This window comes from Nostoc sp. JL34 (genome assembly GCF_017114945.1).
Classification (GTDB): Bacteria; Cyanobacteriota; Cyanobacteriia; order Cyanobacteriales; family Nostocaceae; genus Nostoc.
Window position 1 is genome coordinate 57,672 of sequence record NZ_JABXKQ010000135.1, and the last position, 52,057, is coordinate 109,728.

General features: G+C 42.6%; 43 protein-coding genes and 1 tRNA gene (1 of these 44 running past the window's edge). 34 read left to right on the plus strand and 10 right to left on the minus strand.

Translation table 11 applies throughout. The features are described 5' to 3' along the window. On the plus strand, positions 1-599 hold the 3' portion of the coding sequence (locus tag HWQ44_RS24395) for an amidase (RefSeq protein WP_334728439.1). It extends 784 nt beyond the left edge of the window; the window shows 599 of its 1,383 coding nt (coding positions 785-1,383); its start codon lies off the left edge, out of view; it ends in the stop codon at positions 597-599. Between the two features lie 182 nt (positions 600-781). Then, entirely contained in the window at positions 782-7,123 is a 6,342-nt protein-coding gene (locus HWQ44_RS24400; protein ID WP_292724160.1) for an AAA family ATPase, read from the plus strand. Positions 7,124-7,289: 166 nt separating this feature from the next. On the opposite strand, the gene ctpA is transcribed toward HWQ44_RS24400, so the two are convergent. Beyond that, positions 7,290-8,534, minus strand: coding sequence for a carboxyl-terminal processing protease CtpA (gene ctpA / locus HWQ44_RS24405; protein ID WP_292724162.1), 1,245 nt, complete (start codon positions 8,532-8,534; stop codon positions 7,290-7,292). Between the two features lie 407 nt (positions 8,535-8,941). On the opposite strand from ctpA, the gene petB reads away from it, so the two are divergent. From petB to HWQ44_RS24435, 6 genes are all read left to right on the plus strand, one after another. After that, positions 8,942-9,589 carry a cytochrome b6 gene (petB, locus tag HWQ44_RS24410; RefSeq protein WP_094332660.1) on the plus strand — a complete coding sequence of 216 codons (648 nt, stop codon included), beginning with the start codon at positions 8,942-8,944 and terminating at the stop codon, positions 9,587-9,589. A gap of 255 nt (positions 9,590-9,844) precedes the next feature. Continuing rightward, a complete protein-coding gene (petD, locus tag HWQ44_RS24415; RefSeq protein ID WP_104907753.1) occupies positions 9,845-10,327 on the plus strand; it encodes a cytochrome b6-f complex subunit IV in 483 nt (160 codons plus the stop codon). A gap of 632 nt (positions 10,328-10,959) precedes the next feature. After that, the gene (locus tag HWQ44_RS24420; protein ID WP_292724166.1) at positions 10,960-11,403 is read left to right on the plus strand and encodes an anti-sigma regulatory factor; all 444 of its coding nucleotides are present in this window, start codon (positions 10,960-10,962) and stop codon (positions 11,401-11,403) included. Positions 11,404-11,894: 491 nt separating this feature from the next. Beyond that, positions 11,895-12,908: a GDP-mannose 4,6-dehydratase gene (locus tag HWQ44_RS24425; RefSeq protein WP_292724168.1), complete on the plus strand. Its 1,014-nt coding sequence runs from the start codon at positions 11,895-11,897 to the stop codon at positions 12,906-12,908. A 10-nt stretch (positions 12,909-12,918) separates the two neighbouring features. Beyond that, positions 12,919-14,106 (plus strand): glycosyltransferase, encoded by a 1,188-nt coding sequence (locus HWQ44_RS24430; protein WP_292724172.1) that lies wholly within the window; start codon positions 12,919-12,921, stop codon positions 14,104-14,106. Between the two features lie 44 nt (positions 14,107-14,150). Then, complete coding sequence (locus HWQ44_RS24435; RefSeq protein ID WP_292724174.1) at positions 14,151-14,522, plus strand: hypothetical protein; 372 nt, start codon at positions 14,151-14,153, stop codon at positions 14,520-14,522. A gap of 326 nt (positions 14,523-14,848) precedes the next feature. Here HWQ44_RS24435 and HWQ44_RS24440 read toward each other — a convergent pair whose 3' ends face one another. Then, entirely contained in the window at positions 14,849-15,280 is a 432-nt protein-coding gene (locus tag HWQ44_RS24440; protein WP_292724176.1) for a hypothetical protein, read from the minus strand. 338 nt (positions 15,281-15,618) lie between these two features. Here HWQ44_RS24440 and HWQ44_RS24445 point away from each other — a divergent pair, with 338 nt between their 5' ends. From HWQ44_RS24445 to proB, 10 genes are all read left to right on the plus strand, one after another. Then, on the plus strand, positions 15,619-15,957 hold the full coding sequence (locus HWQ44_RS24445; RefSeq protein ID WP_292724179.1) for a hypothetical protein: 339 nt from the start codon (positions 15,619-15,621) through the stop codon (positions 15,955-15,957). Positions 15,958-16,139: 182 nt separating this feature from the next. After that, positions 16,140-18,281, plus strand: coding sequence for a pentapeptide repeat-containing protein (locus tag HWQ44_RS24450; protein WP_292724181.1), 2,142 nt, complete (start codon positions 16,140-16,142; stop codon positions 18,279-18,281). Positions 18,282-18,477: 196 nt separating this feature from the next. Further along, a complete protein-coding gene (locus tag HWQ44_RS24455; protein ID WP_292724184.1) occupies positions 18,478-18,969 on the plus strand; it encodes a hypothetical protein in 492 nt (163 codons plus the stop codon). A 126-nt stretch (positions 18,970-19,095) separates the two neighbouring features. After that, positions 19,096-19,302, plus strand: a complete 207-nt coding sequence (locus tag HWQ44_RS24460) for a hypothetical protein (RefSeq protein WP_069068445.1) — start codon at positions 19,096-19,098, stop codon at positions 19,300-19,302. Between the two features lie 207 nt (positions 19,303-19,509). Next, complete coding sequence (locus HWQ44_RS24465) at positions 19,510-20,766, plus strand: GNAT family N-acetyltransferase (protein WP_292724187.1); 1,257 nt, start codon at positions 19,510-19,512, stop codon at positions 20,764-20,766. After that, positions 20,747-21,244 carry a Holliday junction resolvase RuvX gene (gene ruvX, locus HWQ44_RS24470; RefSeq protein WP_292724190.1) on the plus strand — a complete coding sequence of 166 codons (498 nt, stop codon included), beginning with the start codon at positions 20,747-20,749 and terminating at the stop codon, positions 21,242-21,244. The genes HWQ44_RS24465 and ruvX overlap by 20 nt, the downstream gene beginning before the upstream one ends. Before the next feature lie 142 nt (positions 21,245-21,386). Beyond that, positions 21,387-21,959 (plus strand): DUF3727 domain-containing protein, encoded by a 573-nt coding sequence (locus HWQ44_RS24475; protein WP_292724193.1) that lies wholly within the window; start codon positions 21,387-21,389, stop codon positions 21,957-21,959. 237 nt (positions 21,960-22,196) lie between these two features. Then, entirely contained in the window at positions 22,197-22,823 is a 627-nt protein-coding gene (locus HWQ44_RS24480) for a hypothetical protein (protein WP_292724253.1), read from the plus strand. A 53-nt stretch (positions 22,824-22,876) separates the two neighbouring features. Further along, complete coding sequence (locus tag HWQ44_RS24485; RefSeq protein ID WP_292724196.1) at positions 22,877-23,416, plus strand: YqeG family HAD IIIA-type phosphatase; 540 nt, start codon at positions 22,877-22,879, stop codon at positions 23,414-23,416. 364 nt (positions 23,417-23,780) lie between these two features. Then, positions 23,781-24,890, plus strand: a complete 1,110-nt coding sequence (gene proB / locus HWQ44_RS24490; RefSeq protein WP_292724199.1) for a glutamate 5-kinase — start codon at positions 23,781-23,783, stop codon at positions 24,888-24,890. Between the two features lie 17 nt (positions 24,891-24,907). Here proB and HWQ44_RS24495 read toward each other — a convergent pair whose 3' ends face one another. From HWQ44_RS24495 to HWQ44_RS24510, 4 genes are all read right to left on the minus strand, one after another. Then, a complete protein-coding gene (locus HWQ44_RS24495) occupies positions 24,908-25,549 on the minus strand; it encodes an HAD family hydrolase (protein WP_292724202.1) in 642 nt (213 codons plus the stop codon). Positions 25,550-25,610: 61 nt separating this feature from the next. Further along, positions 25,611-27,098 carry a hypothetical protein gene (locus tag HWQ44_RS24500; RefSeq protein ID WP_292724204.1) on the minus strand — a complete coding sequence of 496 codons (1,488 nt, stop codon included), beginning with the start codon at positions 27,096-27,098 and terminating at the stop codon, positions 25,611-25,613. Between the two features lie 451 nt (positions 27,099-27,549). Beyond that, positions 27,550-28,524, minus strand: coding sequence for an ROK family protein (locus tag HWQ44_RS24505; protein WP_292724205.1), 975 nt, complete (start codon positions 28,522-28,524; stop codon positions 27,550-27,552). Then, complete coding sequence (locus tag HWQ44_RS24510) at positions 28,525-29,277, minus strand: Mut7-C RNAse domain-containing protein (RefSeq protein WP_292724254.1); 753 nt, start codon at positions 29,275-29,277, stop codon at positions 28,525-28,527. It lies immediately after the preceding gene. 1,104 nt (positions 29,278-30,381) lie between these two features. Between HWQ44_RS24510 and HWQ44_RS24515 the strand changes: the two genes are divergently transcribed. Further along, on the plus strand, positions 30,382-31,359 hold the full coding sequence (locus HWQ44_RS24515) for a sucrase ferredoxin (protein WP_292724206.1): 978 nt from the start codon (positions 30,382-30,384) through the stop codon (positions 31,357-31,359). A gap of 170 nt (positions 31,360-31,529) precedes the next feature. Here HWQ44_RS24515 and HWQ44_RS24520 read toward each other — a convergent pair whose 3' ends face one another. Then, on the minus strand, positions 31,530-33,125 hold the full coding sequence (locus tag HWQ44_RS24520) for a helix-turn-helix domain-containing protein (RefSeq protein WP_292724256.1): 1,596 nt from the start codon (positions 33,123-33,125) through the stop codon (positions 31,530-31,532). Between the two features lie 1,081 nt (positions 33,126-34,206). Between HWQ44_RS24520 and fdxB the strand changes: the two genes are divergently transcribed. From fdxB to HWQ44_RS24560, 8 genes are all read left to right on the plus strand, one after another. Continuing rightward, positions 34,207-34,500, plus strand: a complete 294-nt coding sequence (fdxB, locus tag HWQ44_RS24525; RefSeq protein WP_292724207.1) for a ferredoxin III, nif-specific — start codon at positions 34,207-34,209, stop codon at positions 34,498-34,500. Positions 34,501-35,059: 559 nt separating this feature from the next. Beyond that, positions 35,060-36,049, plus strand: coding sequence for a cytochrome c oxidase subunit II (locus tag HWQ44_RS24530; RefSeq protein WP_292724209.1), 990 nt, complete (start codon positions 35,060-35,062; stop codon positions 36,047-36,049). 119 nt (positions 36,050-36,168) lie between these two features. Then, positions 36,169-37,857 carry a cytochrome c oxidase subunit I gene (ctaD, locus tag HWQ44_RS24535; RefSeq protein ID WP_292724258.1) on the plus strand — a complete coding sequence of 563 codons (1,689 nt, stop codon included), beginning with the start codon at positions 36,169-36,171 and terminating at the stop codon, positions 37,855-37,857. 426 nt (positions 37,858-38,283) lie between these two features. Further along, positions 38,284-38,883, plus strand: coding sequence for a heme-copper oxidase subunit III (locus HWQ44_RS24540; RefSeq protein WP_292724211.1), 600 nt, complete (start codon positions 38,284-38,286; stop codon positions 38,881-38,883). A gap of 111 nt (positions 38,884-38,994) precedes the next feature. Beyond that, the gene (locus HWQ44_RS24545) at positions 38,995-39,480 is read left to right on the plus strand and encodes a hypothetical protein (protein ID WP_292724213.1); all 486 of its coding nucleotides are present in this window, start codon (positions 38,995-38,997) and stop codon (positions 39,478-39,480) included. A gap of 382 nt (positions 39,481-39,862) precedes the next feature. Then, complete coding sequence (locus HWQ44_RS24550; protein ID WP_292724215.1) at positions 39,863-40,474, plus strand: cupin; 612 nt, start codon at positions 39,863-39,865, stop codon at positions 40,472-40,474. A gap of 96 nt (positions 40,475-40,570) precedes the next feature. After that, the gene (locus HWQ44_RS24555) at positions 40,571-41,086 is read left to right on the plus strand and encodes an ArsC/Spx/MgsR family protein (RefSeq protein ID WP_292724217.1); all 516 of its coding nucleotides are present in this window, start codon (positions 40,571-40,573) and stop codon (positions 41,084-41,086) included. A 724-nt stretch (positions 41,087-41,810) separates the two neighbouring features. Next, entirely contained in the window at positions 41,811-43,277 is a 1,467-nt protein-coding gene (locus tag HWQ44_RS24560) for an alpha-amylase family glycosyl hydrolase (protein WP_292724219.1), read from the plus strand. Positions 43,278-43,410: 133 nt separating this feature from the next. On the opposite strand, the gene HWQ44_RS24565 is transcribed toward HWQ44_RS24560, so the two are convergent. Next, the gene (locus tag HWQ44_RS24565; protein ID WP_292724221.1) at positions 43,411-43,830 is read right to left on the minus strand and encodes a fasciclin domain-containing protein; all 420 of its coding nucleotides are present in this window, start codon (positions 43,828-43,830) and stop codon (positions 43,411-43,413) included. Positions 43,831-43,980: 150 nt separating this feature from the next. Here HWQ44_RS24565 and HWQ44_RS24570 point away from each other — a divergent pair, with 150 nt between their 5' ends. The 4 genes from HWQ44_RS24570 (at position 43,981) to HWQ44_RS24585 (ending at position 45,482) form a co-directional block, all read left to right on the plus strand. Then, positions 43,981-44,217 (plus strand): DNA-directed RNA polymerase subunit omega, encoded by a 237-nt coding sequence (locus HWQ44_RS24570; protein WP_094351515.1) that lies wholly within the window; start codon positions 43,981-43,983, stop codon positions 44,215-44,217. A gap of 102 nt (positions 44,218-44,319) precedes the next feature. Continuing rightward, a complete protein-coding gene (locus HWQ44_RS24575) occupies positions 44,320-44,943 on the plus strand; it encodes a hypothetical protein (RefSeq protein WP_292724232.1) in 624 nt (207 codons plus the stop codon). A 49-nt stretch (positions 44,944-44,992) separates the two neighbouring features. Next, the gene (locus tag HWQ44_RS24580; RefSeq protein WP_292724233.1) at positions 44,993-45,358 is read left to right on the plus strand and encodes a DUF1818 family protein; all 366 of its coding nucleotides are present in this window, start codon (positions 44,993-44,995) and stop codon (positions 45,356-45,358) included. 50 nt (positions 45,359-45,408) lie between these two features. Beyond that, a tRNA-Pro gene (locus HWQ44_RS24585) sits at positions 45,409-45,482 on the plus strand. A 348-nt stretch (positions 45,483-45,830) separates the two neighbouring features. Here the strand turns inward: HWQ44_RS24585 and HWQ44_RS24590 are convergent. Next, positions 45,831-46,148, minus strand: a complete 318-nt coding sequence (locus HWQ44_RS24590) for a hypothetical protein (RefSeq protein WP_292724234.1) — start codon at positions 46,146-46,148, stop codon at positions 45,831-45,833. A gap of 182 nt (positions 46,149-46,330) precedes the next feature. Between HWQ44_RS24590 and uvrA the strand changes: the two genes are divergently transcribed. Genes uvrA through HWQ44_RS24605 form a run of 3 tightly spaced genes read left to right on the plus strand, consistent with a single transcriptional unit; the run spans position 46,331 to position 51,508 of the window. Further along, positions 46,331-49,231, plus strand: a complete 2,901-nt coding sequence (gene uvrA, locus HWQ44_RS24595) for an excinuclease ABC subunit UvrA (RefSeq protein WP_292724236.1) — start codon at positions 46,331-46,333, stop codon at positions 49,229-49,231. Positions 49,232-49,268: 37 nt separating this feature from the next. Then, positions 49,269-50,462: an ATP-binding protein gene (locus HWQ44_RS24600; protein ID WP_292724238.1), complete on the plus strand. Its 1,194-nt coding sequence runs from the start codon at positions 49,269-49,271 to the stop codon at positions 50,460-50,462. Then, entirely contained in the window at positions 50,459-51,508 is a 1,050-nt protein-coding gene (locus tag HWQ44_RS24605) for an AAA family ATPase (RefSeq protein ID WP_292724240.1), read from the plus strand. Before HWQ44_RS24600 ends, HWQ44_RS24605 begins: the two co-directional genes overlap by 4 nt. Before the next feature lie 156 nt (positions 51,509-51,664). Here the strand turns inward: HWQ44_RS24605 and HWQ44_RS24610 are convergent, their stop codons facing one another. Beyond that, complete coding sequence (locus tag HWQ44_RS24610; protein WP_292724241.1) at positions 51,665-51,826, minus strand: hypothetical protein; 162 nt, start codon at positions 51,824-51,826, stop codon at positions 51,665-51,667. Between the last annotated feature and the right edge of the window lie 231 nt (positions 51,827-52,057).

The window sequence follows — 52,057 nt, forward strand, 5'->3', positions numbered from 1 at the left end:
TACAATCCTACCGCTACGCTTGGACAGAAGGTTTCGGTGATATTCCAGCAACAGCCGAAACTAAGGCTGCTCTGGAGAAACTAGCATCATCCCTAGTGGATTTAGGATGCTGTATAGAGCAACACAACCAGCCACCGAATTTTGAGAGCAACGCAGTCCGTAATACTTACATCAACATTTATGATTTTGAGTTGGGTTTATCACAGCCTGACCTGACGCAGACTGAACAGCAACAAAGGTATGTCACTGCCCTCACCGAGCGCGAGACTCTGATTGCGAATATGGAAGACTTCTTATCTGATTGGGATGTTTGGCTGTGTCCAGTTGTGCCAGTACCCGCCTTCACTCATCGTCAGCCAGGAGAACCCATTGAGGTGGATGGGCAGGAGTTCTCTTATTTAGAAGCAATAGGTGCTTATACCACAATTTTCAACCTAACTGGCAACCCGGCGGTAGTACTGCCCTTTACCCAGTCACAACAAGGACTACCCATTGGTGTGCAGATAGTGGGGCGGCGTGGAAGTGATATGAAACTGCTAGAAATTGCTGAGAAATTAACTCAAGTAACTGGTTTTTTTCAACGCCCACCTGGGTATTAGGTGGATGCCTAAACTAGGAACTCACGAGTATTAAAGGTAGATGAATCCAGTTTAAATACTTCTTTAAAAATGCTTTTATGTATCTTACCTCCAATCCCAACACTAAATTTTCTAACGTTTGTTAACCAAGATATTGTCCTGGGAATTATAACCTTAGTAAATAGGAATTCTCGTAAAAATTTATGAGCGCAAAAGTTGATGGAACTTTAAAGATCGCAGGCTACCAAATCATCGAGCAACTTTATTCAGGTTCTCGTACCCAAGTTTATCGGGCAGTTCGAGAATGCGATCGCCTACCAGTTATCATCAAGCTCTTAAAACGAGAATATCCTACCTTCAGTGAACTAGTACAGTTTCGCAATCAATATGCGATCGCTAAAAACTTAGATATTCCCGGCATTATTAAACCCTACAGCTTAGAACCCGATCGCAACGGCTATGCCCTAGTTATGGAAGACTTTGGTGGCATTTCCTTGCGGCAATTTACTCAAGGAAAAACACTGACATTAGAGCAATTTTTACCTATTGCTCTGCAATTATTAGACACTTTACACCAGTTACATCAACAGCGCGTCATTCACAAAGATATTAAACCAGCCAACATCCTGATTCACCCTGACAGTAAACAAATTAAGCTGATTGACTTCAGTATTGCCTCACTCCTACCACGAGAAACCCAAGAAATCCAGAGCATCAACGGACTGGAGGGAACGCTAGCGTATCTGTCGCCAGAGCAAACCGGACGGATGAACAGGGGCATTGACTACCGCAGCGACTTCTATTCATTAGGTGTGACTTTCTTTGAACTACTGAGCGAAAAACTACCCTTTGAGTCCGATGACCCGATAGAGTTGGTGCATTGCCACATTGCGAAACTTCCACCCTTTGTTTGCGATTTCAACCCCGATCTGCCCTTGATGCTGGGCGAGATGATCCGCAAACTGATGGCGAAGAACGCCGAAGATCGCTATCAGAGTGCTATGGGACTAAAACATGACCTTGTTACCTGCTTAGAACAGTGGCGAGAAACAGGCAAGCACACCTGGTTTGATTTGGGACAGCGCGATATCAGCGATCGCTTTCTCATCAGAGAAAAACTCTATGGGCGGGAATCAGAAGTACAGAGGTTACTGGAGACATTTGGTCATGTTGCCAATGGTTGCTCCCAACTGATGCTGGTGGCAGGTTTCTCTGGCATTGGCAAAACCGCAGTCGTCAATGAAGTGCATAAGCCGATCGTCCGGTGGAACGGCTACTTCATCAAGGGCAAGTACGACCAGTTCAACCGCAACATTCCTCTGTCTGCTTTTGTGCAAGCCTTTCGTGATTTGATGGGACAGTTGCTTAGTGAAAGCGATACTCAACTGGAGCAATGGCAGAGCAAGATTTTAGCGGCAGTTGGAGAGAATGGGCAAGTCCTGATCGAGGTGATTCCTGAATTGGAGCAGCTGATCGGCAAACAGCCTGCCTTCGCGGAATTATCTGCCAGTGCAGCACAGAACCTTTTCCATTTGCTGTTCCAAAAGTTCATTCAAGTCTTCACCACCAGAGAGCATCCATTGGTGATATTTCTCGATGACTTGCAGTGGGCAGATTCGGCATCGCTAAATTTGCTGAAGCTGTTGATGGCTCAGAGCGATTGGGGTTATCTATTCATTATTGGCGCATACCGCGATAACGAGGTATTTGCGGCTCATCCACTGATGTTGACGCTAGATGAAATTGAAAAGGCATCCCCCTGCGTCAATACTTTGACCCTAGCTCCCTTGAGTCAAGCAGATGTGAACCATTTGATCGCAGACTCGCTCAGTTGTCCAACAAAACAGGCACTACCGTTGACAGAGTTGGTTTATCAAAAAACCAAAGGCAATCCCTTTTTCACAACTCAGTTTTTGAAAGCGCTATATGAGGATGGGCTGATTACCTTTGATTGGGAGGTAGGTTTTTGGCAGTGTGATGTAGCGCCAGTAAAAGCTTTGGCTCTCACCGATGATGTGGTGGAATTTATGGCCCAACAACTTCAGAAATTGCCCGATATCACTCAAGATATTTTGAAACTGGCAGCCTGTATTGGCAATCAGTTTGATTTGGCGACGCTGGCGATCGTTTCTGAAAAGTCACACATAGAAACCGCTTCGGACTTGTGGAAAGCATTGCAAGAAGGATTTATCATTCCCACCAATGAAATCTACAAGTTTTATCAGGATTCCTCATTGGTGATTGGTCATTTGCAAATGACAAATGACAAAGCGCAAAGTCTGAGCGGAGGAAACCTCCGCTCAGAACTTTGTAAGAGAGGACAAATGACAGTTTACAAATTCTTGCACGATCGCGTCCAGCAAGCGGCTTATTTCCTGATTCCAGACACACAAAAACAGATCGCTCACCTAAAAATTGGGCAACTATTACTGACTCATACGCCTGTTGCCAAACAAGACGAAAAATTGTTTGAAATTGTTAACCAACTTAATATTGGCAAATCCCTAATTGTCGATCTATTTGAGCAAATAGAACTCGCCCAACTCAACCTGAAAGCTGGACAAAAAGCCAGAGTCGCAACTGCCTATACAGCCGCATTTGAGTATTGCACTACAGGTATTGCCTTGTTAGCTGAGGATATGTGGCAAACCCAGTATGAGTTAACCTTAGCCCTCTACGAAGCTGCCACTGAAGCTGCTTACCTGAGTGGCAACTTTCAGCAGATGACACAATTAGCGGCAGTCATCATAGAACACTCTAGAAACTTGTTGGATACGGTCAAGGTCTATGAAGTTCAAATTCAAGCTGCTCAAGCCCAACATCAATTTATAGAGGCAGTGCAGATTGCCCTGAAGATTGTAGAGGGTCTAGGAACGAGTTTTCCAGAGCAACCCAGTCAATTAGATATTGCCCGAGCATTCGAGGCGACTAAATCGATCCTGGCTGGCAGGCAACCGTTGGACTTAATCACTCTGCCCCAGATCGCAAACCCTAACAAATTAGCGATTATACGCATTCTTGCCGCTGTCTCTTCTGCTGCCTTTGTTGTTAGTCCAGCGCTCTTACCGTTTATTGTCCTTGAGCAGGTAAATTTATCTGTTCAATATGGCAACACCTCATTTTCGGCAATTGGCTATGCCTACTATGGACTAATACTTTGTGGGATGGTAGGAGAGATTGACTTTGGCTATGAGTGTGCAAAACTAGCACTTTTATTGCTTGAACATTTCAATGCCAAAGAACTGAAATCCAGAGTCTATGTCGGAATTCATTGTAGTGTGTGGCATTGGAAAGAGCCGCTCAAGAACACCTTACCGTTTCTTCGGGAAGGCTACGAAGTTGGACTAGAAACGGGAGATTTAGAATCAGCTGCTATTTGCGGATTCATTTACATCTCATACTGTTGGTTTATGGGCAAAGAACTCAGCGATCTCAGCCGAGAGAGCGCTGCCTTCCGAGATCAACTCGCGCACCTCAACCAAGAAGGTCTTACTAGTCATCTGACCGTTTTTCAGCAAGCAATTTTGAATATGATCGGTGATGCTGCTGAACCTTGGCAGCTGAGTGGAGATGCCTTTAATCGAGAGGAAATTGTGCCAGCCCTCCAGCGATCGGGCGATCAGACTGCGCTGTACTATTTCTATGCCAGCCAACTTGGTCTATGTTATATGTTTGGCAAGTTTGAATTGGCAGTAGAAGCTGCGATCGCAGCTGAAAACTATATCGGTGGCGCTACAGGCTTATTCATAGTTCCGCTCTGCTACACCTATGATTCTCTAGCCCATCTGGCAATTTATTCTCAGGTTTGTGAGGCACAACAGCAACACATTCTGCAACGGGTGGCTAAAAATCAGGAAAAAATGAAAAAGTGGGCTGATCATGCTCCAGAAAATCACCTGCACAAATTTTATTTAGTTGAAGCCGAGCGATACCGAGTTTTAGGGCAGAAATCAAAGGTATTAGAATTCTTTGATCGCGCCATTGCTCTTGCTAAACAACACGGCTACATCCAAGAAGAAGCGCTGGCCAACGAACTGGCAGCTAAATTTTACCTCAACTGGGGCAAAGAACCGATTGCTCAGTCATACATCACCCAAGCCTACTATGGCTATGCTCATTGGGGCGCTAAAGCCAAAGTCGCTGACTTGGAACGATGCTATCCCCAACTCCTCGCCCCCATCTTAGAGCAAACCCGTTCTCCCCTCTCAACTAACGAAACTATCTTCACATTGGGGAGTGTCACCTCCACCAGTTCTGCTACTTCCAGCAGTAGCAGTGTCTCTGTTGCTTTAGATTTAGCTACCATTCTCAAAGCTTCCCAAACCCTCTCCGGGGAAATCGAACTCGAAAAACTGCTCTCGGTATTGCTGCATATCGTCATTGAAAATGCGGGAGCCGATAAGTGTGTGTTCATGCTTTTGGAGTCAGGCCGTTTGCTTATTCAGGCGTTAGCACAGCTTTCCCAAAGTATTGTACAAAACCAGGCTGCTAGAGTCGATTTTTACCCAATGTTGCTCAACCCACAGCCTATTGAAGACTCGGTTGATGTGCCAGTTGGCTTAATTAATAGTGTCAAACGTAGCTTACAACCAGCAGTGATTGTTGATGCCACAGTGCAGCCTCAATTAATCAATGACTCGTATATTCAGCAGCAGCAGCCCAAGAGTGTCTTGTGCAGCCCGATTTTGCATCAGGGTAAGTTGCTTGGCATATTGTATCTGGAAAATAACCTAGCAACGGGAGCCTTTACCAGCGATCACGTCCAACTGCTGAACTTACTTTGCGCTCAAGCCGCAATTTCTCTAGAAAACGCCCGACTTTATGGAAATTCCCAGAAGTATGCTCAACAGTTAACACAATCTCTAACGAAATTGCAGGCTAGTGAAATCCGTTTCCAAAATTTGGCGAATAATATTCCTGGGATGGTGTACCAATTCCGTCTGGCGGCTGACGGTTCAACTTCAACACCCTACGTTAGTTCTGGCTGTTTCGACTTGTATGGATTAGCGCCAGAATTGGTGATGGCAGGGACGCATAGCCTTTACGATCTAAATCATCCTGACGATCGCCAATTTATTGCTCAAGCGATCGCCTACTCAGCCCAAACTCTGACGCCATTTGAGCTAGAATGTCGCATTATCTTGCCTTCAGAAACTGTGAAATGGGTTCGATCTACTGCTCGGCCAGAGCGACAAGCCGATGACTCAATCCTATGGGATGGAGTGGTGATTGATATTAGCGAACGCAAACAAGCCGCAGCATCTTTAGCTAAAGAACGAGAGTTCTTGAATGCGATCATTCACAATATTACAGATGGGATTGTTGTTTGTGACCCTAGTGGCAAGTTAACTTTATTCAATAACGCAACTCGTGAGTTTCATGGCTTAGCAGTAGAATCATTACCACCAGAACAATGGGCAGAACACTTCGATCTTTATCAACCTGATGGTCAAACACCCCTATCAACAACGGAAATCCCTCTGTTTCGCGCCTTGCAAGGGGAAATAGTCGAAAATGCCGAAATGGTAATTGCACCGAAGTATGGTTTTAAGAGAATTTTGTTAGCCAGCGGACAAGCAATCTTCGATCCTTCGGGTAACAAAGTCGGTGCAGTAGTTGTGATGCGAGATATTAGCGATCGCAAACTTGCTGAAGTTGCCTTGCAGCAAAAATCACAAGATTTGCAACAAGCATTGAACGATTTACAAAACGCCCAATTACAAATTGTTCAAAGTGAAAAAATGTCAGCACTGGGTAACTTGGTTGCTGGTGTCGCTCACGAAATGAATAATCCCCTTGGTTTTATTGCTGCCAGCCTCAAACAAGCTAAACCCACCCTAGCTGATATTGTTGAACACTTAAAGCTTTATCAAGAAAGTTTACCCAACAAAAACGATCAAATCAAAGACCATGCTGAAGAAATCGACTTGAATTATAGCTTAGAAGACTTGCCCAAGATGATTGATTCCATGTCTATGGCGTGCGATCGCCTAAAAAATATTAGCACCAGTTTACGAACTTTCTCCCGTGCCGACAAAGATTATAAAGTACCGTTTAATATTCATCAAGGCATCGACAGCACAGTTTTAATTTTGAAACATCGTCTCAAGGCTAACGAGCAACGTCCAGCAATTGAAGTGAAAACTGACTACAGTACTTTACCTCAAGTTGAGTGTTTTCCTGGACAACTAAATCAAGTATTTATGAATATCTTAGCAAATGCTATTGATGCATTGGATGAATCAAATACAAATCGGAGTTTTGAGGAAATTAAAATTAATCCTAACCGCATAATAATTAAAACATCAGTAGAAAATGAAGGTATAAAAATTACCATTGCTGACAATGGAAATGGGATAGCTAAAGAGGTAAAACAAAAGATATTTGACCATTTATTTACGACGAAAGCTGTCGGTAAAGGCACAGGTTTAGGACTTGCGATCGCCCGTCAAATTATTGTGGAAAAACATGGCGGAGCGATCGAGGTTAATTCTCAACTTGGCGAAGGAACTGAATTTGTGATTCAGCTACCGTTGTCGGCATAAAAAAGAAAATCGCAGTTATCGTGGGATAAAAATAAATTGTTGCTGCCCTAACTATGCCTCGTTCCTTGCTTTGGCCTTTGTGAGTGCTAAGTAATACATGAGATTCCCTACTCAGCACGGGCTAAACCCTAGCTATCCGCTAACAGCACTTTTAACTCAGCCCTGTTCATGCCTTTCCCGCCATCACCGAGTTTTTAAGCAAAAGTTCTACTGCTGCTTGATATTGTAAATCTGCTTCGCTACCAATCTGTTCGCGGTTAATAGCTGCTTGGGAAATCACTTTATCCGGCTTAATACCTAGTTTGTTAATATCCCGATGTTGAGGAGTTTCATACTTGGCAATTGTGACTGCCAAGCCCGAACCATCTGATAATTCAAACAAGGATTGAATTAAGCCTTTGCCAAAGGTGGTTTCGCCTACCAACTGGGCACGACCATTATCTTGAAGTGCGCCGGCGAGAATCTCACTGGCACTGGCAGTTCCTTGATTTACCAAAATCACCAGAGGATCTTTCGTCAGGGCTGGCCCAAGAGCTTCAAAACTACCTTGAATGCCTTGTCGGTTAACAGTGTAGACGATAGTCCCAGAGTCTAACCATAGACGGGCGATTTCAATTCCTGATTGCAAGAGTCCCCCAGGATTATTTCGCAAATCCAGAATGTAGGCAGCAGCGCCTTTTTTTTCTAGACTAGAAATAGCGTGTGCCAATTCTGTTGAGGCGTTGGCATTGAATTGAGTGAGGCGAAGGTAGCCAATGGGTGTACCCTCAGTGGAAACACGCAATTCTGAAACCACAGGGTTAAGAGCAATGCGATCGCGTGTCAATCTAATTTCCGTTTCTGCCTCTCCGTCCCGTTCGATCACAAGAGTGACAAGGCTACCACTCGGCCCACGCATTTTGGTAGCAGCTTCATCAAGAGTGAGATTTTCTGTGGAAACGCCTTCAATTTTGAGAATGCGATCGCGTGGTCGAATCCCCGCTTTATCTGCCGGTGAACCGGCGATGGGAGCCACTACTTCCAACTTCCCATTCTCAGAATTCAGGGCAATTTGCAATCCTACCCCAGTCAGTTCCCCAGAAGTATTGACCTGCAAGCTGCGGTACTGTTCTGGATCTAAAAAACGGGTAAAAGGATCGTCGAGACTCTTGAGCATTTTCCCAATTGCCTCATAACTGGCATTTGAGTCTGCCAGTGGCTTCTCCAGAACCTTTTGCCGCACAGCCGCCCAGTTTTGATGATTAAATGTCTCATCTAGATAAGTACGATTAACAATTCGCCAAACTTCCGAAACCAGCTTTTGTTCCGTCGTCAAAGCCAGCGCCGGCTGAGTTAGCGTGCCCAACGCCAACCAAAACGCCATTAACAATGAAAATCCAACCCGAAAGACTTGTTTGTTCATGAACCCCATTATCAATTTCACCTCAACCCAAATTGCCTAAAAATGCCTACTTCCCCTGTTGTTGATGAAATCTATCTCTCGATTATGTTACTTTTTTTATAGAAGTGGTGCATTTTTCTCATCAAGTTGTTCAGTCAACTGATGCATCGTATCCACTCACCAAAGGATAAAATCTACTTTGTGTCCAACATTTTGTGTGTCGGGGCGTAAAGAGATCGCAATATATTCCATCTTTACAGAGTGTAAAGTTTCTGAAGTCTCTTAGCACGCCAAAAGCTGAAAAGCTTTCCAAAAAACTCCTCTTTACTAAAATCCCAAAATTACTAGTTGGGAGAGAAGTTCTGAGTGAAGGCTTCTGCCGATTCAGAACTTCGGGATTTATCAACCGCAACCGACTTTTAGGAACTTGAGATTGTATGGCCAACGTTTCCGACTGGTTTGAGGAACGCCTAGAAATTCAGGCACTCGCCGAAGACGTTACTAGCAAGTACGTCCCTCCCCACGTCAATATCTTTTACTGCCTCGGTGGAATTACCCTGGTTTGCTTTCTCATCCAGTTTGCCACTGGATTTGCCATGACGTTCTACTACAGGCCAACAGTCACTGAAGCTTTCTCCTCAGTGGAGTACATCATGAATGAAGTAAACTTCGGTTGGCTAATTCGCTCCATCCATCGCTGGTCTGCCAGCATGATGGTATTGATGATGATTTTGCACACCTTCCGGGTTTATCTGACTGGTGGTTTCAAAAAGCCCCGCGAACTGACCTGGATAAGTGGTGTCATCCTGGCTGTGATTACAGTTTCCTTTGGAGTAACCGGCTATTCCCTACCTTGGGATCAAGTTGGCTACTGGGCTGTAAAAATCGTTAGCGGCGTACCAGAAGCAATTCCTGTGGTTGGAGTTCTGATTTCCGACCTGTTGCGCGGCGGTTCTAGTGTTGGTCAAGCAACACTAACTCGTTACTACAGCGCACACACATTTGTACTGCCTTGGTTAATTGCAGTCTTCATGCTGTTTCACTTCTTGATGATCCGCAAGCAAGGCATTTCCGGGCCTTTGTAATCTCAACTATTAGCGAAAGGCAACATTTGTCAGTTTTCAGATCAAGTTGTTTGTTTTAAACTGATGAAACACAAGAAATTAATTGCACATAAGTTCCAAAAAACAAACCCTTGTATCTGGAGCCGAAAGCTGTAGAAAACCTCCAGGCGGCTAGACCGGAGATTAGACACAAGTGCTGCCGCCTGTTGATTGCCTAGTAGCTGATAGCTTTCACAAATGCTTTAATTTAACTTAAGCAGGAGAGCACATTTCAAAATGTCAACACAAAAAAAACCTGACCTGAGCGATCCTCAGTTAAGAGCCAAACTCGCTAAAGGCATGGGTCACAACTACTATGGTGAACCCGCTTGGCCTAATGACTTACTTTACGTCTTTCCAATTGTGATCATGGGTTCCTTCGCTGCGATTGTGGCTCTAGCTGTGCTAGATCCCGCAATGACCGGTGAACCAGCAAATCCTTTCGCCACACCATTGGAAATTTTGCCGGAGTGGTACTTGTATCCAGTCTTCCAAATTTTGCGATCGCTTCCTAACAAACTTTTAGGAGTGTTAGCAATGGGTTCCGTACCAGTGGGGCTAATCCTCATTCCCTTTATTGAGAACGTGAATAAGTTCCAAAATCCCTTCCGTCGTCCAGTTGCAACCACAGTATTCCTCGTTGGTACCCTTGTCACCCTGTGGCTGGGTATTGGTGCTGCTTTGCCATTGGATAAATCTTTGACCTTGGGACTATTCTAAATTAGTCACTACAAAGTGCTTTGACGCCTGTGAGTTTCAAGAGCAAGATGTGCTTTTGAAAACAATCAACAGGCGTCAATTTTAACAAGAGAGGCAGGAGGTATGAGGAATACTGCCCTCTGCTTCAGTAAAGCGATCGCAAAGAGCAAAGGTTTAAGTTAAAAGCACCAAAATCTACGATACGATTTGGTGAGCCAGCGTGCAGAACAGAGGGTTTCCCCATGAGCGAATGCGTTAGTGAAGCGCTCTTAGTGTACAGCGGTAGCGACTGTGCGTAGTGTCACTCCTAGGGGAGCTTAGAATTAGATGATGGGGTTGAAAGACAATAGATAAATTCCTGCCTCTTGCCTCCTGCCTTCTTCAATAGTTCAGATTGCATCTGGGATCTGAAGTTTTGGATGGAAAAGCTATTCCAAAATCTCAAATCACTCAGAGTTAACAAATACAAACATTTTTCACTTACTTAACGTAAGTTGCTAGTTACAACCCTCCGAATGCCAAAATCGTTCATGTTTTGTATTTTGGTACACAGAATATGTCAATTTAGATTTTTTTATGTCAGAGAAATTTTGCGAACAGCGCAGAATTTAATAACTAGCAACTTAGGTTTACTTATATTCAAGTCACAGTTAATGCTTAGTATAGTGCAGCAAGACCATCTGACTGTTAAGAGCGAACTCAGGCTCTTAAACCAGGTGCAAGAATGGTTTGAGCAATTTTGTCTGCAACACTTGTCTCAACTTGGCTGGTCAAAAACCCAACTTGATCGCCTCAATTTAGCATTAGCAGAAGGCTTTACCAACGCTGTTCGTCACGCTCATCATGCTTTACCGCCGGAAACAACCATTGAGATTAACGTTTATCTCTGGATTGACCGACTAGAGATTAGAATTTGGGATTATGGAAAACCTTTCAATCCTGATGCGATCGCAGAACCAGCCCCAGGTACTCTGCAAGTAGGTGGGTATGGATGGTTTCTTCTCCGGCGGTTGGCTGACCGGGTTGTATACGAACGTGGTGCAGATGGTAGAAATTGCCTGCTCATCGTCAAATACTCTGTAGAAACACAAAAGTAAGTAAAAGTGAAATAGTCAAGGTTAAAGGAAGGTAAGAATACTTCTGATGCAAATTTTGGCTTTTGAACTGAGGCGGAGCGTAGAGAAGGAATATCGGCAAGGTGTGAGGGCTTACCTTCTCTACGAGACGCTCTTGCTAGCTTGCGGGTAAAAGTACGGAATATTTGCCCACAGTTAAGCCACTCACCTTAAAACAGAAGTAGTTTATGCTGAAATATATTGTTATTTGATTGATAAAAGTATACTCCTTTTTCAATATTATTTGAATTAGAGGAATATGTTTTTTACGTGAAATTACTTAGTTATTATGATTTTTTTGTAAAATTTCAAAGAAGACTTTTGTATAAAAAGAATTAGTGAATACAGTAAAGATAGCATTCGAGTTACACTAGCTGCCTTGTTAAGATTTGTCAGCAGTGTTGAGAGTCTTAATTTTTGTTCTCCAACAAGTGCCATTTAGTGCTTAAAGACATAGAGAGAATAGGGGACATATGACTAAGACAGCCCTAATTACAGGAATTACTGGTCAAGATGGCTACTATCTCAGTCATTTGCTCCTCAACCGTGGTTATCGAGTTGTAGGATTAGTACCCCCACATCGACAACCTAATTTGACAAAACTGGGAACACTGGCAAATCAGGTAGAAATTTTTACGGTTGACTTGAGGGATAATATGGCGCTGTTGACCGCAGTTGAACAACTGCGTCCCCAAGAAATTTACAATTTGGCAGCTCCCAGTTTTGTACCCGACTCTTGGAACGACCCATTAGGAACTCTGGATTTGATCACTGGTACAGCTACCAGGCTCTTGGAAGCGGTACGAAAAGTTGGTTTGTCTACCAGATTTTATCAAGCCAGCAGTTCAGAAATGTTTGGCGATGTCTTCCTCTCGCCTCAAAATGAGGAAACTCCTTTTCGTCCTAAAAATCCCTATGCTGCGGCTAAGATGCACGCCCACTGGACGATGGTGCATCACAGACAGCGCTATGGACTATTTGCCTGTAGCGGAATTTTATATAATCACGAGTCTCCTCTACGCGCACCTCAGTTTGTCACACGAAAAGTTTCTTTGGCTGCTGCATCAATTAAATTGGGTTTAACTGACACATTAGAAATGGGTAATCTAGAGGCCAAACGCGATTGGGGCTTTGCTGGAGATTACGCAGAAGCAATGTGGTTAATGTTGCAAGCTGATGAACCAGAAGAATATGTAATTGGGACTGGGAAACTGCACAGTGTTAGAGATTTAGTTACCACAGCCTTTGAGTCTGTCGGATTGGATTGGACACACTATGTAGTCCTAAATACTAGCTTATTGCGAGAAGATGAGCATTTTCAACTAGTAGCTAACCCCAGTAAAGCTAAAACAAACCTTGGCTGGGAAGCCCAAGTGAGCTTTGAGGAACTTTTAGAAAAAATGGTAAAAACGGATTTGGAGCGTTTACAAAGCGGTGTGTTGGATGAAGTCCTTGCCGCAGGCATCGCCCCTTTACCACGAGTGTAAATAACCTAACATGCATATCACTACAGTCACAGAAAACCTGAAGTTAGGTGATAAAGTTAACAAAAAAACAAACCATATCTTCGTATTTTTAGAAATTTTTGCCCACGAAGGTGGTATTCAATCATATATAAAAGATATTTTTCGCGCCTATCTGGGATTGAGCCAAGACTACAAGGGAGAAGTCTTTTTGCTGCGAGATAGTCCTGATAGTTTAAATCCGTTTGAAGACGAGAACTTAAAATTTCATTACTTTAAAAATCAATCTCCCCAAATAGGGAGACTGCAAATGGCAGCAGCTTTACTGAAGTGTCTGTTGCAAAGCCGTCCGCAGCAAGTGTTCTGCGGTCATATTAACTTAGCAGTATTAATCCAAACTCTTTGCCAACCCTTGGGGATTCCTTACACCGTGCTAACTTATGGCAAAGAAGTCTGGGAACCGCTGAAAAATCAAGAACGTCGCGCCCTAACATCAGCAGATAGAATTTGGACAATTAGTCGCTACAGCCGCGATCGCGCTTGTGTTGCTAATAGTCTAAACCCGAAAATGGTACAGATGATGCCTTGTGCAATTGATGGAGATAAGTTTACTCCTAGTGCCAAACAGCCAGCATTAGTCCAGAAATATGGCTTCACTGGTTCTAAGGTGTTAATGACAGTAGCGCGGTTATGGTCAGGAGATATTTACAAGGGTGTAGATGTCACGATTCGGGCGTTACCACAAATCGCTCAAGTTTACCCAGAAGTGAAATATTTGGTAATTGGTCGCGGTGATGACCAACCACGATTGGCGCAGCTAGCAAAAGATTTAGGTGTGAGCGATCGCGTTGTGTTTGCCGGTTTCGTTGCTACAGAAGAACTAATGGAACATTACCGCCTTGCTGATGCCTATATTATGCCTTCACAAGAAGGCTTTGGCATTGTTTATCTAGAAGCAATGGCTTGTGGAGTACCAGTATTATCCGGTGACGACGATGGTTCCGCTGACCCCTTACAGGATGGTAAACTGGGATGGCGAGTCCCACACCGCAGTCCTGATGCTGTAGCAACGGCTTGTATAGAAATGCTTCAAGGGGATGACCAGCGATGTGATGGAGAGTGGCTGCGAGAACAAGCGATCGCTCTGTTTGGCATAAATGCCTTCCAACAACACTTGCAAAAAATGCTTCTATCTTCAGTTTTGAGTCCCAATAACAAATGACTAAAATCGCTATCCTAGAAGGAGAGCAGGACGAAATTTAAATAATGAGCTTTAAGTCATTTCAATTGAATCTTTTAAATCTCCGCCCTTGGCTAACCCTGCTGGCAGTTATTTGGTTGCTGGCATCAGTGGGCTTGGGTTGGTTAGTCAATTCATTGCTAATTATTTTCGGGTTGCTGTTGTTGGCACCTATTGTGGCTTTTTTTGGCTTTCGTTGGTGGCTGCAACGCAACTTGGTTGCCGATCAGTGTCCCGTCTGTGGATATGAATTTACAGGTTTAAATAACAGTCAGTTGCAATGTCCTAACTGTGGAGAGTCACTGTTAGTACAAAATAGTCATTTTCAGCGCTTCACACCAGAAGGCACTATTGATGTCACTGCTGTGGAAGTTCCAGCGAAATCACTGGAAGATTAGTCATTGGTCATTAGTCATTGGTCATTGGTCAAGTTACTAATGACTAATTGCTTACACATTCAGAGCAAGCTATTTTTGTCAATTAGTATTTATGCTGATAAAAAGTTCTAAATAAGGTATTAAACTAACTTTCGTAGTGACTTTTTCGGGGAATAGTGAGGGATGCATTTCAAGACAAAGCGTAGGCGTAGCACGTCGTAGGCATCGCCTCACCAAAAATTGTGTTTTCTACCCCCGTTTTCGACCACATTTTAAGCATTATTACTTGTTCACCAATTGTATATGAGTTTAACCTGTCAAGAATACTAATGACCAATGACCAATGACTATTTATTTCTTTGCGAGATTGAGAGGGTATAGCTATACTCTCGTTGGGATAGTTCGCCCACATACAGCGAGTATTTTCCTGCCTGCCAGTAACCAGAAAGTTCTGACTTACCTCCAGAGTAACTATCTGCTAGTACACAAAAGCGCCCCCCTGGCCCGTCGATCAACAGCGTTGGCTTTCCTTGACTCTCTACTGTTAATCGCAAATAAGGTAATGACTCTGTAACCTGGATAACTTGATTAGGTTCAGTGGTAATATTGCCACAATTACTTTTGACAGTTCCCCCAGACTTTCCGTTCAAAATCAATGGATCTGGTTGGGAATTCCGATTAATTTGGATTGTTGGTGTCTGTGCCAAATTAGCCTCAGTGAAAACCAAACTCATCGCCAAAGCTGTGGGAATAATTGCAAGTAGCCTAAGCGTCTTCATTTTCATTAATGCTCCAGATTTTTTTAGAGCAATATTGTTGTTATACAGTCTGATTTATATAGACGACAGCAATCCCTCTTGGTTCCAAAAACTCTCGTATAAAGTAATACCAGGCAGTTAAGGATTATTTGTGAAGATTTGATAGGTGTATATAGAGATGTTGCATTGCAACGTCTCTACTATTGATGTCTAGAAGGCAACAAATAAAACATAATTTTTCCCTGTCCAGAAAGGTCTTGCACGCACAGACATTAGCTAAAATCACTAAGACAACCATCAAAAATAGAATTTGGTTAGTCTATTGTTGAATAAGTATGCTACTGAGGTAGGAAAGATTGATGAATCCTCAACCAGAAGAAGACTTACAGCGTCGCCTCAATAAGCTAGAGGCAGAGATTAATTCCCCGCCTGGGGTGGTTTCACAAGAACAAAAACAAACGCCTCAGTCTGTTTTTGCCAGTTTAAACTTGCAAGTGGAGCGATTTCAGATTTGGTTCAACAGCTTATCTGGGGCGAAAAAGCTGGTAGTTTTGGGTGTGACGGTGCTAGTAGGCTTGGCGATGCTGCAAGCAGTGTTTAAACTAGTTGCATCTGTAATCAGTCTGGCACTTTTGGCAGTGTTAGTGTATGTTGGATACAAATTTTTTGTGTCTGGTAGCTTTCAACGTAAACAATAAGTTGATATGCATTTACTTGGCACTCTGCACGGAGTTATGAGGGTCAGAAGCCAGAATACAAAAGGCTTCTGACTTATGACTCCTAAATCCTATTTCAATATGCTTTTCTTTTTGCTGACTAGCTTAGTCTATTTTAATTGTGCCGATCGCGGCGTAGACATAATATCAAAGGGAATTATACGATGACGTCACCAATTGTCAGGAGAACTAGTAATCAATCTGGTCAGTCAAAAAAACCGGAAAGAGCCAATTCGCTGTTGCTAGCAAGCAGGCGTTTTGCAGCTTGGGCGGCTGAAATCACACTAGTGGTTACTAGTGGGTTGATTCCCTTCGGCATTGGTGTCTATGCCAATTCTAGAAGCGATCTGAATCGAGTACCGCTTAACCCTGTGTTGGTAGTAACGGAAAGAGCGATCGCCAGACCTCTGGCTCTACCTGTGAGTTATGGCATCCGTAACGTTGCATGGCCGACTAATATTTTGTGGACAATCGCCCTGTTAGCGCCTGTAACTCTCTCGTGGTGGCAATTGTATTTACTAGCTAAGACTGGTAGCACAATTCCTAAACGTTGGTTAAAAGTGCGGGTTGTCAACGAGCAAGGGAAGCCACCTGGTTTGGGGGCAGTTGTGATTAGAGAAGGCATTGGGCGTTGGACTGTACCCATTTCCATCGCTTATCTGCTGTGGCGTTACAGCTTTGCTTTTCCGAATTTAGGATTATTCACATTTTTGTCCTTGTTAATGATTGTGGGTGAAGGGATAGGCTTACCGTCGCGTCGGGGGCGTCGCGCACTCCACGATCAACTTGCAGGCACTTATACAATAGATACACTCTTAGCTAGCAATAAACAAGCTCAGTCTGCTGGTGGTAATGATGAAGCAGAAGAATGGCAAGAGGGAAATGAAGAATTAGCAGCAGGAGAAATCAGCCAGTCGCCTAATCTGTGGCGGCGGATACAGCAAAATCCCAATCTAACTTTGTTTGGGGTAGGGCTGACGAGTATGACTGCTGTGTTGGCAACTTTAATTGGCACTCAAGTTTATATCCAAATTCAACAATCCCAGCGAGCAACTAAACAAATCAACAGCCAACAGTTCCTCGAACTTGTCAAACAATTGAGTCCCAACTCTGGGGTAACTAATGAGCAACGCCAAAGTGCAATTCTGGCTATGGGTGGTCTTAATGACCCACAATCCATTAAATTTCTGGCGGATCTCTTGGTTAGCGAAACCAACCCCAGCCTCTTAGATACGATTCAACAAGCTTTGACAACTGTCGGGCCGCAAGCCATCCCGGAACTAAAAAATAAGAATCAGTTTTTGGTCAGTGAACTGGAGTCTGTGGGTAGCACTGCAACCAAAGAGCGGGAATTGCGGCAAGGGCGGCTACAAAGAAACCAGCGGACAATCAACAAGATTCTCTCTGTTTACAGTGGTAAAATTGAGGGTCTTGACCTTAGTAGCACCCAATTAGGTCAAAGCGGTACTCCCGGAAGTTCCTTCTTCAACTTGGTACTGGACAATCTTGATTTATCAGGAGTTAAGTTTAAATCTGCAAATCTTAACCAAGCCAGCTTTAAGGGTAGCCGCTTCCGGGGTGCAGGTGAGGATGGACGCTGGGATACCTACGACGATGTAATGGCTGATTTAAGCCAAGCTCAGTTGCAGCAAGCCAATCTTACTGATGCTAACCTTAGTCGTGTATTGATGAACCGTACTGACTTAAGCCGCGCCACTCTCAACAGAGCCAACTTATCCAACGCGCGTCTGTATGACGCTAAACTCAATAGCACCCAACTAGTAGGAGCCGATCTCCGAAACGCAGTTTTGGAAAAAGCCAGCTTAACTGGGGCTGATTTAGGCGATGCTAAATTGAACGAAGCCAATCTGTACGCTGCGCGTTTAGGTCGCGCCACTGCCATTGGAACGCAATTATCCTTTGCGAATTTAGCTAACACTGATTGGCAAGGGGCAGATTTATCAGGAGCGTATTTGGATCGTGCTAATCTCAGCAATGCTAACCTGAGTGCCACTCGTCTAGCTGGTGCTGTTTTGCGTTCTGCCCAGATGGAAAACGTTAACTTGCAAAATGCCGACCTGAGTCTTGCAGATTTACGGGGGGCAAATGTCGCTGGAGCAGATTTTAAGGGGGCAATTCTCGCTCCTAGCAAACAAGATCCAGCAGATCAATTTGTCCAAACCCCAGATTTAGGCTCAGTATCTGCCGTAGTCCAAGGGGTTGATTTTTCTCAAGCCAAAAATTTAGATGCCAAGCAATTAGCGTACATTTGTACTCAAGGAGGCATTCATCCCCGTTGCCCGTAGAATGGGGACTGGGGACTGGGGACTGGGGACTGGGGACTGGGGACTGGGGACTGGGGACTGGGAGATGAGGAAGCAGGGGAGCAGAGAGAGAATAACCGATGCCCAATTCCCCATACCCAATGACAAATGACAAATGACAAATGACAAATGACAAATGACAAATGACAAATGACAAAATGGTGTGAGGAGTTAGGTTATGAAATATATTCCATATTTGGTTTCAGTTCTGGGGGCTGGCTTGGTCTTGAGTCTAGGGAGTCCGAAACCGGCACAAGCTCAAGTAGCCTATGGCAGTTATATCGGTATCGGCCCCACTATTGGTATTACCGATGGTATCCAATTCGGAGGGGTGATAGCGGGACGCTACAAGCTTTTAGAAGCGCCAATTTCACTCCGCGCCCAAGTCTTAATTGGTAATAATACGGCAGTTGTACCAACGGTTTCTTACGATTTACCTCTTAACTGGCAAGCTGATGCCTACCTGGGCGCTGGATTAGTGTTGGCTGGTGGTGGTGGTTCTTCTCCTGTGGGCGACAAAATTAGTTTTGCTTTACAACCGGGCATTGATTATATGATCCCAAATAGCAATACTGTCCTTTTTGGCAATGCTATTATTGCTTTTGATGCTTACCGAGATAGCAGTGGTACAGCTATCTCAGTACAAGGTGGTGTTGGTTTGAGATTTTAATGAGCAGAGGCTATCCCTAAGAAGCGTTAAACTTCATTGCAAATTAAGAAGTTAGTCCAAACAACGTGATAGTTTTTGGTCATGAAGAGAGACAGCACAGGATTAACACAGGAGAACACAGTGGCAATGGAATCAAATTTATTAACGGATGCGGGCGCAGATGAAATGAATCAAGATTTCAGTGAATATGTCGCCAACCTACAACTTCACATGACTCTGCAAGCTCGCAATCTTGTTCCAACCCTGAAGCAAACACTGGTAGATAGTCGCCAGCAATTACTCCATCAAACCCAAGCCAACTTTGAAAAGCTAGTTTCTCGACAAGGGCTATAAAATATATACAAATTTTAATCAAAATTCAAATAAAATAAGGGCAGATGTTGTTGGGTCAATGCCAATGGTGTTCTCACAAGGTCTGCTTTTTCTGCTTTTTAAGTATTAAGTTACTAAAATCACCCTTTTGGCACAATGGTAGAGAGCAGAAACTAGTTAAGATTATTATTGCAGCAGTTCCTTTGAAGAGCAGTTAGTTAAGGCTAAATGTCGGCTCGAATTAAAATGACTTCATTACTTCCCCGAAACCTCAACGTTGTTATTCGACCAGTCCAATACCGGGATCTGGACGGGATTGAGCGCATAACTCAAGAGTCATTCGCAGCCCTCACTCCGAAGGGAGCAGGTTTTGCCATCAGCCAGATGCAAAGGCTGCGTCACTGGTATGGGTTACTCAAATTGTTAAGTTGGTTTCCTAACCCGCTACAGTATCGCCTCTGTGCTTATGTCGCAGAACAAGGGCGGATACTTCTAGGGATGATTCAAGTGTCACCCTTTAACCGGACACGCAGCACTTGGCGGATCGATCAAGTGCTACTAGAACGTGGTGTCGATAAACAAGGAATTGGTTCGCAACTTTTGCGTCATTGCTTTGAGTCGATTTTGGAAGCTCGCACTTGGCTACTGGAAGTTAACATCAATGACATAGAGGCACTGGCACTATATCGGCAAAATGGATTCCAGCGTCTGGCAGAAATGACGTACTGGGAAATTGGGCCAGAATTACTAGCTGAATTGGCACAAGCAGAGCCAGACTTGCCTAATCTCTTGCCAGTAAGTAATGCTGATGCCCAGTTGCTATATCAGCTAGATACGGCATCTATGCCACCTCTGGTACGTCAGGTTTTTGACCGCAACACCCGCGACTTTAAAACCAGCTTGTTCGGCGCTTTAACTGATGCAGTGAAGCAATGGCTGACCAAAACAGAAGTAGTCAGTGGTTACGTATTTGAACCTCAACGCAAAGCTGCGATCGGTTATTTTCAGGTGCAACTTGACCGTAAGGGTGAAGTTCCCCATGCCGCAACGCTGACAGTTCATCCTGCTTACACCTGGCTATATCCAGAATTACTATCTCAACTAGCTCGCATTGCCCAAGATTTTCCCCAGCAAGGGTTGCAACTAGCCTCCTCAGATTATCAGGCAGAGCGAGAAGAGTATTTGGAGCGAATTGGGGCAAAACGCATAGAACATACATTGGTTATGTCTCGCTCTGTGTGGCACAAGCTACGGGAGTCGAAATTCGTCTCCTTAGAGGGAATCCAGTGGACTGATATGCTGCAAGGTTTACAACCTGCACGTAAACCCATACCAGGTGGGATGTCATGGATACAACCAGGAAAGCTGCCATCCTCAGATAAACCACAGCCAAATAAGTCAGAACCGAGTAACTTTTCAGGAAAAAACCCTAGCATAGAAGCATCGCCGATTGCTGAATCAGCAGATGCACAACAGGAGAATTAGTGTGATATCCCAAGGGCAAGCAAAACCGTTTATTTCAGCTTTGGGACTAGATTTCGGTCGCAAGCGGATTGGTGTAGCTGGATGCGATCGCACGGGTTTAATTGCCACGGGAATCACCACTATTGATCGTACATCTTTTGAGCAGGATGTCGAGCAAATTCGGCAAATAGTTAATGAACGTGAGGTGCAAGTTCTAGTTATGGGCTTACCCTATTCAATGGATGGCTCACTAGGATTTCAGGCTCGTCAAGTTCAGAAATTTACTACAAGACTTGCTAAAGCACTGAACCTGCCTGTGGAATATATGGATGAGCGATTAACTTCATTTCAAGCAGAGCAACTGCTGATAGCTGAGAACCGCTCCCCGTCACGCCATAAAGGTTTGATTGACCGCAAAGCAGCCGCTTTAATTTTGCAACAATGGCTGGATGTAAAGCGTGCCAATTCTCGCAATTCAGTTGCGGCTATTGAATATTGATACCTTTTAACATGATATTCTAAAAACGATTAGCCAGTAGTTGTATTTACGTATAAAGCTATTTGGTTGACATAATATGTCATTAATATAGTTAAGCGATTTTCAAACTTGCTGGTATTTATTAAATTTCTACATTTCGGCTATGTTTTCCCCTCCATTTCCTGAAGAAAATGATAACGCTCATGCAGGTTCCATCACTTTAACCGATGACAAAGGGCGATCGCTCGACTGTTACATAGAGCATTCCCTGGAGGTAGATGGACAAGAATACGTTTTACTTCTTCCTGTAGACTCACCTGTAGAAATTTTTTCTTGGGAAGGTGACGGTGAGGAAGAAGAAGCAGTTCTGGTAGAAGACGACACTATCATTGAGCAAATTTTTGCTAATGCTCAAGCTGTACTATCTGAGCAGAACCTGATATTAAAGAACACAGCCTATGCTCTGACAGTTGCAGGTGATTTACCGCCGGTTGAAGAATCAGAACTCTTCACCTTAGAAATCGAAGACGAAGAGGCAGATTTAGAGCCAGAGCAATTACAGCTACTCGCTAGCTTCTATGATGAAGATCAGGAGTATGCAATTTATACACCCCTTGATCCCCTGTTGTTTTTTGCACGCATAGCGAAAACAGGTGAACCTGAATTACTCTCTCCAGAGGAGTTTCGCAAAGTACAACCTCTGTTAGAAGAACATCTTTTTAATGAAGTTGAATAAGATTAAAAATTCAAAATGTTACATTTTCATTTTGAATTTTTTAATTGTGAATTTTCCTTTTCAGCACAATCTACTTAAACCTTTTACCATGTCTCATGAAATGTGGAAGCAATGAAACACTAACACTGAAATGTGACGATTAGTTTAGTATTGTTTAAAATCCTGGAAAAAGCATTTTAGTTGGTAGAGATTTTTCATCAAAAATCAAAAATCAAAAATTGGTATGAGGGGCTGAAAATGGCTTATAGCGATTTTACATTAAGTAAATTTAAAAAGTCATTCAGCATCCGCATTGATGAAGAAACTGATTTATGTGCTGACATAGAACCTTTACAGGCAAGTGAGAAACTCAAAAATTCTTTAGAAGAAACTACAGAATTGGCTTTAGCAATTAATACTGAAAAAGCTCGTTCAGAAATGATTATCACTCCGATATTATTGGAGGTAAGACGCAGGGCTAATTATCCAATTAGTTTATTTTCGGGAACAGATTTTAATGTAGATGCAGAAAACGGTCTGAATGGCTATTGTGACTTTATCATTAGTCGTTCTAAAGAGCAACTAACGATTAATGTGCCTGTGGTGGTTATTATTGAAGCCAAAAATGAAAATATTAAAGGTGGATTAGGTCAATGTGCAGCAGCAATGTTGGCAGCACAATTGTTTAATCAACAAGAAGGAAATGAAATCAGAAAAATTTACGGTGCAGTGACAACAGGGGATATTTGGAAGTTTTTGAAGTTAGAAGAAAATGATATATTTATTGATTTGAGTAATTATTACATCAAGGAAATAGATAAGATTTTAGGAATTTTATCTCAAAGTGTTCAGGGAGATATTCCAGAATTGAGTTCGACTAACTAAACTATATTGGGTTATGCTCATTTGTCTTAGCTATCTACATTTGACTGTTGACTATGGTCTGGAACAATCTTTTACAGCCTGATTTGATTTTAGAAGGTTCAGTGTTGAACCTAACACCAGATATTATCCAAAAATACGGGCTGAAAGGGCTGGTATTGGATGTAGATGAAACTTTAGTACCCTTTACAGTCGGGATAGCTTCCCCAGAACTACGAGAGTGGGTGAAGCAAATCCGCACTTGTACTGCATTGTGCTTGGTAAGTAACAACCTCAGTGAAGCCCGAATTGGTGGAATTGCGCGATCGCTCAACTTACCTTACTATTTAGGTGCAGCCAAGCCTTCCCGCCGCAAAATTAGAGCCGCACTGAGGGGAATGGATCTACCAGTACATCAAGTGGGAATGGTAGGCGATCGCTTGTTTACCGATGTTTTAGCAGGTAATCGTCTGGGAATGTTTACCATTCTAGTAGAACCGATTGTTCATGCTGATGCGGCTCTCCGCTCTCATCCCGTCCGCAACTTTGAAGTTTGGATATCTGAAATTTTGGGAGCCTCTATTACCCCCAAGAAAAAGAAGATTCACAAAACTTGAAAATCGTCAGGAAAGTAAATCTAAAGAAATGCTTAAGGAATCTTACTGGAACCAAAAAATCGGGGATCATAAGTATTAATAACATGGGGTCAGCCAAAAAAGACCCTAACTCATACTAAGTAAATATACTTCCGTAAAGCGTCAACCTTCACCATAGAGGGATTGGCGCTTTACAATTTCTTTAGTCATTTGTCCTTTGTCATTTGTCCGCTGTCATTCGTCAGTTACTAATGACCCTTCGGGTGACGCTCCTGCGTCGCTATCGCTTCGCTAACGCCAGTTGCTCATGGGGGAAACCCCCAAGACCGCACTGGCTCACCAATGACTAAATGACCAATGACTAATGACCAATGATTAATGACCAATGACTAAAACAATTGTTGTCAAAATCGGCACTTCTAGCCTAACTCAACCAGAAACGGGACAATTAGCACTTTCTACCATTGCTACCTTGGCGGAAACACTCTGCAATTTAAGACGCCAAGGACATCGGGTGATTTTGGTTTCTTCTGGTGCTGTTGGCGTGGGTTGTGCGCGGTTGGGTTTAACAGAACGTCCAAAAGCGATCGCACTCAAACAGGCTGTAGCAGCAGTTGGACAAGGTAGGTTAATTCGGATATACGATGATTTATTTACTACCTTACAACAGGCGATCGCTCAAGTATTACTGACTCGCAGTGACTTGGTACAGCGCAGCCGCTATCTCAACGCATATAACACCTTTCAGGAATTACTGGGATTAGGAGTGATCCCCATAGTCAATGAAAATGATACCGTAGCAATAGACGAACTAAAATTTGGTGATAATGACACCCTTTCGGCATTAGTTGCCAGCTTAGTAGAAGCAGATTGGCTATTTTTGCTCACCGATGTCGATAGGTTATACTCAGCCGATCCGCGTTCCGTACCAGATGCCCGACCGATCGCTCTAGTTAGTAGTATTAAAGAATTAGCTCAATTACAAATCCAAACAAGTTCCCTAGGTTCCCAGTGGGGTACTGGCGGCATGGCAACAAAAATTTCGGCTGCGAGGATTGCGATCGCGGCTGGGGTGCGCACTGTAATTACCCAAGGGCGATTTCCTCGGAATATCGAAAAAATTATCCAAGGTGAACTGATTGGGACGCATTTTGAGCCGCAACCAGAACCAACTTCGGCGCGTAAACGTTGGATAGCTTACGGACTTGTACCTGCGGGGAAATTGTATTTAGATGAAGGTGCGATCACGGCAATTTCTCTAGCAGGAAAATCGTTATTAGCAGCTGGAATTAAGCTAGTAGAAGGAGAGTTTGACACACAGGATGCCGTGCAATTGTGTGACACGAACGGTAACGAAATTGCCAGAGGACTTGTAAATTACAACAGCAATGAATTGCAAAAGATTCGCGGCTGTCATTCACGAGAAATTTCCACAATTTTAGGTTATGCCGGTGCAGAAACCGTGATTCATCGGGATAATTTGGTTTTGACTTAAAATGGAGCGCCGATAATCTAACAGTGTGATAGCAAAGAAGGCAGTTGGTGCATGGAGTAAAAGACACGCGCTCCAAATCCCTCAAGTAGATGAGCCTCACTTTGCTCGGTGTAACCTAAAACTCCCATCCCAGCGGCAACACCTGCACGCACACCCAAAACACTATCTTCTACAACAGTGCAAGATGGAGGTGGAAATCCCATATTTTTAGCTGCATATAAGAATAAGTCAGGTGCTGGCTTCCAACTTCCAATTTGATATGAGCTAAAAATACGTCCTTCAAATCGAGGTAGTAGGTTAGTTACACGCAAAGCTAACTTAATTTTTTCCGGTGGGCCACTAGAAGCAACGCAAATAGGCAGATTAATCTTGTCTAAAGCTGCTTCTATTCCTTCTACAGGACGTAGTTCACGCTCGAATGCTTCAGCAGTACGGGTACGAAGCTGAGTTACAAAATCTGGCGGCATCTTTTTGCCAAGTCTTTGCTCAATGACAGCAACACAATCAGCCATTTTGCAACCCTTAAATAACAAAATAGCTTCTTCAAGTTTCATTGCAAGTCCAAACTCAGCGACAAATTCCACAAGAACGCGATTGCCTAATCCTTCGCTGTCTACCAACACTCCATCACAATCAAAAATAACCAATTTTGTTTGCACTGATCCGCTCCACGCCTCACTCATTTACAAATTCGGGATTTGTCATAGAAGCGAACGTTCCTTACCACTCCCATCGACCGATGTCAGGTGCCGAACCAAAGTAAGGAAGTCCGACATCAGTTCCTCTATCCACCACAAGACTGCGTGACGAAGCCGGCTTGTAGTAAGAGTTCCAACGATCGCCCGTGCCTGTAAATCTTGGATCTCCCTGGATATTTGTCGCATTAACCGCGAATTGAATCTGCCAAGTTGGCTTTGCTGGGTTCGTATTTCTGCGGAGATTATTAGTGAAAGCAATGTTCTTACCTCCTTGCACATCGTCTCCTTGAGAGTTCAAGAACACATTATTTTTGATCGATATCTTGTCTGCGGAGTTAATCTGTAGGCTATTCCCTAAGTTATCGAATACGTTGTTGTGAATCTTGATGTTGGAAGCTGGATCGGGAATGAAGACGGCAGCACTGTTCCCGAAACCAAATTGAACTTTACGAGCGACATTTGCGAAAATATTATTGTGGATATTGATGTCGTGATTTTCTATAGTTCCGCCCCATGCTTTCCCTCCCCAGATCGCAATACCGAAGCCCTTATCCTGAAAGTAGGAGTCGGATATCTCCACTCCGCTCAAGGCAACTTCGATTGACTCCTTAACACTCTGTCCGTCAATATCTTTTATTCGTAAGTTTCGTATCTTGAGATTGCTTGGGTGTGTAGCTGTGGGCTGGTATTCATTCATTATTGAATGATTGACCATCGATAACCACGTATTACAGTTAACATTGTAGATTTGGTTTCCATAACTCAAATTCCAAAGTTCAATGGAAGCATCCTCGCTCCACTGGGAATCAACTTCCGGAACCTGGATGTCGCAATCGTGAATCTTCACGTTACGGATATGACCTACATGCATGAACTTTATGCCGTATCCTTTATTTTCTCGGATAGTAATGTTGTAGATGTTGGCGCCATCTAGCCCTCCAAGTCTCAAGTTCCCGGTAGATGCTCCCGATACTCCATCCGCTGCGGAGTTGATAAATGTGCAATCATATATCGTTGTGTTCTTCATCCACTTTCCCTCTGCAAGCGGGACGTACCACCACATGTTGCCACGGGTAAAAACTGCACCACTGTGCTGGAAGTTTTTGAACGTGACATTATGCGTAGTCACGTTGTTACGATTTTCTACCCAGATACCAGCTTTGATGGTTTTGCTGTTCCCGTCTATGGTGAAGCCACCTAATGTCTGATTACCGTCTGTCGCTTCAATCATCTCGGAAGGAGACCCGTACCGAGGGTTCGAGCCGGAGTAGCTAGGCGAGACAAGCTGAATAATGCTTCCATAATGCCAAAGACTCCAGTCACTGCTGCCAGTATTTACTCCTGGAGCAGGAATCGCACCGTTGCTAGTGATAGTCACGCTTGATTCACCTGCTCCCTCGATATTCACTCCCGGCGGAAGTACCGTCGCTTCCGTTTCCCTATAAACACCTGGGTTCAAATAAATCGTGTAGTTTTGATTCGGTTGAACTTGTTTTGCTGCATACGCCAACGTTCTCAATGGCTTGCTTAGCGATCCATCGCCTCCAGTATCGCTTCCAGTGGGAGATACGTAGGCGTACAAGCTTCTAGTAGATTGGGCAGCCACAATTTTCTGCGTAGTTACTAACTTGGTTGTGACTACAGCTACTAAAACAATAGTAGTTAAAGCTGCGTAGGAAAGAAGGGAGCGTAGAGTCTTTATCATTACTCAAAGCAGGGGAGGGAAAGGCGATGGATGGATGGAAGGGAGCGGAGAAATGAGGAAAGAATGATAAGAAAAAGAATAAAATGTTTTCTACCGTAAGAAATACTACGGCGGGGAAATCTTCCTCGTCTCTGGAAGCAGGAAATAAGGCTACTTGGAAATTTTTATCTAGTACCTATCGATGGATAAGCTGTAAAAAATTTACCATTCCATCTTTCACCTGAGTATTAAGATTTATTCGCCTAAATTTACTCATTTACAAATTCGGGATTGTCATAGAAGCGATCGCCACACCCCCCCACAATGGCGCATCATCCCCCAGTACCGCAGGCACAACTTCAAAATCAATTTCTGGCAAAGCCGTCTCCCGCGCCACCTGACGCACCACCCGCCAAAAATCCTCCCCCGCCTTCGTCACACCGCCTCCCAACACAAAGCGCTGCGGATTCATCAAATTCGCCACATTGCCAATACCCACACCCAGCGCCCAAGCAGCCTTGTGTAAAACTTCCTTTGCCAAACCATCTCCAGCCGCCGCCGCTTCACTTACCAACTGTCCTGTCAGCAACGTTAAATTATTCCCCACCAAACCCCTCAAAATCTCTCCATCTCTGAATTCTCCGCGCCTCTGCGGTTCCTTTTCCAAAATTTCCCTAGCATTTTGCGCCATATAAGGCCCCGAAGCCAAACGTTCCACACATCCCCGCTTCCCACATAAACACACTGGCCCAGCCGCATCTACAACGATATGTCCAATTTCGCCAGCCATCCCACCAGCACCCCGCCAAGGCTGGCCGTTGAGTATCCAACCACCACCTACGCCAGTACTGACAGTAATATAAAACAGGCTATCGTATCCCTGTCCCGCACCAAAGCGATGTTCTCCCAAAGCAGCAATATTCGCGTCATTATCTACATCAATAGGAACGCCAAACTCCTCTTCCAACAAAGCTTTGAGAGGAATATTTTCCCATCCAGCCACATGATGAGATAGTCGCACCGTTCCCGTGGAAGCGTCAACTGGCCCGCCAAAGCTGACACCGATCGCAGCAGGTTTTGTGTCTTGTAGCAGAGAGTAAATGAGCGATCGCATAATTTCCAAGTCAGTGCTAGCATCTGCACCTACTGGCGATAGACGACGTTCATAACGCAACCACTTTCTCGAACCAACATTTACCAATGCTGCCGCCAACTTAGTTCCGCCAAAATCAAGAGCTAAAATTAATGTCATTTACTCACCTTTTCTTGAGTTCAACACTTCGTCAATAAACTGTTGTAATCGTTCATAATGTGAACCTTTCCAATAAATGCGATCGCAGTCTTGGCAACGTTGGAATTGATCAATCTGCGAGCGCACCTTTTCTGGCACTTGTTCAATAATGGATTGCTTATCTACAGATTCTAATAATCCATTGCAACGCAAACACCGTTTAAATGGTGAGATTAATTTAAACAAATCGAAGCGTTGCAGTACTTCTAGGATTTGTTGTTGAGGGTTAGTGTTTCTAACATAATACCCATCCGTTACCAAACTACGCATCAATAGACCTTTATCACGAGTCAAGAGAATCCGCGCTTGAGTATAGGATATTTGGGCTAATTTCTCGTCCTCGTAGTCATTGCGGTATAAAGTATCAAAACCTAAAAGTCGTAAAGATGTCGCCAGCTTCCCCAAATGAATATCTAAAACAAAGCGGATAATACTGAGTGGTTTTGGCAGAACAGAAACGGTTGGTATAATAAAACTCCTAGCTGAAATTGGATAAACATTGATAGTGTCTCTATCGGAAACTATGTAAGAAAAATTTACATATTCACCATTAACATTTATAAAATCCACCTCTGGATGAGGGACACCCAAAGATTCAATCATGTCCTTAATTGAAGCTTTCTCCTCAAAAAAATGAGTAATTCTCACCTGTTTGTGATGTCGTGGTAAAAAATGATTCAATTCTGCATGAAAGTAAAAATATGCGATCGCCATAGCTACAGATATTTGGATTAGTAAGTGCGCCTTTACTAGCAACAATTCATCACAATTGCAAAACTTTATCTATTAAATTGAAGCTATCAATGCTTGTTATAGTAAGATATCTCTACTATAAAATGCCTGTTCACCTTGATTTAAGCAATGTTCTAGAGGCAACAAACTGTAAAGAAGTCATAAAGATTCTTAAATACTTGCATTTCTTATTGACTTCAGTTACAGTCAAAGCAGATGCCTATCATCAAACCCTGACACTATCTTCGGGAAGTTAGATTAGGTAAAACGCTAAATACCAAATTTGTTAATGTTAATGTCAGTGATGCTGCTAATAATTAGTCACTACTTTTGATTATTAACTGATCGCAGATGGAGTACGGGGAAGTAAAGCATTTACCCCTAATTTGACTATTTTATTTTTCTCAGACTATTGAGAATTATTTGCAATATGGATAGTTCGATAGATACATTGAAAGCAGATAGTGTGGAAGAAGTCTTAAAACAGTCTTGGCTTATCAAAGCAGTGGCTATTTATTAAATCTTTCTGCATCTGCCTTTAGGAATATGTTTCTCAGAACAGCAGCACAGAATTATATCTTTATGTGTAAAAACAGGATATGTAACTAGCTATGTAGATAATTTAAGCAAAACTTTAAACAACTAGGTTGCTGCTAGGAATATTTTTGATTGTAGTATCAGCTACATCGATATTGTCAGCAAGTTAATCGTCGGTAACTCTCCAAGTCGCTTTGCGTCTATGTACCAAGTTTAATATATTTGATTTTGCTAAAGAAACCAAGTTTAGAAAAACTGAGTTTCTGCAAATTAAAATTTATTAAATACCAAAGAACAATAAAACTAGATACAAAACTAACGCCACTCATACGGAAAAATATCTCTTGACACTCTTTATCTCTATTGTGGAGAATTTATTAACCGGAAAGACCTCAATCAATAATGATGTTATAAAGTGGCTACCTAGTTTTAACTGGGAAATGAATATTGTTCTTTTTTATCTCCTTTAGCCAAGGATATTGTAGCTAAGAACACAATTGTATTTTGGAATACCTTTTGTCCATAAAATATGCTAATGAGTACAGAGAGATGAATACTTTTTTTTGTTCTGACGATTCACTGCAAGTAGGAGAAGATGTTATTGGTAGTGCCACCAATTATCAAACTTATATTTTAGTTGAGTGTCCTTTACCTTGGACATCAGAAGCCTTTAATTCCAAATGGGTGCCTCAGAATTTGAGGATTTTGGTAGAAGAAGTGAAGCGTGCTAAACTACCGATTAGATTCCTCTTAATTGCTAATGATGTATCACACAAGGTAAATCACACTACGCTTTTGATTTATCAAAAAGAAGAGGGGCTAAGTAATGGATACCATAAGCAAGAGTTTAAGCTAGCAAATATTGAGCAAGTAGCAGGAGTTGTCCAAAAATGGATATGGGGTATCGATTCTAATTTTGAAGTAGAAACTAGTACAACTAGAGATATTTTAGTTTGTACCCACGGTAGCCATGATAAGTGTTGTGCGAGATATGGCGCTCCTTTTTACTTCCATATTACAGCGAGTAATGCTGACTTGTGCTTAGATAATGTGCGAATTTGGAAATCATCACATTTTGGTGGACATAGGTTTGCACCAACAGTCATAGACTTGCCAGAAGGAAGATATTATGGTCGTCTCGATCAAGATTCATTTAGATCGATTTTGACTCGGACTGGCGATATTCAATGCTTACATAAAGTCTATCGAGGCTGGGGAATTCTGCCTGCTGCACTTCAGGTTTTGGAAAGAGAACTAATTCTGTCTAAAGCATGGGATTGGTTTAACTACAAAGTTGCAGGCAAAATTTTAGAGCAAAGTTTAGACAATAATACTATCTTAGCTGAACTAAGTTTTGAACAACCTTCTGGTTCTCTCTACACTTACCAGGCTAAACTTGTGAAAGATGAAACCAAGACTCAACAACTGAAAAGTTCATGCAATGCTACACGAGAGTTGGTAGTTACTAAATATGCTGTCGGTAGTCTCTGGATTACCTCTAGTAAGGTAATGAGTTATAGTACATAAAAGTGGAGAGTTTTTCAACGCAGAGGAACGCAAAGGGAAGCGCAGAGGAACGCAGAGATTTTATTACGAATTTGTACAGCGTTATACTAAATACAACATTTAATTAATTCGTAGCGAACTACATTTAGCAAAATCCTGCATTCCTCTGCATTTAAATGCCAAATTCCCAGTCAAGATGAAGCCATATTTAAGACTTTTCGTAATATTACTTGGTCTTCTAATTTGGCTTTTAAACGACCATTCTCGATATCTCGAATCCAGCTTTGGCTTTTACCTGTGAGTTTTGCCAATTCTCTTTGGGAAAGATTCAAATTTTTTCGTGCTTGCAAAATCTGTTCGCCTAGCAAATCGTTTGTAGGTTTGAGCTTCCTTTTGGCTTTGGCAGTTCTTGTTTTCTTTTTTTCCGATTCTGAGATTTGCTGTTCCCATTCTGGTGGGAGTTCAAAAGCCAAAATCCGCGCATTCATTAGCAGATTCCATTTCCCACGGGGGCCTGTGTCTGTGAGGCGAGTTTCAGCACCACCGTCATTAGTCCAAAATTCCAATGCTTCGTCTGGATCTTCGGGAAGATCAATTAATTTTGCCCACAAAGGTTGAATTTCTGGTGGGTAAGTAACTGGATCGAAAAGCGGTTTCATTCCATAGTGATTGAGAATTTCCAAATCGCTTTCAAAGGTTCTCAGCAGACGTTTGCGTTCTTCTCGTTGTCTGGATGCAAGGGCGACTTTTTCTTCACCGTAAGCAATACGCAGCAAGGTAGGAATGGTAATGCGTTGTTCCTTGCCCATTTTGGTTTTAAATAGCAACCACAGCATTAGTCGAACTGCACCTTCATGTTGCTGCCAAATACTCATGACTGTGGTTAGCAGTGTTTTGGGGAGACTGCCGTATTGATAGAATGCGGTTCGTTCTTTACATGCTTGTTTGTTTAAGAAATATTGTGCCCAAATACCCGCTTTTATTTTAAAAGTTAGCCCAATTAGATATTTGCAGCCGAGATTGTCTTCTTGAAAGTGGTGTTGAATATCTACCAAGTGCCATAAGCGGCTGCTGACAACAGAAAATCCGTTAATTCGACCTTGTTGGGGCCAGTCAATGGAGATAATCAGGGAGCAAGCTTGCTGAACGATATTTTTCATTAAAGCTAGCTTGGCAGCTTTGCTCAAATCTTTGCGTTTCTCCATCCCCAAATATTTCTCGATTTGTCGCTCATCGATCGCAAATTCTTGCTCCCAAGGTTGCTCTAAAGCTGTAGCATAAGCTGCAAAAATTAGATGTATGCAAGCGGCTCTAATGTCAAGCCCCTCAATTGCTGCGATATCTGTGGCCTTGTCGTTAACTTTGAAGGGATCTTGGATGTGAAAAGCGATCGCACCTCGCCCTTGATTTACTTGTCGGCTGTAACTGATGTAGCCTTCTTCATCGGTTTCCCAATGTAGAGATGTGCGCTGGGCTAGGACATTACAAGCTTCCCAAATTGCGATCGCTGAAGCAAATGGATTATTCTTGCCATTAGAAAACAAATCTAAGCTGGTAGCATCTCTCGGTTCAACTTTGCATCTCCCCTTTTTAGACTGCCAAGGAATGGGAGAATTAGTCGGACAAGCTATTACACATTGCGGTTCTGAATAATAGCCCTCACAATTATTACAAAGACCAGGATCAATCCAGTATTCATTGTCCTCTATTCTGATTGCACCCGTAGGACATTGGGGGCGGCAGTTGTCACATCCAACGCAACTGTTGTTAGGAATTGTATAAGGCATTTGGCTCTTTTCCCACTCTAATCGTTGAGATGTCTGTCTCAGTTCTCCCCTGGATGAGTCCTGTTTATTCATGACTCGCTACCACATGATCTTTCTGGCGAGAATAATCTTTTCTCACCACATTCACTTCTCACATCCATATTTGAATTTGTATCCAATTGGAAGCTATTTAAGGCTTTAAAAATGAGCCAAATAAAACTTCTTATTAACTATACATTTCATGAAAAAAATGATTAGTTTGTTCAAACTGAGCTTAGAAAAAAATCTTAACATTTATTTAACTACGTATTCAATGAACATTTTAGCTTTGACCATAAAACCTTACCCAAAGTCTTTTTAGAAAAAATTAAGCCTCTGACAACTGGATATTGTCTAATTTGTTAATGATTTTAATATTTAAGACATGATAATATTCTGCCATAAAGTTTACAGTTCCTTTATAAATTAATTCTGTTCATTCAGGTGACAAAACAATATTTATTTTGTCACCGATTATCTAAATATTTGAATCAAGATAAATTGAGGATTGTTGCTTTATAAAACACATATTGCATATATCATATTGTAAACAATGAACAGTTTATTTTGTATATATGTATACTGTTTATCTAGATTTACCTGCCTAAACAGAAAAGTATTTGAAAAAGAATATCATCACTCTTATAGATATAATTGCATTTGCTGGAAATAAAAATTAAATCGAAGATTATAAACCGGATATACACGAGGTTTTACTCGCCTTCATGGGTTGCAAACTCTGAATATTTCCTTCTCTAAATTCTATGCTCTGCATCGGCATGGCTGATTAGAGGCTGCTTGCATTGAGTCAGAGACTTGATGAATTCGTTCCTATATGGAGTACAGGAATGGGTAACCACTATATATACCAAACATTTATAATAATTATTGGCAATATTTTTCATCTAAAAATTTAAATCAAAACTAATTTTTCATTGTGTTCAAAGTCATCGAATTTTGATGAGATAAAAGTAAGTTTTGAATACAAAAGAATAAAAGACTAGGATAATATGATGATTAATGCACAAACAGATTGATAGGCAAAATTGCCGAGGATTTATTCATGGCACAACTAACAGGTTTGACATTTGGCGGTAAAGCTTGGACACCAAAATTCGCTCAGGAAATCGACAAGGACAAATGTATCGGCTGTGGCAGATGCGTTAAAGTATGCGGGTACAATGTGCTTGGATTGAAGGCACTCAATGAAGAAGGTGAATTTGTGGAAGATGAAGATGATGAAGAAATTGAACGGAAAGTAATGGCAGTTACTTCTCCAGAAAACTGTATTGGTTGTGAAGCTTGTTCACGGATTTGTCCAAAAAACTGCTACACCCATGTTTCATTAAATAATTAAGGTTTTTGGAGTTAGTCAAAATTGTTGTTCGTTGAAGGAGGCACTGTTTGAATAAAGCGCAAATGCGCTAGGCAAGGTAACTTGAGGGGAATAATAAATATTTACTGTAACTCATAAAAAGTTCACAGTAAACAAATCCGTAAATCGCAAACCGTTAGCTATTAACAAATTTAAACTTGCTGCTAATATAGCCTAATCAATATTAGGCCTAACAGTGCCCTTTTGGAACAACTAGCTTTTCTGAAAGTAGGGGGCTAACTTTGTCATAGGAGTTGAAATATAATTTGTAATTTTTTGGGGGAAAGATATGGAAAAAATCTGGAAGTTTCCCCCTTTTTTTATGGCTGCACGTTAGAAAGTTAATAAGTGAAAAGGAAATAGGGAATAGGGAATGGGGAATAGGTAACAATGCCCAATGCCCAGTGACGCCACTTGCTCCACTTGGGGAGACCCCATCGCTTTTAGCGTCTCCCCTTGGGAGAAGACCGCAGTGGCTCCCCAATGCCCAATGCTCAGAAAATAACACCCCTAAAGACGGTTTACAAAGCAGGTAGCATGTATGCAACAAATTCCTGTTTCACTATGGACTCTGGTTGCTGGAATAGTAGTTACAGCAATCAGCATTTGGATTGGTCAAAACCACACTCTCATGCCGGTGCAGGCATCGTTACAAGCGCCTTTGGTAGACGGTTTTTTCAACGTCATGTTTACCATTGCGATCGCATTCTTCTTGGTGGTAGAAGGAACAATTCTAGTTTTTTTGGTTAAGTTTCGTCACCGTCGCGGTGATGATACTGATGGGTTACCAATAGAAGGTAACGTTCCCTTAGAAATCTTTTGGACAGCAATTCCAACGGTAATTGTCCTCGGTTTGGGCATCTACAGCGTAGATGTTTTTAACCAAATGGGCGGCTTTGAGCCTGCGGGTCATCCTCATTCAGCAGCTCATGTTGCTCATCAGCCGGGAACTGCGATCGCTGCTACATTAAGCGATGCTTCTGAAGCAACAACCGCCCCATCAATTGCCCCAACAATTGGGATTGGCGCGTCCCCTCAAACCCTTAACAAACCAGCCGACTTAGTTGTTGATGTCAAAGGGATACAGTACGCCTGGATATTTAATTACCCTGATAGTGGCATTACCTCTGGAGAATTGCACATTCCCGTCGGTGCTGATGTGCAACTCAACCTTTCAGCACAAGATGTAATTCACTCATTCTGGGTGCCAAACTTTAGGCTGAAGCAAGATGCACTTCCTGGTATCCCTACCGAACTACGATTTGTCGCCACCAAACCAGGTACATATCCCGTAGTTTGTGCTGAGTTGTGCGGTGGTTATCACGGTTCAATGCGGACACAGGTAATTGTCCACACACCGGAAGAATATGATAGCTGGCGGACAGAAAACCAGATTGCTCAACAGCAAAACCTCAATCAAGTCGTTGCAATTAATCCCGCCGACTTATCAACATCAGAGTTTCTCGCGCCCCACACCCATGATATGGGAATTAGTGCAGCAACTTTAGAGTCAGTAGTCATGAGTCATTAGTCTTTGGTCATTAGTCTTTGGTCATTAGTCATTAGTAACTGACAAATGACACAAAACAAATGACAAAAAACAAAAGACAAAGGACAAAAGACAAATGACAAATGACAAAGGATAAAAATATGACGCAGGTAGAATTTCCCCGGAATACTCCACCAGAAGAAAATAAACCGGAAATGGTGGCTGGCCACACCTCCCATCCGAAGGCGTGGAAATGGCAAGACTATTTTACATTTAATGTCGATCACAAGGTTATTGGTATCCAATACCTCGTGACGGCGTTTGTGTTCTATCTCATCGGCGGACTGATGGCTGTTGCTCTCCGTGTCGAATTAGCAACACCAGATGCAGACTTCCTCGACCCCAATCTGTATAACGCTTTCATGACCAATCACGGGACGATCATGATCTTCCTGTGGATTGTCCCTAGCGCCATTGGGGGATTTGGTAACTATTTGGTGCCGTTGATGGTCGGTGCCAGGGATATGGCGTTTCCGAAGCTGAACGCGATCGCCTTTTGGTTAAATCCCCCAGCAGGTGCGCTCATTTTAGGGAGTTTCATTTTTGGCGGTTCGCAATCTGGTTGGACAGCTTACCCACCTTTGAGTTTGGTGACAGCACCAATCGCTCAAACTATGTGGATATTAGCGATCGTTTTGGTGGGAACTTCTTCAATTTTGGGTTCACTCAACTTTGTGATCACCATTTTGATGATGAAGGTTCCTAGCATGAAATGGGATCAAGTGCCCTTATTTTGCTGGGCAATCTTGGCAACCTCTCTGCTGGCGCTACTCTCCACACCTGTATTAGCAGCCGGTTTAATTCTGCTGTTGTTCGACCTCAACTTTGGTACTTCCTTCTTTAAACCAGATGCGGGCGGTAACGTTGTAATTTATCAACACTTATTCTGGTTTTATTCTCATCCGGCAGTATATTTAATGATTCTGCCGATCTTCGGCATTATGTCGGAGGTAATTCCAGTTCACTCCCGCAAGCCAATCTTTGGTTATAAAGCGATCGCTTATTCTAGTGTAGCCATCTGCGTTGTGGGTTTGTTCGTCTGGGTACACCACATGTTTACCAGTGGCACACCCGGTTGGATGCGGATGTTCTTCACCATCTCCACTCTCATAGTTGCAGTTCCCACTGGCGTGAAGATTTTTGCCTGGGTTGCTACACTTTGGGGTGGTAAAATCCGCTTTACTGGTGCGATGCTTTTCGCCATTGGCTTGTTGTCCATGTTTGTCATGGGCGGTTTAAGCGGTGTGACGATGGGAACAGCCCCCTTTGATGTTCACGTCCACGACACATATTATGTTGTCGGACATTTCCACTACGTTCTGTTTGGTGGTTCCGTGTTTGGCATCTACGCCGGTATTTATCACTGGTTCCCCAAAATAACCGGACGAATGCTGAATGAAAACTTGGGACGCATTCACTTTGCCCTCACCTTCATCGGCACTAATCTTACCTTTTTACCCATGCACGAGTTGGGTTTAAAAGGAATGCCGCGACGAGTGGCAATGTATGACCCCCAATTCATCGACCTGAATCAAATTTGTACCTTTGGTTCATTTGTCTTGGCGGTATCGGTAATTCCCTTCACCATCAACATGATCTACAGTTGGCTAAAGGGGCCTTTAGCAGGTGATAATCCTTGGCAAGCTTTGACCTTAGAATGGACAACTAGTTCACCACCTGCAATTGAAAACTGGGAAGTGTTGCCAGTTGTCACTCATGGGCCTTATGACTACGGTCATGTTCATAGTACTGAAGTCCAGCCATCTGCAACACCGGAAGCTAGTGCTTAGTTAGTAGAGTGAGTAATGCGATCGCTCTCAAGGTGACTACAAGTTTTATTCATTTGAGTTCAGAACTCGAAAGGCCGAGCTTGGAACTCGAAAGGCCGAGTTCAGAACTCGAAAGGCCGAGCTTAGAACTCGAAAGGCCGAGCTTGGAACTCGAAAGGCCGAGTTCAGAACTCGAAAGGCCGAGCTTAGAACTCGAAAGGCCGAGCTTGGAACTCGAAAGGCCGAGCTTGGAACTCGAAACTCCGAGCTTGGAACTCGAAACTCCGAGCTTGGAACTCGAAACTCGGAATTTTGAGAATCCCTGAACAAGTTAAGAGTTGGGTTAAATAAGGATTTTGGATGAGGAATGAAAATTTTGCCGCTTCAGACTTCATTCTTCATTCAGGCTTCCACAACAGACGCAGCGGATAATATTGTCAAAAATCTATGACTATAGCTACAACGACGAGCGAAGATCACAGTGCAGGACACGAAGAACATCCAGATTTAAGAGTTTGGGGACTTTTGACATTCCTCGCTTCTGAATCCCTGATGTTTGGAGGATTTTTTGCCACCTATTTATTTTTCCGAGGTACGACAGCGGTTTGGCCTCCAGAAGGAAGTGAAGTAGAACTACTTGTGCCGACGATTAACACCATTATTTTGGTGTCCAGTAGTTTCGTTATTCACTTCGGTGATACAGCGATTAAAAAGAATAACGTCAAGGGAATGCAACTGTGGTATGCAATTACTGCACTCATGGGGGCAATTTTCTTGGGTGGTCAGGTTTATGAGTACTCAACATTAGGATACGGTCTGACTACCAACGTCTTCGCCAACTGCTTTTATATCATGACAGGGTTCCACGGTTTGCACGTTTTTGTGGGGCTGTTATTGATATTACGTGTATTGTGGCGATCGCGTCTTCCGGGTGAATATTCTGCAACCAATCATACTTTCATCGAAATGGCAGAAATTTACTGGCACTTCGTAGACATTATTTGGATTGTTTTATTCACCTTAGTGTACCTTCTTACTTTGTTTTAAAAGGGAGTGGGGCATTGGGCATTGAGTTATTCGCCTAGTCCCCAATCCCCAGTCTCCAGTCCCCATTACCCCTTATCCCCAGAGGGGGCCCCACCATCCCCAATCCCCAATATGCAAGTTAATACAAACCAATTCTCATGGTTCCAGGTTCCAGAAGACATCAAAAATTTATTAATTTTAGCTGCACAAAACTGGGAGAATACATCAGAATCAGAAAAATATATTCAACAAGCTTTAGCTAAAACTGGTGAAAATACAGATGTCTTGGTAGCAGCCTATAGATTTTTCTATTATAAAAATAATTATTCTCTTGCACTACAAACAACAGTCAAATTATTAGATAAAATTAAAGAACTAGAAAAATTCCCTGATGACTGGGAGCAACTTAAGCCTATATTAGTCAATCGCAAAGAAGACCCACAAATTCGATTGTACTTAAATGCTTATGCTGCTTCTGGATTAGTACTAGCAAAGTTAGGAGCGATTGAGGAAGCAAAAGAAATCAGCACCAAAGTCAAAGAGATAGACGACAAGAATGATTTTGGAGCCGGAATTCTTCTGGATATTTTGACACGTCCAGCAGAAGAAGATGATTAATTAGTCAATGCGCTTCTCTACAAGACTATGTGTGAAAGAGTGGTGAGTGGGGAGTGGGGAGAGCAGGGGAGATGAGAAGACAAGGGGAAAAGAGGGATAAGGGGGAATTATTCAATAAGTCTCTCCCTTGTCTCCCGCCTCTTCCTTATCTACCTTGTCTCTTCTCAATGCCCAATGCCCAATACCTAATGCCCTTTTGGTGAACAATCATGAACAATTGGTTATCTGCATCATATTCCTCTTACTCTCTTTTGGGAGCAGCTAGTAATAGTAACTCTATCATTCCTGCTATTACCATACCTACTAAACTTCCTGCGAACAATATTCCTAATGTCTCTCCGATCATTATCATCCAATCTTCTGCGTTATCAATTTAAAAGTTATGAAAGGTAGGGATTGGCTGCTAACGGGGGACGGTCAGCATCAAGCTTGTAAGTCTGTGAGAGCATGGGATTTATTGAGAGAGAATTATCGTCTTTATCGGTTTTTAACTGAGATGGAAGATGTTCTCAATAGTGTGGACGATCAAGCCAGTCGGCTGCCAGAAATTCGGATGCTTGTAAGGCGTTTAATAGTAAATTCTTACTGGGTGCAAACTCAAAATTTAGAGCCTTCACCCCAAACGGGAACCTCTGTTTTACTCCTATACGATGAATTGGGTTTTCCGTTGACTGTGCAAACAGTAACATTTGCACCGGGAACCCGATCAAACATTCATAATCATGGGACATGGGGAATAGTAGCGGTGTTAAAAGGTCAGGAAAAAAATACTTTTTGGCAACGCACCCATAACCCAGAATTTCAAGACAAAATTGAACCAACGGGAGAGCTTACTCTATTTCCAGGGGATATTATTAGCTTTACTCCCGATGCAATTCACTGTGTAGAAGCAGTGGGTGATGAACCAACTATGACTTTTAATGTTTACGGCGAAACTGATCCGAATGAGAGATTTGAGTTTGACTCAGTTACTCATCAGGCTAGGAATTTTTAATTAGGAATCGTCAGCATTAATTTCATCGGTTAGTACTTGGTGCTTTAGTATTCAAAGCGCCAAGTACAAACAATTGAGTAATTAGGAGATAGTTAAATGGCAAGGGTAATTTTCTATAGCAAACCAGGCTGTAAAGGTGGTACTAAGCAAAAAGTTTTGCTAACAGCTGCCGGTCATGAGGTGATACCATACAACCTGCTAACAGAACCTTGGACAGTTGAGCGGTTGCGTTCATTTTTTGGCGATCGCCCCGTAGCCGAATGGTTTAATCGTTCCTCTCCAAAGATAAAATCTGGTGAGGTGGTTCCTGAAAAAATTGATGCAGAAACCGCTTTGGTGCTGATGCTGAAAGAGCCACTGTTAATTCGCCGTCCTTTGTTAGAAATAGGCGACCGTCGCGAGGTAGGATTCGATGTAGAAAAGATTGATGCTTGGATTGGCTTAAAGCCTGTGGACGAATCCTTGCAAGAAATCAGCGAAAATCTCATGAAGCAAGATTTGCAAAGCTGCTCCCACGGTCACGATCATAGTCATGAACACCACAATTCGCAAGGTGGCAGTCACGGTCATGGTTCTCAACAACGCCAAAAACAAGGCAAATGCAACCATTAGTACAAGACTTATGTAGTGATGTGACTTGTTAAGAGGTGGGTTATTGAGTTTGAGATGCGACAATGCTCTCAAGTATCAACATACAACTTTGGAGTGAATTAGTATTCGTAACATCTGAGACAACATGTCTCAGATGTTATAAAGCTAAACTTGCATAGGCATATTAAGAATGCTTATATTGCAAGAAAAAACAATGACAGCTACTTTATCTGGTTATCAACTCCTCGAAACCCTTCACTCTGGTAGTAATATCATGTCCGCCTAATTAATTATAATTCCCGCATCTGTGCAAAAACCAGGAAACCCTCTTTCCCCCTGCCCCCTGCTCCCCTGCTCCCCTGCTCCCCTGCCCCCTGCCCCCTGCCGTCTTAATGATAAGTCTTGAACCGGACACAACATAAAACCGTCATTTATCGGGGACGCAGAGAAACCGATAACGTCTCTATGATTATCAAAACTCTCCTGTGTGAACATCCACCCCTACCGCGTGGTTTGTTTTTTTGAAAATAGGTGTAATATCAAGTCTGGTTGAATCAGTTTGGTTTTGTTGTGCTGACTTACTTAGGTAAAATAGTTAAGATTAATAACATTTGCGTATAAAACAACAGCAGAAAAGCTGAATAGCTAATGACTACTGATAAATGACAGATTTTCTATCATAAGTAGGAGCCATAAAGAAGCTAATATTTGCAACGATCGCTTCTGAACGCACAAAAAGTTATTCATGCAAATTCAAACACCAGACTGGGTGAAGCACGCTATTTTCTACCAAATCTTCCCAGATCGCTTTGCCAGAAGCAAACAGCCGCGCAAACGGCTGTTGCACGAAGCCCGTTGGGAAGATTGGGACGCTATGCCAACCCTCCAGGGTTACAAAGGCGGCGATTTATGGGGCATTATGGAGGATTTAGACTACATCCAGGATTTGGGGATTAACGCGATTTACTTCACACCCATCTTTCAATCCGCCAGCAATCATCGCTATCATACCCACGATTATTACCAAGTTGACCCGATGTTAGGGGGTAACGAGGCTTTTAAGGAATTGCTCGATGCAGCCCATCAACGGAATATCAAAGTCGTTTTGGATGGGGTGTTTAACCATTCCAGTCGTGGCTTTTTCTTTTTCCACGACGTTTTAGAAAATGGCCCCTATTCACCTTGGGTAAATTGGTTCAAAATAGAAGGCTGGCCTCTTGCACCATACAATGGGGAATTCCCTGCTAACTATGTGGGTTGGGCTGGAAATCGCGCTTTACCAGAATTTAACCACGATAACCCAGAAGTCAGGGAATACATTATGGAGATTGCCGAATATTGGATTAAATTCGGCATCGACGGTTGGCGGTTAGATGTACCATTTGAAATAAAAACTCCTGGTTTTTGGCAGGAATTTCGCGATCGCGTTAAGGCAGTCAATCCCGAAGCTTACATTGTGGGCGAAGTATGGGGAGATTCCCGCCAGTGGTTGGATGGGACACAATTTGACGGCGTGATGAATTATCTCTTTGCTGGGCCGACAATTGCCTTTGCAGCAGGCGATCGCGTAGTCTTAGAACAAGTCCAAAGCCGCGACTATCAACCTTATCCACCCTTATTTGCCACCGAGTACGCCACCAAAATCCAAGAAGTACTGCAACTTTACCCTTGGGAAATTCAGCTAACTCAACTCAATTTGTTAGCAAGTCACGATACAGCCCGATTGATGACTATTGCAGGCGGCGATATAGCTAGCGTGGAATTATCAACTCTACTGCTATTCACCTTTCCCGGTGCCCCCAGCATCTACTATGGTGATGAAGTTGGTTTACCTGGTGGCATAGATCCCGACTCACGCCGTGGCTTTCCTTTAGAAAGCAAGTGGGAACGAGAAATTTTTAATACTCACCGTCAATTAATTGCCCTCCGCCAAACTTACCCAGCCTTGCGTACAGGTGATTATCAAGTTCTCCATGCTCAAGGACAACTTTATATCTTTGCGCGAACTTTGGGGGCAGAAGAATTGATAATTGCCGTCAACGCTGGCACAAGTTCGGCAATAGCAAATGTAGATATCAACACTTTGCGGACTCAACCCAACAAGCAATTATATGGCACTGCTGAGGTTGAGTGGAATCCTGAAGGAGAAACTCAACAGTTGAGGTTGACTGTTCCCGCACGCAGTGGATGCATCCTGGGGACTGGGGACTAGGGACTAGGGATTGGGGATTGGGGAAGAAGCAAGGGAGCAGGGAGCAGGGGGAAAATTCCTCTCCTCTGCACCCTTCCCCCTGCCCCTCTGCCTCTTTTCAATGCCCAATGCCCAATGCTCAATACCCCATACATTACCTTCCCGCCACCATTGCAGGCATCAACACTGCATCAATAATATGGATCACGCCATTGTCTGTCAGAATATCTGTTTTGAGGACATTGGCGTTATTCACCTTAAACTTACCGTCGGCAGATTCAATGGCTACAATTGACCCTTCAAGGGTTTGTGCCTCATTAATCTGTGCCAAGTCATCAGATCGAACATCCCCACTAGCGATATGATACGCCACAATTTTCCTGAGCTTGGGAATGTCTTGTAATAACAAATCTAAAGTTCCCTCTGGTAGATTAGCAAAAGCTTCGTCAGTCGGTGCAAAGAGGGTGAAAGAACCAGGACTTTTCAAAGTTTCTATAAAATCTACAGCTTTAGCAGCCTTTATTAGGGTATTGAAATTACCCGCTGCGATCGCAGTTTCCACAAGGTCAGCCATGAGGGTGCGTTATTTAATACTACAAGTTACTTATAAAGTGACTAAAATATCTTAGCCTCTATCAATAGAGAGGTTGTCGGCGATTTCACAGACAGCAGCAGACTGATTTAGTGCTGTTACACTGGAGAATGACCCCAAAAACCACTGATTATGCTAAAGCGTTCTAAGTTCGAGACAACTCAGTCTCAGATTATGCACCGGGCTGAGGATCTGATTAGTGCAGCCTCAAATCGTTACCGCATTACGGTTCAGGTAGCAAATCGTGCTAAACGTCGGCGTTACGAAGACTTTGAAAGTAATGAAGATGCGATGATGAAGCCAGTGCTAAGGGCAATTATTGAAATGTCCGATGAATTGACTCAGCCAGAAATTATCGGCGAACTATAAAAACAGTTCTAAGTTGAGAGTGCTGTTAGCAGTAGCCAGGCGTTGAGCCAGTGCTGAGTAGCAATGCAGTGTGATAGCACTCTCATTTGAAAATATCGTTCTATGAAAAAGAAAAAACTTCTACCTAGATCAATCCTCTCAAAACTCGGAACTCAGCATTCATTACTACTGCTTACCTTAATGGTAGTGGGTGTAATTGTTTTGAGTTCAGGGTCGGGCAAATTAATACATAGAAATTTATTTAGTATCCAACCTGCTTATGCTCAGAGAATCACTCCTAGTGATGTTTGGCAGCAAGTGTATCAGCAATTGCCAGATTTTCCACGGGAAAACAAGTATATCAGCAAAGAAAACGGGAAAGTTGCCGAAAACAATACCTTAGCAAATCGCCTAATTAGATATCACATTTATACCAAAGGGCGTGCCCCAATTTATCGCTTGGATTGGAAGCTGACTTTAGCTGATTACCTGGGTGCGAATGAAATTATGTATGATGCTTCCTATCCGGGAAATGATTCACTACAGGAAAATCCAATAGAAGGCGATCGCAAAGCCATCACCCGTCTTACCCGCAGCCAGCGAGATGCCCTAGTGCAAGTCTTAGTCAATATATTTAATCCTACTTCCCAAAATACTCTATCCCCTAACCCCAATACCCCACCCAGTCCAACTACATCAACTACTCCACAGCCACCCCAACGAGGAGGTGCCGAATTATTGAGGTAACGAGATAGTTATCAGTTGTAAATCAATAACTCCTAACTCCTAACTTTTTATGGAACGTGTTGTAAAAAGCGGATTTGGTTGGCGTATTGGCTGGAGCCCCGATGCATCTGAGTTTAAAGGTTTAGTTGGTACAGATGATTGGGCAATTGAGTTAACCGAAGCTGAATTGAATGATTTTTGCCGTCTACTAGCACAGCTAGCAGACACCATGAAGCAACTCGCAACTGAATTAATGGAAGAGGAAAAAATTGCTTGTGAAGCCGAAAGCGATTTATTATGGATGGAAGTGGAAGGCTATCCTCATGCTTACAGTCTGCGTTTCATCTTGAACACAGGGCGAGGTGTAGAAGGGAAATGGGATACTTCTGCTGTTCCAAATTTACTGCAAGCTACTGGGATGCTTAAGGTTTTTTAAATTTGCCTCTTGATTATCCTAAAATTTTGCTGTATGATGGTAGTTCTGACCGGGGCGTAGCGCAGCTTGGTAGCGCGCCACTTTGGGGTAGTGGAGGTCGTGGGTTCGAATCCCGCCGCTCCGATTGATGATAAGCCATACCTGCTAGTCATTTTAAAATGATTAGCAGGTTTTTTCAGCGATCATCCCAATTTGGCAAAATATGACCAAATCAAGTTTCGTGTTCCAATCTGGTATTCAATAATCCATTTATCTTGGTTGTCCGAAACGGGTTGCGAAAACGTACCTGTTGGAGCTTTGATATCAACAATAATTACTAATTCGTAACTAATTGTTGATATCTCACATCAGCAGCGTAACACCGAAGCTCTAACCCTAAGCCCTACATTATCAAGACAACATAGATATTATCGATCTTTCAATGTCCCTATTAATTAGCGATCGCTTGGTAAAAAAGAAATGCGATCGCACTTTAGAACTGGTAGTGTTCAGATCCCCGACTTCTTTGAGAAGTCGAGGATCTAATTTTTATAGTGATTCTAAGCTTAAATGTAGAGCTAAAGGCAAAAGCGTAGTCTATCATAAACATTTTGTTGCGTCCCTCTACTTGATACCAAAATAAATCCCCGGCGACAAAAATATTTGGATTGTCGGCGAACAGCCAATCTAAATTCTGCTTAATTTCTACAATCCAGCCAAACTGTATGATGGTATTATTAGCCACTGGTTGTCCGTCACTATCTGGGTAGATAACCTCTGGCTGGGTCGGCGGTTGGATTTGCGATACCATAGCTTCGCCCTCAGAAGGATATTTAATCGAGATGCTTTCAAATTAGCAGACTATTAAGGATGTCTGCGGCATGAATCTGGAACGATAACTAACTAAAACAGTACTATTGTTCTACAATAAACCGATTAAAGATAGTATTATTAAGGACTGTTTCATCAGAAACTCCTTCTTCGCCGCCCAATATGTCAGACCAACAGCTAGCAGCATCCTTGAATGGACATCTTCCGTACCCCAGCCACAACAGCCAGAATACCATTCGGATTCGGGGTGCTAGGCAGCATAATCTGAAAAATATTGACTTGGAATTGCCACGCGATCGCCTAATCGTATTCACTGGCGTTTCTGGTTCTGGTAAGTCTTCCCTAGCCTTTGATACCATTTTCGCTGAAGGGCAACGTCGCTATGTGGAGTCCCTCAGCGCCTACGCACGGCAATTTTTAGGACAACTGGATAAGCCAGATGTGGAAGCCATTGAAGGCTTAAGTCCAGCGATTTCCATTGACCAAAAGTCAACGTCTCATAACCCGCGTTCCACCGTCGGTACGGTGACAGAGATTTACGACTATTTGCGGCTGTTATTTGGTCGGGCTGGCGAACCCCATTGTCCGATATGCGATCGCTGTATTGCACCCCAGACAATCGATGAGATGTGCGATCGCATCATGGAATTACCAGATCGCACTCGCTTCCAAATTCTTGCACCCGTTGTCCGGGGGAAAAAAGGCACACATCGTAAGCTTTTGTCAAGTCTGGCATCCCAAGGTTTTGTTCGCGTGCGAATCAATGGCGAAATCCGCGAACTGTCAGATTCCATTGAATTGGATAAAAATTTTACCCACACCATCGAAGTGGTCATTGACCGCTTGGTGAAAAAGGCTGATATTCAGGAGCGTTTGGTTGATTCCCTGTCTACGTGTCTCAAGCAATCGGGTGGAATTGCAGCCATTCTAGTGAGTCTGCTTGGTGATGACGGACAAGAAAAAGAAGAAGAATTAGTATTTTCGGAAAACTTTGCCTGTCCAGAACATGGCGCGGTAATGGAAGAATTATCACCGCGATTGTTCTCCTTTAACTCGCCTTATGGTGCTTGTCCGCACTGTCATGGCATCGGGACTTTAAGAAGATTTGCGCCAGACTTGATTGTACCCGACTGGGAAGCGCCAGTTTATGCCGCGATCGCGCCTTGGTCAGAAAAAGATAATTCTTATTACTTGGAATTACTCTATAGCGTCGGACAGATTTATGGATTTGAGTTACAGACAAATTGGGGCAAGCTGACAGAAGAACAGCAGCAAATTCTTCTGTATGGCGAGAAAGATGAACGAGCCGCAGAAGCACAAAGGAAGCAGAGTTTTAAAGGTGCTATTCCAATTTTGCAACGCCAGTATGAAGGTGGTTCGGAATTAGTTAAGCAAAAATTAGAGCAGTATTTAATCGATCAACCGTGCGAAGTTTGTAAAGGAAAACGGTTAAAACCGGAAGCCTTGGCGGTGAAGTTGGGACAATATGGAATTTTAGAATTGACTACCGTATCAATTCGGGATTGTCGGGAGAGAATTGAGCAATTTAAGTTGAGCGATCGCCAGTTACAAATTGCTGATTTAGTCCTCAGAGAAATCAAAGCTAGATTGCAATTTTTGTTAGATGTAGGTTTAGATTACCTCACCCTTGACCGTCCAGCTATGACCCTTTCCGGTGGCGAAGCCCAACGAATTCGTCTAGCAACGCAAATTGGTTCTGGATTAACAGGAGTTCTCTACGTTTTAGATGAACCGAGTATTGGTTTGCATCAACGAGATAATGGCAGATTGCTCAAAACCTTAACGAAATTGCGCGATTTGGGTAATACATTAATTGTTGTTGAACACGATGAAGAAACAATTCGTGCAGCCAACCACATTGTTGATATTGGCCCTGGTGCAGGAATTCACGGCGGAAATATTATCGCCCAAGGTGATTTTCAGGCGTTATTAGCAGCAGAAGATTCCTTAACGGGTGCATATTTATCAGGAAGACGAGTAATTACTACACCAGCAGAACGCCGAGAAGGAAATGGGCGCAGTTTGGGAATTAAAAATGCCCATCGTAACAATTTACAAAATATAGATGTAGACATTCCATTAGGTAAACTCGTCTCGATTACTGGTGTGTCTGGTTCTGGCAAATCTACCCTGATTAATGAATTACTATATCCATCTCTGCAACACCATTTGACTAAGAAAGTTCCCTTACCCAGACATTTGGATAAGATCCAGGGATTAAACGCGGTTGATAAAGCGATCGTTATCGATCAATCCCCAATTGGACGCACACCACGTTCTAACCCTGCAACTTACACAGGAATTTTCGATGCCATTCGAGATGTATTTTCCCAAACAGTAGAAGCCAAAGCTAGGGGTTACAAACCTGGACAATTTTCTTTTAACGTTAAAGGTGGACGTTGCGAAGCTTGTAGCGGCCAGGGTGTGAATGTTATTGAAATGAACTTTCTCCCTGATGTTTACGTGCAATGCGAAATTTGTAAAGGTGCAAGATACAACCGCGAAACTTTGCAAGTGAAGTACAAAGATAAGTCTATATCTGATGTTCTGAGAATGACAGTTGAGGAAAGTTTAGACTTTTTCCAGAATATTCCCAAAGCGATCGCGCGTTTGCAAACTTTATTTGATGTCGGGTTGGGTTATGTCCAACTAGGACAACCTGCAACTACCTTATCAGGTGGTGAAGCGCAACGGGTAAAATTAGCAACAGAACTATCTCGACGCGCCACAGGTAAGACACTTTATTTAATAGATGAACCGACAACAGGCTTATCTTTTTATGATGTCCACAAATTGTTAGATGTGTTGCAAAGATTAGTAGATAAAGGCAATTCAATATTAGTAATTGAACACAACTTAGATGTAATTCGTTGTTCTGACTGGGTGATAGATTTGGGGCCAGAAGGTGGCGACAAAGGAGGAGAATTGATTGCTGTGGGTACACCGGAGGAAGTTGCAAAAAATCCCAGGTCTTATACTGGGCAATATTTAAAGCAGGTGTTGAAGCAGTATCCGGCAAATACAACTATTATGAAAACATAGATAGACAAGGTGATGGGTCTTTAAAAGGAGAAGCTCAATGAATGATCGGGAGTTAGAAATTCTCCTGAACGACCTGGAATCAGATCGGGTAGAACGTAAGGCTTCAATATCTGACCGGAATGTAATTCGTCAGGCTATTTGTGCATTTGCCAATGACTTACCGAATCACCAGCAACCAGGAGTCCTATTTATTGGAGTTCACGATAATGGCAGATGCGCTGACCTTGCCATAGACGATAAGCTTTTGCTTACACTCTCCGATATGCGGTCTGATGGCAACATCTTACCTTTTCCATCAATGATTGTCCAAAAACGGACTATTGGCGGATGTGAACTAGCAGTTTTAATTGTAGAACCATCAGATGCTCCACCTGTACGCTTTAATGGACGTGTTTGGATCAGAGTTGGCCCCCGTCGAGCTACTGCTACAGCAGAAGAAGAACGTCGTTTAGCTGAAAAAAGACGCTCAAAAGACTTGCCTTTTGATTTACGACCCCTATCATCAGCCAGTTTAGATGACCTCGATTTAGAAATTTTTCGTCGAGTTTATTTGCCTTCTGCGTTGGCAAACGATATTCTTCAAGAGAATCAACGCACTGTTGAACAACAACTTCAATCAATGCGTTTTGCAACAGTTGATCCGTTGCCTAAACCAACTATTTTGGGCGTGCTAGTTGTGGGTAACGATCCTAGACAATTCGTTCCCAGTGCCTATGTTCAATTTCTTCGCATTGATGGCATTGAGTTAACAGACCCTATTAAAGACCAAAAAGAAATTGGCGGTTCGCTTCCAGATTTGTTGCGGATGCTGGACGAAACTTTTCAAGTTCATATTTCAGTAGCAACAGACATCACTGCTCAACCAATAGAATTGCGACAGCCTGACTATCCAATAGTTGCCTTGCAACAATTAGGAAGAAATGCAGTTATGCATCGCACTTATGAAGGGACAAATGCCCCAGTAAGAATTACATGGTTTAGCGATCGCATCGAAATTCAAAATCCCGGCGGCCCTTTTGGTCAAGTAAATCGGCAAAACTTTGGACAACCAGGCATAACAGACTATCGAAATCCTCACCTTGCCGAAGCGATGAAAAATCTTGGCTATGTTCAGAAATTTGGGGTAGGAATTCAATATGCTCGGCAGGAACTTCAAAAAAATGGTAATCCACCTCTGGAATTCACTGTGGAAGATACTCATTTGTTGGTCATTCTTAGGAAAAAACTATGAGTGCAAAGATTATTGCTTTCTTTAATACTAAGGGAGGTGTTGGTAAAACTACTCTAGTTTATCATCTAGCATGGATGTATCAAGATTTAGGGCTGCGGGTAGTTGTGGCTGATCTAGACCCACAAGCTAACCTCACTATTACTTTCTTAGATGAGGAACGCTTAGAATTATTTTCCTTAAACGAAAATAAAATAGATACTATTTTTGATTGTGTGAAACCCCTGCTAACAGGTATTGGTGATATTGATAATCCACATTTAGAATATATCCAAGAAAATCAGTTCTCAGAAGATATAGCCTCATTATCTTTGTCTACAGAAGTAGGAAGATTAGCTCTTTTACCTGGAGACCTAATGCTTTCTAGTTTTGAAGATGAGCTTTCAGCGCAATGGAATAATTGTCTTGATAAAGGTGGTCAAGAAAGAGCTTTGCAGGTAACTTCTGCTTTTTGGAGAATTCTCCAAAAAGCAGCCGTTAATCATAAAGCAAATGTAATATTGATGGATTTAAGTCCAAGTTTAGGAGCAATCAATCGTGCAGCATTAATTGCAGCAGATTATTTGGTGATACCACTTACATTAGATTACTTTTCCTTGATAGGTTTACGCAGCCTTGGTGATATCTTGCAATCTTGGAAAAATGATTGGAAGTATATATTAAGTAAAAACCATACTACAAGTTTGTCTTTACCAAGTGGTGATATACAGCCTATTGGTTACGTTGTTTGGCAGATGCCAATGCGATTAGACCGTCCAGCAAAAGTATATAATAAAGCAATATTTGAAATCCAAAATACTTATCAAGAAATAATTTCAAATCAGCCTACTGAAAATAAAATTTCTATTGAAAATGATCCAAACTGTTTAGGATTAATTAAAAGCTACCACAGCTTGATGACAATGGCTCAAGAAGCTCATAAACCTATGTTCCACTTAAAACCGGCTGATGGTGCTATTGGCGCTCATACTAAAGCAGTGAAAAACGTTTATGAGGATTTTAAGAAATTAGCTCATAAGATAGCAGAACAAACGCAACTTGAAATTTAATAATTACACTTATTTTAAAATTAAAACTATTTTTTATCATTATTAAAATAAAATAGCGATGCCTGCGGCGGGCTATGACTACGCACCTCTTTCCAAAATGATCTGATGCAACTTATCGCAGTTTTTAAATTAGTTTCTCTTCAAAAAAGCGATCGCCTATCCTAAAATAAATAAACTTGCATCAATATGAAAAATTTTCCCCAAAGCCTCAGCTTGTTCTTTAGTGATTTCTAACTCGCCATTAATTACTTTAGCAACAATCTCCCTCGAACCCAGAAGTTCTACCAAATCAGCTTGTTCCAAACTCCTAGTTTCCATCAAATGTAAGAGTCTTGAACGAGGTGTTGAAACATGAAGCTGATAGTGCTTACAGCATTTACGGCTGTTATGAGGTACAATAGCAGCAACTAGCAAACCAGTTTCTTAAATGTTGAGGATTTATTAATTCGAGTGCAACTGAGATTAGTTTATCAACCATTTCTGTTGTAGTTGGAGCAAAACTGCGTAAAAAAGATTTAAGTTGTGACCACCATAATTCAATTGGATTAA

What these genes read in the sequence shown, in the direction of transcription:
- HWQ44_RS24400 (WP_292724160.1), top strand. Translation starts at nt 782, where the DNA reads ATGAGCGCAAAAGTTGATGGAACTTTAAAGATCGCAGGCTACCAAATC.
- ctpA (WP_292724162.1), bottom strand. Translation starts at nt 8,534, where the DNA reads ATGGGGTTCATGAACAAACAAGTCTTTCGGGTTGGATTTTCATTGTTA.
- petB (WP_094332660.1), top strand. Translation starts at nt 8,942, where the DNA reads ATGGCCAACGTTTCCGACTGGTTTGAGGAACGCCTAGAAATTCAGGCA.
- petD (WP_104907753.1), top strand. Translation starts at nt 9,845, where the DNA reads ATGTCAACACAAAAAAAACCTGACCTGAGCGATCCTCAGTTAAGAGCC.
- HWQ44_RS24420 (WP_292724166.1), top strand. Translation starts at nt 10,960, where the DNA reads ATGCTTAGTATAGTGCAGCAAGACCATCTGACTGTTAAGAGCGAACTC.
- HWQ44_RS24425 (WP_292724168.1), top strand. Translation starts at nt 11,895, where the DNA reads ATGACTAAGACAGCCCTAATTACAGGAATTACTGGTCAAGATGGCTAC.
- HWQ44_RS24430 (WP_292724172.1), top strand. Translation starts at nt 12,919, where the DNA reads ATGCATATCACTACAGTCACAGAAAACCTGAAGTTAGGTGATAAAGTT.
- HWQ44_RS24435 (WP_292724174.1), top strand. Translation starts at nt 14,151, where the DNA reads ATGAGCTTTAAGTCATTTCAATTGAATCTTTTAAATCTCCGCCCTTGG.
- HWQ44_RS24440 (WP_292724176.1), bottom strand. Translation starts at nt 15,280, where the DNA reads ATGAAGACGCTTAGGCTACTTGCAATTATTCCCACAGCTTTGGCGATG.
- HWQ44_RS24445 (WP_292724179.1), top strand. Translation starts at nt 15,619, where the DNA reads ATGAATCCTCAACCAGAAGAAGACTTACAGCGTCGCCTCAATAAGCTA.
- HWQ44_RS24450 (WP_292724181.1), top strand. Translation starts at nt 16,140, where the DNA reads ATGACGTCACCAATTGTCAGGAGAACTAGTAATCAATCTGGTCAGTCA.
- HWQ44_RS24455 (WP_292724184.1), top strand. Translation starts at nt 18,478, where the DNA reads ATGAAATATATTCCATATTTGGTTTCAGTTCTGGGGGCTGGCTTGGTC.
- HWQ44_RS24460 (WP_069068445.1), top strand. Translation starts at nt 19,096, where the DNA reads ATGGAATCAAATTTATTAACGGATGCGGGCGCAGATGAAATGAATCAA.
- HWQ44_RS24465 (WP_292724187.1), top strand. Translation starts at nt 19,510, where the DNA reads ATGTCGGCTCGAATTAAAATGACTTCATTACTTCCCCGAAACCTCAAC.
- ruvX (WP_292724190.1), top strand. Translation starts at nt 20,747, where the DNA reads ATGCACAACAGGAGAATTAGTGTGATATCCCAAGGGCAAGCAAAACCG.
- HWQ44_RS24475 (WP_292724193.1), top strand. Translation starts at nt 21,387, where the DNA reads ATGTTTTCCCCTCCATTTCCTGAAGAAAATGATAACGCTCATGCAGGT.
- HWQ44_RS24480 (WP_292724253.1), top strand. Translation starts at nt 22,197, where the DNA reads ATGGCTTATAGCGATTTTACATTAAGTAAATTTAAAAAGTCATTCAGC.
- HWQ44_RS24485 (WP_292724196.1), top strand. Translation starts at nt 22,877, where the DNA reads ATGGTCTGGAACAATCTTTTACAGCCTGATTTGATTTTAGAAGGTTCA.
- proB (WP_292724199.1), top strand. Translation starts at nt 23,781, where the DNA reads ATGACTAAAACAATTGTTGTCAAAATCGGCACTTCTAGCCTAACTCAA.
- HWQ44_RS24505 (WP_292724205.1), bottom strand. Translation starts at nt 28,524, where the DNA reads ATGACATTAATTTTAGCTCTTGATTTTGGCGGAACTAAGTTGGCGGCA.
- HWQ44_RS24510 (WP_292724254.1), bottom strand. Translation starts at nt 29,277, where the DNA reads ATGGCGATCGCATATTTTTACTTTCATGCAGAATTGAATCATTTTTTA.
- HWQ44_RS24515 (WP_292724206.1), top strand. Translation starts at nt 30,382, where the DNA reads ATGAATACTTTTTTTTGTTCTGACGATTCACTGCAAGTAGGAGAAGAT.
- HWQ44_RS24520 (WP_292724256.1), bottom strand. Translation starts at nt 33,125, where the DNA reads ATGCCTTATACAATTCCTAACAACAGTTGCGTTGGATGTGACAACTGC.
- fdxB (WP_292724207.1), top strand. Translation starts at nt 34,207, where the DNA reads ATGGCACAACTAACAGGTTTGACATTTGGCGGTAAAGCTTGGACACCA.
- HWQ44_RS24530 (WP_292724209.1), top strand. Translation starts at nt 35,060, where the DNA reads ATGCAACAAATTCCTGTTTCACTATGGACTCTGGTTGCTGGAATAGTA.
- ctaD (WP_292724258.1), top strand. Translation starts at nt 36,169, where the DNA reads ATGACGCAGGTAGAATTTCCCCGGAATACTCCACCAGAAGAAAATAAA.
- HWQ44_RS24540 (WP_292724211.1), top strand. Translation starts at nt 38,284, where the DNA reads ATGACTATAGCTACAACGACGAGCGAAGATCACAGTGCAGGACACGAA.
- HWQ44_RS24545 (WP_292724213.1), top strand. Translation starts at nt 38,995, where the DNA reads ATGCAAGTTAATACAAACCAATTCTCATGGTTCCAGGTTCCAGAAGAC.
- HWQ44_RS24550 (WP_292724215.1), top strand. Translation starts at nt 39,863, where the DNA reads ATGAAAGGTAGGGATTGGCTGCTAACGGGGGACGGTCAGCATCAAGCT.
- HWQ44_RS24555 (WP_292724217.1), top strand. Translation starts at nt 40,571, where the DNA reads ATGGCAAGGGTAATTTTCTATAGCAAACCAGGCTGTAAAGGTGGTACT.
- HWQ44_RS24560 (WP_292724219.1), top strand. Translation starts at nt 41,811, where the DNA reads ATGCAAATTCAAACACCAGACTGGGTGAAGCACGCTATTTTCTACCAA.
- HWQ44_RS24565 (WP_292724221.1), bottom strand. Translation starts at nt 43,830, where the DNA reads ATGGCTGACCTTGTGGAAACTGCGATCGCAGCGGGTAATTTCAATACC.
- HWQ44_RS24570 (WP_094351515.1), top strand. Translation starts at nt 43,981, where the DNA reads ATGCTAAAGCGTTCTAAGTTCGAGACAACTCAGTCTCAGATTATGCAC.
- HWQ44_RS24575 (WP_292724232.1), top strand. Translation starts at nt 44,320, where the DNA reads ATGAAAAAGAAAAAACTTCTACCTAGATCAATCCTCTCAAAACTCGGA.
- HWQ44_RS24580 (WP_292724233.1), top strand. Translation starts at nt 44,993, where the DNA reads ATGGAACGTGTTGTAAAAAGCGGATTTGGTTGGCGTATTGGCTGGAGC.
- HWQ44_RS24590 (WP_292724234.1), bottom strand. Translation starts at nt 46,148, where the DNA reads ATGGTATCGCAAATCCAACCGCCGACCCAGCCAGAGGTTATCTACCCA.
- uvrA (WP_292724236.1), top strand. Translation starts at nt 46,331, where the DNA reads ATGTCAGACCAACAGCTAGCAGCATCCTTGAATGGACATCTTCCGTAC.
- HWQ44_RS24600 (WP_292724238.1), top strand. Translation starts at nt 49,269, where the DNA reads ATGAATGATCGGGAGTTAGAAATTCTCCTGAACGACCTGGAATCAGAT.
- HWQ44_RS24605 (WP_292724240.1), top strand. Translation starts at nt 50,459, where the DNA reads ATGAGTGCAAAGATTATTGCTTTCTTTAATACTAAGGGAGGTGTTGGT.
- HWQ44_RS24610 (WP_292724241.1), bottom strand. Translation starts at nt 51,826, where the DNA reads ATGGAAACTAGGAGTTTGGAACAAGCTGATTTGGTAGAACTTCTGGGT.